A 57671-nucleotide genomic window follows, 5' to 3' on the forward strand; every position below is an offset into this window, starting at 1 on the left:
GTCGCTGTATATCCATCATGGGACCCGCCGCCTGAAGGGGGAGGCGTTCCAGGAGGAGGTCCGGGAGTACGACGTTGTGCTGACGACCTATCATTTGGCAGGGCGGGACGGTAGTGATCTGGCAGCCGTATCCTGGTCGAGCATCGTGCTGGATGAAGCGCAGTACATTAAGAATTACCGGACCAAGCAGGCGCAGAGTGTCATGAAGCTGTCAGCGCCTCACCGGATCGCCATGACCGGTACGCCGGTGGAGAACCGGCTGGCCGAGCTGTGGTCGATTTTTCATTTTCTCAACCCCGGTTATCTCGGCTCCTTCAACGGATTCCGGCAGCGTTACGCCGCAGGCGACGGGCAGCAGGAGCGGCTGCGGGAACTGCACAGGCTGATCTCGCCCTTCATGCTGCGCAGATTGAAGAGTGATCCGGACATCCGCAAGGATCTGCCGGAGAAGCTGGAGGTAAAGTCCTACTGCAGGCTGAGCGAGATGCAGGGGGCGATGTATCAGGCGGTCGTCGACGAAATGCTGGGGCAGATCGAGAATCGGACAGGTCTGGCGAGGAAGGGGCTGGTGCTGTCCTCGCTGACCAAGCTGAAGCAGATCTGCAATCACCCGCAGCTCATTCGCGGGGAGGACAGCCGCACTGTACGCATCGAGCAGTCGGGCAAGCTGGAGCGGATGCTGGAGATTCTGGACAGCATTGCCGATGTAGGCGAATCGGCGCTTATATTCACCCAGTATGTTGCGATGGGAGAACTGCTGGTCAGCGTGCTCACCCGGAGGTACGGGAAGCGGCCGCATTTCCTGCACGGCGGCGTAGCCAAGCGGGACCGCGACGAGATGGTTCGGGCCTTTCAGGCGGGCGAGGGCTCCGAGTTCTTCGTGTTGTCCCTGAAGGCCGGCGGCGTCGGGCTCAACCTGACCCGGGCCAACCATGTGCTTCACTATGACCGCTGGTGGAATCCGGCGGTGGAGAATCAGGCGACGGACCGCGTGTTCCGGATCGGGCAGCATCGTGATGTGCAGGTGCACAAGCTGATTGCCCAGGGAACGCTGGAGGAAAGAATTGATGAGCTGATTGAGCAGAAGAAGGCGCTGTCTGAGCAGGTGGTCGGGTCAGGCGAAACCTGGCTGACCGAGATGTCGGACCGTGAACTGCGCGAATTGATCGAGCTGCAAAGTCAGGATTGGCTGTAGCTGCAAGTGAAGGCAAGAGCCTTCTGGCAGCGGTAGAACCCAGGCCCCGAGAGGAGTGCCTGGAAGCTTAAGAGGAGGTTGTGCCACCATGGAGCAGCAGGAAGCCCCTGAGCGGGGACAGGTGAGGCTGGATTTCACCCCAGGTCTGATCAAAGGGGCAGTTCAGCGCGCGGATGATGAAACCGAATCGGCGCTGGTGGAGGTTCCGGTGGACGTGCTGACACCGGAAGCCAAGCAGGCGCTGGTGGAGCGTCTCGGCCTTCGGCCGCTGACGCTGTACCGCCTGCTTGCCGGGCGTCCGGCCGCGGAGGCGGACGCCGGGCTTCCATCGCCTTCGCTTGAAGGCGATGGATCGGCCGCGCGCTGCTCCTGCGGGCGCGCTGCCTGCAGCCATGCCGCCGCCGTGCTGGATGCCGCACGGCAGCGGCTGGCAGCGGAGCCGCTCCAGCGGCTGGCGCTGCTGGGGCTGCCGCGTGAGGCGCTGCTGGCCGGCGTCTACGACGCCTGGGGCCAGACGGCCGGGAACGCGGCAGGCGGCTCCGCCGACGAGGCGGCCGCACGGGCCAAGGAGAAGGGAGCGCCGCTCCCTTCTCCAGGCGAGTGGCTGGCCGAGGCGGCGGCCGAGGGCCGGCTGCACCGGCCCGGCCCGCAGCTGGATGAGGTGAAGGTGCGGCTTTCGCCGCCGCCTCCACCGGAGGAGCTGCGCCCGGCCGGGGACTGGGCCGGGCTGCTGCCGGGCGTGCGCGGCGCCTCCAAGGCGCTCGGCCTGGTGGTCCGCCAGACGGCGGCCCGGGCCGAGCAGCTGCGCCGCCAGCTGCCGCGAAACGGCGACTGACCGCCGTTTCGCGGTCCGCGCCGCGAGGGCCGGGAGCGGCGCCCATGCCGCAGGAGTGCCCGGCGCCCATGCCCCGGCAGGGCGGCCCATGCCGCAGGAGTGCCCGGCGCCCATGCGCCGGCAACGCGGTCCCATGCCGCAGGTACGCCTGGGGCTGAACGGCCTCGGCAACGCGGCCCACGTGCACTCGGCGCCCATGCCGCAGGAGTGCCCGCGCCCATGCGCTGGCAACGCGGTCCCATGCCGCAGGTACGCCCGGGGCTGAACGGCCTCGGCAACGCGGCCCATGTGCACTCGGCGCCCATGCCGCAGGTGTGCCCGGCGCCCATGCGCTGGCAACGCGGCCCGCGTGCCCCCAGCCTCTCCCCAGCCCGCTAGAGCCCATCAATGACATGAAATGATGGTTTGTCCTCACATTTCGATATGAGGTACAATGGGGAGAGGAAACAATTCATTTGAAGGGAAGAGCGGCAGATGAGCGCAAGAAGAACAAGTTGGACAACCCTGCTGCTGTCATCGCTGCTGGTAGCGGGAATGGTGCTGGCTGGCTGTCAGTCGAAGGATGCCGGGTCAGGGCAGGAGCAGGGACAGGAGCTTCAGTCGCCTGCCGGGGAGCAGCAGGAGAATACGATCCCTGAGGGTGAGGCAGGAGCGGACGATGTGCCGTCCGATCCGGTGATGGCGAAGCGGACCGAGAATGCGCTCCAGGCTACCGTGAAGGAAGAAGGCGGCAAGCAGGTCGTTATCAACGCTGAAGCGATCCCGGTCGTGGTGAACAAGCAGCGGAGCCTGCCGGACGGCTATGCGCCGAGCGATCTGGTAGAGCCGAATGTGCCATTCTCCTTTGACGAAGCGCATGAGAAGCGCCACATGCGCCGGGAAGCGGCGGAGGCGCTGGAGGAGCTGTTTGCAGCTGCCCAGGCCGACGGCATTGAACTTCGCGCCGTGTCCGGCTATCGCTCCTATGAGCGCCAGAAGGTGATATATGAGAACAATGTGCGGACCAAGGGTGAGGAAGAGGCGTCGCGCGTCAGTGCAGTTCCGGGGACGAGCGAGCATCAGACGGGACTTGCCATTGATGTATCCAGCCCGAGTGTCGGCAATGCGCTGGAAGAAGTATTCGGACGTTCAGCGGAGGGCCGGTGGCTCGCCGAGCATGCGGCGGCATTCGGATTCATTATTCGTTATCCGGAAGGCAAGGAAGGCATTACCGGCTACGTGTACGAGCCTTGGCATATACGGTATGTCGGAAAGGACCTTGCGCCGGATATTGCCGACAGCGGATTGACGCTGGAGGAATATTTCGACGAGTCGAATATCAAACTGTAATTCCAGGTCCGAAGAACTGTATGGAAAAAGGGACTGAAGTCTACCCTCATCAGGGACTTTATGTACTTGCGGTCTCCTTGTTCAATCGCTAATGTTGAATTGGAATCCGCAAGGTTCGGGCATATGAACGTGTTGAACTGTCATAAATCCCGGAGCATCCGCTCCGGGATTTTTTCAATTCTCCGGCGGTTTGTTCGTCGGTGAGCCGGCGTAGCCGGGATGGTCATAGCCGGTATCGTTCATTTTGTCGATGATGTTCATATCATTAATCAGTTTGCGGCTGTTCTCATCGCCATGCTCATAGAGGAAGCTGTACAGCTCGATCGTCCGGTCGTCGAACTGCTTGGCCGCATCATCATGATCTGCGGACTTATAGGGGACAAAGGTGCGCCGAAAGGCGTATTTGTCGCTTTTTGCCACATCGTTCAGCAGATCGCGAAGCCTGGTCAGCTCATCCTCGCTCAATCGGACGACAAATTCAACGGATTCATGCGGAGTTTCTTGGATTAAGTTATGTTTGACCGAAACATAATAGGTCGTTTTCTCGTAATTCATATCAAATCCCTCCATTTCCGCATCTGTCGATGGGTTTGTATATGTTTACACGCAATCGCGCAGGGCTGAATCAGCGAAAGTGGCACGGGGATGCTTGTCGGCTTGCCTGGGAATCCCTCCCTTTTTCCAAACGGGAAGCAAATTTGGTATGATAGGTACACGGAAAAGCCCCGCAGCTTCGGGTCTGGCATTTTTACGGGAAAAATGACGGATGATGACCAGTGGGCTTCCCATCGGCAGCGATAGGCGAGGCGATTCAGTACGTCTGTCTGATCTGGCCTGAAGCGGCCCGAATCGAAATTGAAGTGATTGCCTGGAATATGTAAATAAGACCGAACATATATCGGAGAATATTGGAGAAACGGACTAGCGATAGAAAGGGATGAGACGGATGAAAATTTTGCAAAGACTGAAGGATGGAGCCAATAAAGCGACGGAGAAAGCGCAGCATGTGGTGGAAATCAACAAAATGAACAGTCAGATCGCTGAAATAGAGCAACAGAAGAACGCTTATTTTCAAGAGATGGGCAAAGTGTTTTATGAGGGCTACCGATCCCAGGATATGTCGGTCGCCGAGAAAGAAATGGTTGAACTGGCACAGGTCTGTGACGGTTTGCAGGAGCAGATTCACACGCTGCGCAACCGGATTGCCATTATGAAAAACGAGCGGCTGTGCGAGTGCGGGCGTGTCGTTGGACTGGATGCCAACTTCTGCCCATACTGCGGGAACAAGCTCGAGAAGCTGACGAGAAACGAGCCTAAGCCTGAGGCGCAGCCGGTGCAGAGGGAACGGGAGCGGGTGCTTCCGTTTGAGGATGAGCATGAGCATGAGGAAGAACATGCGGTGCAGGAGCGATTTGAATACCGTCCGGTGTCAGGGCCGGCAGAGCCGGAAGCCGAGATCGATCCGGAGGTTGAGGTCGATCCGGAGCAGCTCTTCAGAGAAGAGGAAGAACGCGAACGGGAACGCCGTCACCTTGAGGAGCTTGAGCGGGAGCGGGAGCGGCAGCTGGAATTGGATCGCCGCATCCGTTTCTGGCAGGAGAACAATCAGTTTCAGGACCAGAAGCCGGACGAGGAAAGTGCGCGCGATACGGTGAAATGCCAGATTTGCAGCGTTGATCTGGCCAAAGGCTCCAAATGGTGTCCGCGCTGCGGGGCGGAACAGATCTGAGCGGTAACGGGGACTGCCATATTGCGCAGCTAGCACGAGCGGTGTGTGCGGGTGAAGTTGGCGTTCAAGCATCTTTGGGGGGACTGGGTTAATGGAACAACTACTGCATCATTTGCGCAATCTGGGTTTTACCGAAATTGAGTCGAAAATTATGGTCGATCTGGCTGAGCATGGACCGGCCGGAGGCTACGAGGTAGCCAAGCGTCTTGGCGCTTCCCGCTCGAATGTATATGCGGCCATGCAGCGCCTGGAGCGTCAGGGAGCGCTGGAGCGCATGTCCGGGGAACCGCTTCGTTACCGGGCGCTCAAGCCCGAGGAGCTGACCCGGACGATCTCGATGCGGGTGGAAGCGTCGCTCGCATTCGTGGAGAAGAGCCTGCCCCGGGGAGCCGGAGCGCCGTTTCTGAGCATGGAAGGGGACAAGGCGGTGCTCGATATTTTGTCCCGCGAGATTGGACGTGCCAAGCGGGAAATTATCGTGGACGTATGGCGGGAGGAAGCGGAGCTGCTTCGCGAACCGCTTGCCGAGGCGGAATCCCGGGGGGTTAGGGTGGTTTGGGCCTGCGACGGTCCGGACCACGGACTGGCCCGGACGCTGGCTTGGTCCGGCTGGGATGACCTGGGTGCGCGGAGCCGCGGTGGGCGAAAGTTCTCGTTCGTTGTGGACCGCAGCTGGTGCATGCTCGGCATGCGCGGCGGAGAACAGGAGACCGGCGCGGTCATTACCGAGCATCCGGTCATGGCGGAGATGCTCCTGCATCACTTCACGCAACAGATGGTGCTGTTCCATCTGGAGCAGGATATGGGAGAAGAGCTTGAAGAGCGCTACGGCCCGAATTTTGAAAACATCCAGCGCGAGTATATCTCGTCCGGTTTTGTGGAGGACCGCGGTATCGATCAGCGATCTGATAAACCGGCAGAAACAGAATCTGAGGAATGAAGTGTGGAAGTGACTTTTGTCACTTCCAGTTGCTTTTTTATAGCGTATGCTGGGTATAGGGGAATATAGCTGGGAACCGGTCCTGGCATTGTGCGGGATTCGCCCCATGTTCCCTGAATGAACGCTGCTCCGGCAGGAGATCATGAATAGGGATGGACACTGGAAGAGGAAGGGAGCTGTTATACAACATGGAATGCATCGTCCGTTTTACAGTGAACCATGCAGAAGGGCCGAAGAAGCTGCGCGGACTTATTTTCGTTGATGAGGGAAAAGCGCCGAGCACGGACCAGCTGCTGGATATGTTTCGCGATTTGGAATATGAGGTCGTGCCCGATGAGCAGGACGAGCTGTTGTTCAAGCCTGTGAATTCGAACGAGACCTACCATTCGATTCGGGTGAACGAGCTGGATATGGGTCAGGAGAAATACACGGAAGACCGCAATCTCAAAGCGATATTGAATAATCTGCTGCCGAAGCAGAGAGGATTGTAAAGATGATCTCCTCCGCCTTCTTTGATATAATATTTATTGGCGGAAGGAGATGGAGATGTTTATATTTATAGCGATTGCAATGCTTGCTGTTTACGGTCTGCTTGTCTATTATGTTGGTCGAAGCGTATGGAAGTGGGTGAACCCGCGTCCATCCCTGGTGTTGAAGATCATTTATGCGGTGGTTCTGGCCGTGGTGGCGACCTCGTTTATTACAGGCCGCTTTATCGGGAGCGTACCGCTTCTAAGCATGATCGGCTCGTACTGGATGGCGGTGTTCTATTTGCTGATCATTCTGATACCGGTTATGCATATTGTGCTGCTGCTGCTCAAGCTGACCACGTTGCCAAGACATACGGTGCAGAAGGCCGCAGGCTACGCCGTGCTGGTGCTGCTGATCGGCCTGATCAGCTACGGATCCTACAATGCCTACAGCCCGGTCGTGCGTACATATGAAGTGAAGATTGAGAAGAATGCAGGGGGGCTGGACAATCTGAACGTTGTCCTTGCTTCGGACATGCACTTTGGCCTGCTCTCGGGCAAGAGCCATGCAGAGCGGATGGTGAAGGAAATCAACGCCCTTCAGCCGGATCTCATCCTGTTTCCCGGGGACATTATCGACGATGATCTGGACGCGTATTTGCGCCAGGGCATTGACGAGGTTCTGACGGGTCTTGAGGCCCGGTACGGCGTGTATGCTTCTCTGGGCAATCACGACCGTGATCCGGTTGGAATGCAAGCGTTGATTGACACTTTGGAACGCAGCGGGATGACGGTGCTCTATGATGAATCGCTTGTGGTGGAAGATCAATTGACGCTGGTCGGACGCAAGGACTACTCGGATCGTAACCGGTCTGATATGGCGACGCTGATGCAGGATGTGGACCTGTCGAAACCGGTGATTGTGCTCGACCATCAGCCGAATGCGCTGCAGGAGGCCAGAGAGCAGGGCGCCGATCTGATCGTTTCGGGCCATACGCATCGCGGCCAGGTCTTCCCGGCTCATCTGATTACCCGAGCCTTGTTCGAGAACGATTACGGCTATATGCAGCAGGGATCGTTTCATTCGATTGTCACTTCGGGATACGGCTTCTGGGGACCGCCGATTCGGCTCGGTTCGCAATCGGAGATTGTCATGATCCAGGTTGCGTTTGAAGGATAGCGTTGAAGTATAGAACGGACCGATTGTTTATCGGGAAGATAAGAAATCGTTTCTTTGGCCTGGGGGCTGTGCTCCTTTATGGCTTAAGAAGCGGTTTCTTTTTTTGTGTGGAATAGTTTGGAAAGATGGTTTTCGCAAATTTTCACTTTATTTATTCATAGAGAAGCGGTATACTTCTTTCATTCGGATATAACACGTTCTGTTACTTTAAGCGATGAGAGCAAGGTTGTAATCTAAAGCTCTATCATAATAGTACATCTTCTCGTATATGTGCAGGGATTGGCCTGCATGTTTCTACCCGATCACCGGAAATGATTGGACTACGGGATATTGCAGCGCGGCGATCAGCAGCAGCCTTGTATTTCGGGCTTCGTGTGGATCAGCCGTTGTGTCTGCTTTAGCCCATGGATTCCTTTTTTCGGAGACGGAGAGGATGAAGATGGGCTTTTTTGCTTTTGGGAATGTGGACAAGGATGAAGGGGGAGCATCATGCAATTACTGCAAAACAAAGTTAAAGAGGAAGGTATTGTGCTTAGCAATCAGGTTCTGAAGGTCGATTCGTTCCTGAATCACCAGATGGATCCGGTGTTGATGCGGGAGGTGGGCAAAGAGTTTACACAGCGCTTCAAGGAGCACAACGTCACGCGGGTATTGACCATTGAGTCCTCGGGTATTGCACCGGGCATCATGACCGCGCTTGAGCTGAACGTGCCTCTGATCTTTGCGCGCAAGCAGAAGTCGCTGACGCTCCGTGAAGATATATATGTCGAGAAGGTGTACTCATTCACCAAGCAGGAGAGCAACGAAATTACCGTCTCCAAGAAATTCATCAATCCCGGCGACAAGGTGCTGATCGTGGATGACTTTCTTGCCAACGGCGAGGCAGCTTTCGGTCTGGCCCGGATCGTGGAGCAGGCGGGCGCTGAGGTTGTGGGCATCGGGATTGTCATCGAAAAAGCATTTCAGCCGGGCGGACGTCTCTTGAGCGAAGCCGGTTATCGTGTCGAGTCCCTGGTCCGTATTGCATCGCTTGAGGATGGGAAAGTGACATTTGCATAATCCAACCATTTCATTCAGAAGGAGTTAAGAAATCATGGAAGAAGCGAAGCAAGCGGTGACAGAACCGATTTTTGATAAGAATCGTGCACCGGGCAAAACCATTTCCCTCGGGATCCAGCACGTGCTGGCCATGTATGCCGGAGCGATTATCGTTCCGATAATTGTAGGCAATGCCCTCGGACTGACGACCGAGCAGCTGACCTACCTGATCGCGATTGACCTGCTTGCCTGCGGGGTAGCGACCCTGCTGCAGGTGTTTGGGAACAAATATTTTGGCATCGGGCTTCCCGTGATGCTCGGCTGTGCATTCCAGGCGGTTGGTCCGATGATTATCATCGGCATGCAGTACGGAATGTCGGCGATTTATGGCGCGATTATCGCATCCGGATTGTTTGTGGTGTTATTCTCCGGCTTGTTCGGGAAGCTGATTAAGGTGTTCCCGCCGGTCGTGACCGGATCGGTCGTGACGATCATCGGTTTGACGCTCATTCCGGTGGCCTTGACGGATCTTGGGGGCAGCCAGAATGCCGGCGATGAGTTCGGGAGTGCCTTGAATCTGTCCCTCGGCTTTGGCGTGCTGCTGTTTATCATCCTTATGAATCGTTTTGCTAAAGGGTTCCTGCGCTCGATCTCCGTCCTGATCGGACTGATTCTGGGGACGCTCGCGGCTGCTGTGTTCGGGGGGCTGGATCTTGCTCCGCTGAAGGAAGCCGGATGGTTCCGCGCTCCGCAGCCGTTCTACTTCGGAACGCCGACATTTGAACTGATGCCGATCGTGACCATGATTCTCGTGGCGATTGTCAGCGTGGCAGAGTCGACAGGCGTATTTATGGCGCTTGGCAAAATCGTCGGTCGCGACATCAATTCGAAGGATCTGACCCGCGGCTATCGCGCCGAAGGAATTGCCATTGTGGTGGGCGGCTTGTTCAACTCGTTCCCGTACACCACCTATTCGCAAAATGTCGGGCTTGTACAGATGAGCCGCGTAAAAACGCGCGACGTCATCGTGGTGGCCGGCGGCGTGCTGGTGCTGATCGGACTTATCCCGAAAATCGCTGCGCTGACGCACCTGGTTCCACCTTCGGTTCTGGGCGGCGCGATGGTTGCCCTCTTCGGGATGGTCGTGTCCTCCGGAATCCGGATGCTGGGCGATCAGGTGGACCTGAACCGTCATGAGAATCTGTTCATTATCGCTTGTTCCGTCGGCGTCGGCCTGGGTGTGACCACCGTGCCGGAACTGTTCGCCAAACTGCCGGATTGGATTCGCATTCTGGCTGATAACGGAATTGTGGCAGGAACGGTCACAGCGATCGTGCTGAACCTGCTCTTTAACGGCCTCAAATCAACGCCGCCTGTCCGCAAGGAAGATGAGGAAGCGCTGGAGGGGAAAGTAGCCTGAAGGCACGAGCAGGCACTGTAAGACATACCGGTTCGGCGAATCCTGCCTAACCGGAGAACGGCCAGAAGCCGGCAGAATTCGTTCTGCCGGCTTCTCTGTGTTCACCCGGGTGCATTCACCCTGAAGAGGGAAGAAGAAAGTGCTGTTTGTCCATCGCCGCATCCTGGGCATGCGGCTGCTATAACCGCTGGATCTGCTGCTCGGCGAAGGGGCCGATCCAGGGCAGCTTGAACCATTTGCCCTGGAGCGCATTGAAGATAAGGATGAGCCACATTAATACGCCAAGCAGGGCGAGCAGCGCCGAGGCCAGCAGGCCGATAATCGGCACGGCGCCGGCCAGTACGTGGGCCATGCCCAGTATGCCGTAGGCGAACAGGGATTGCAGGGCATGGAACATGACGTAGCGGCTTCTTTTTTCAAGGGAAAGAAACAGTATCCCTCCGACCATCGGGAACAGATAGCATAGTGCAGCCGCCAGGTTTTCGGGAAGCCCTGTGGACGATTTAAAGGGTGACATTCATACCAGCTCCTTGTCTTTAGAACACTTCATAGGGCAAGTCTTATACCTTAACCATATGAGCGTGTCGGACAAAGTATGATGATATGCTGAAGGCCTATGCTCCCTGTTCTACTTGAGCTTCAGGTTGAGCAGGTATTGAATGAGCGCATCCTGCTGCTCCTTCGTGTACCCCGTGGATTCATCCACCCAATATTCATGCCCCTGCCCGGTGACACTCGTATCCTTCAGCCGTTGATCCTCACGGTTGGCTTTCACTACGAGCTCGCGCAGGTTTCTGTCCACCATCGCTTTGAGGCTGTTGTAGGGATCGGGGGAGATTCCTTTCATCAGGGTTGCGGAAACCCCCACCTGCGTCAATTCCGGACCGACCGCTACGCCTCCGTCATGAAGATAGGGTGCGGACCAACGCAGTCCGATCAGGCCCTTGACTTTATAGCCACCGCCGGTGTTCTTGTGTCCGAGCCCCAGCGTCAGCTGATCCGGTTCGACATCGCCGGATGGCACCTCAACCACTTTGGCATCCTTTGGCAGAGGCACCGGTGTGTCCGGAGGATAGAACAGGGACTTGCCGAAATCGTTCTCTGTCGGAAAGAATGCCCGCGCACGGGCGGGTTCCGTGCCGATTTCCTTGACCGGCAATATCCGGTGGTTGTTGAAGGCGTCTCCTGCGTGGCAGGTGATGCACTGCGCTTTCCGGAAAATTTCCTTGCCAAGCGCCAGCGTCTCAGGCTTGGGTGTTTGTTTCGGCACAGGAGGTCTGATGACGTTCTGGTAGGCGGACATAGCGTTCACCTGCTCGCCGACCTTGTAGCCGGGCGTGTTGACGTACAGACCATTGGGGGCAAACGCCGATACTTTCGGGTAATTCGGAATTTTGATGACTTCATTGGCCCCGGCGGTGCCCGGGTTGGGGTCAAGCGTATCAAAAAACACCGAAGGCTTCATACCGCTTTTCGGATCGTATCGGTATTTCGGATTGGCGGCATTCTGCAGAATCGTGCCCACATAGACCTCTTTATCTATGCCAAAAAAGCTGTCGCTGACATCCATCTGGCTTAGCGAATCGGTGTTCTGGGCATGCACATTGTTCGTGAACGAGCTGAGCCCCTTGAACGGGCCGATCGCGGCAAATCCGCTCCAACTGTACGGATAGTCGCCCTTGGTGAACATATCGGGAATTTGCGTAATATCGCTGATCAAATCCACCGTTGTGTCAAAGTAACCCGGCGCCCATTTCACGAGATTGTCGTCAACGGCCTTCTCCAGCAGCTGGGCATCCGGCAGCGCTTCCTTCCCGCCTTTGGAGTTGGGAATTAAAGGGCTGGAGTCCTTTACATACTGGACCAGATTGTCAACATCGGTATGCGTGAAAAAAGCGGCGCTATTCGGTGCCAGTGCAAGAACGAGCCCCAGATTCAGATCGGCGTTGGGGGCGCCTTCGACCAAGCGCCCTGTCTCGTCGTTCACCGTCGCATGACAAGCCATGCAGGTGACGCCGACCTTGACGCGGCCTTCCTGATACTTTACGGTCAGGCCGACCGGCATATAGGAGCCTTTTGCCACATCGAATCCGGTCTTGATGATATCTCCTTTTTTAAAGGAAAGGCCTCCAACCGTAATATCTTCTTCCAGCGCTACCTCCAGGTTGCTCGTTCCCGCCCCCTTCAGCTTGGCAATCGCCTTCGAGATGCTCTTGATCGTTAACGGACCGCTGACGATGCCAAGCACATCGGAGAGAAAGATCTCATTGCCGAATGATTGCTCGTACAGTGTCTTTCGGCCAAGCTCAAGCATATCGGGGGTGATTTCAACGGCGCCATCGTCGGGAGACAGTGAGGAAGGAGAGGGCTGCCGGGAGTCCGCGTGAAGCTTGACCGACTTGCCCCACACATCGAATTGCCTAACCGGGCCATGCTGCGATGAGCGAAGCTCAGGCTTGTTCTCCAGCTTGCCGATAGGAGGGGTGTAGGAATATTCAGGTTCCAGCAGATAAAGAGTGAGCCAGACTGCGCTTATAGCCAGTACCGGGACGATAAGCCACAGCCATCTGGATTTTCTCATATCGGATCATCCTTTGTGAGCAGGCTTATGCGTATCGTGTGAACGCTCTGCTGTTCCTTGATCGAGAAGAGCTAGTCCACTTCAACATGACGCATTGGAGATTCTGCGTTGACTTGCGTATCCGGTCCTTTTTCTTTGCGGACCAGACGTTCGTCGGTTCTTCCTTCATGGTGGTTCTCAAAATCGTATTCGGTCAGATGCCAAGCGGTTGACCCTCCCTGTGGATCAAACGGGAATCTCTCCCCGCGCTTCAAATATTGTTCCCGGCCCCACTCATTCGTGTAGGTGCCGTCAACTTCAACCTCATCTCGTGAAATCGGGGGCAGATCTTTATCTTTACCGGACATGTTATCAAACTCCTCTCATTCATTTATAAAGTAAAGAAATCATATATGGCATAAAGTAACCATAATGGAGCATTAATATCCGCTCAAAGCCATGCCGGAGCTCAATCAGGCTGCATGGCTTTCAAAATATACCGCTCCAGCAGCATTCTCGGATTTCTCCAGCGGCTGACCCTGCTGTCGGCTGTGAAAACAACAACAGCGTCCAGCTCCGGAAAGAGATACATTTGCTGACCGCCATGCCCGTGGGCCAGGGCATATCTGAACCCTGAGAGCTGTCCGTTCCACCATTGATACCCGTAATCGCCGAAAGCGCCGTACCCTTTGGTTTGAGGCGCAAGGGCTTCCTCGAGCCAGTCGGAGGGGATGACGGCCTGCTGATTCCAGCGACCGCCCTCCAGGCAGCATACACCGATTTTGGCCATATCTCTTGAAGTCAGATACAGGCCAACATGACCCATCGAGTGCCCTTCCGGGCTCGGGGACCAGACGGCGTGGCGAATGCCGAGGGGGCTGAACAGATGCCGGGTCGCATAGGCGTGTGCGGGAATGCCTGTGCTCTCGCTAATGACAACGGACAGCAGATAGGAGTCGATGCTGCGGTACTGGAACTGGCCGATCTCCGCTTCCTGGATCGGGAGGGACAGAGCGAAGGCTGTCCAGTTCCGGGAGCGGTGAAAGCGGCGGATGAGCGGCTCGCCGAGTTTGGTGCCCGTCTGCCAGGCGAAGCCGGAGGTCATGGTCAGCAGGTGGCGGATCGTAATCCGGCCGAGCATGGGCGAGGCGTGCGGCGGCACAAACCTTGATAGTACGGAAGAGACGGATTTCTCCAGTGGCGGAAGCTCTCCGCGTGCATTTGCAATACCGGCAAGCAGGGATGTCACGCTTTTGGTCGCTGATCGGAGATCATTCAGGGAAGCGAGCGCATGACCGCCATAATAGCGCTCATAAATCAGCTTGCGGTGGCGGATGAGCAGGAAGCTGCGCATACGGGGATAACGCTCATGGATGAGCGCATCGGTCTTGTCCAGCATGCGGCGATCGACAGCGCATTCCTCTGGATCCGCACACGAAATAGAGGGGACGGCCTCCGGAGGGCAGATGAATAAAGGGCTGGGAGCATCCATGATGAACCTCCTTTCCGATTGCAGGCTTGGGCAATTCTTAGCCATATCTTAACCAGAAGACGGCTGAATGCTTGCATAGGATGCCGATCTAAAAAAATCAGCCTGGAAAAACATTTTTTGGGAAAGATGAAACAATCCGAAGAATATGATACAATAAATTAATGATTCAGCTGTTTGCTTTCAGGTTATTGTAGTGTCAGGTGCATTGGTAAGTTGCTGAATATCAACCTAATCGTTCACCACAAGAACTGCAGTAAGGCTTCACAACTCAATTTAAGGTAGATCTTTTCGGCATTCTCTAAACGGAGCAGTTTATTTCCACGTTTTGGGAGGGATCCATCATGGCAACGAAAGGTCACAATGAGGTAAAGGAAAGTCTGCGGGAAATGACACGAATTTTCCGGCCTAAAGATCCGAAAAAATTTGTAAAGGAGTACGTCCGGAAATATCATATTATGGGAGGGTACGAAGAAGAGCTCACTCTCGTCGTGGAGAACGAGTTGGGTAAATTAAATTCCTCTGTTTCGTAATATTGATTGCACCTGGATAAGCATCGCTGAAAGCATCATGTAGACATTGATTTTATGGTTTGAACCATTTGGTCTTGAATATGGTTAACCGTTTTTGGGGTGAATGCCCTGGAAACGGTTTTTTTGCTTTTTCCTTGCATATATTGGTTAGAAGTCAATTCAGAAGGCGAGGGGAAGCAAGTCAACATGGGAAAAGTAACGCTGAAGAGTGCGGAGGAGATCGGCTATATACGGCAGGCAGGTTCCTTACTGGCGGCATGCCATCAGATGATCGCCAAGCGAATCAAGCCGGGGGTGACAACACTGGAAATCGACCGGCTGGTGGAGCAGTACCTGGAGCGGGAAGGGGCTTATCCGGAGCAGAAGGGATATAAAGGGTATCGCTTCGCGACCTGCGCATCGGTCAATGAAGTGGTGTGCCACGGCTTTCCGGATGATCGCCCGCTGGCGGACGGGGATGTCGTAACGATAGATATTGTGGTGAACAAGAACGGCTGGCTGGCCGATTCGGGCTGGACCTATGAGGTTGGACAGGTGGCACCGGAGGTTAAGCGGCTGATGAACCGGACCAAGGAAGCGATGTACAAAGGTATCGAGAAGGTGCGCCACGGCGTTCCGCTGGGTGATGTCGGTCATGCAATGGAGACCGTGGCAGAAGAGGAAGGCTACGGTATCGTTAAAGCGCTGGTCGGACACGGCATCGGTCGAAGCCTGCATGAGCCGCCGGATGTGCCGAGCTTTGGAACACCGGGGAAGGGGCTCATGCTGAAAGAGGGGATGGTCATCACCGTGGAGCCCGTATTTACGCTCGGTCCGACAGGAGCTGTATACTGGGGCGATGATGGCTGGACGATCACGTCCGCGGACGGTAGCGTCGGCGTTCAATATGAGCATACCGTCGCCGTGACGAGAAATGGCCCCATCATCTTAACGGGATTATAAGATGATGAAAAATATAGCATAATGAATAGGAGGATCTTCAGTGCCGATTATGGGGCGAGAAGACCCTCCTTGCTCTATGATTGCTGGAGCGGAAGTTCGGGTAAACAGTGAAAGGGCAATCAAAGGAAGAAACGAATGTCGAAAAAAGGCGAAAAGGGGGTTGGATCGAGGGTGGAAGCGATTGCAAACCCGCGTCTGGCGCGACTTTGACGACTTTTCGAACAATTTGTGAATTCCCTGTGAATGATTGACAAAAGTTACCCATGAACTTATATTTAATAAGTGATTGTTTTAATTGACAGGATTACTTCATCCGTGATTGTGCAGGTAGATTACCGCTGTTTGCGCCGGATGGTAGTCTACGAAAATCGAAAAGTGGGGTAGATCAATGATGAAACGGTGGCAGGCAGTAAAGCGTCTTCTTCCCTTGTTAGCCATGTTTGCTTTGGTGTTATCCGGCTGCGGTCGCGAGGATCTGTCGGTCTTGAGACCACAAGGCCCGGTAGCGCAGGGCCAGCTGGATTTAATTAAGCTCTCCATTTCGATCATGGTTGTCGTTATGGTTGTGGTATTTGCAATTGCTGCTTACGTACTTGTAAAATTCCGCAGAAAAAAGGGACAAGACGAAGTACCTGAACAGGTTGAAGGGAACTTCAAACTGGAAGTGATTTGGACGGCGATTCCGCTGCTTCTCGTGCTTATCCTTGCAGTTCCTACCATTCAAAAGGTATTTGCATACGACCAGATTGATTGGAACGATCCGGAGGCCGTGAAGGTAGAGGTTACAGGACACCAGTTCTGGTGGGAATTCTATTATCCTGACCATGATATCAGAACAGCGCAGGAGCTTGTTATTCCTGTAGGCAAGAAAATTGCATTTCAATTGAAAACAAACGATGTGCTTCATTCCTTCTGGGTTCCATCTCTTGGCGGTAAGAGAGACACGAATACGGAGGGCACAGTGAACTACCTGACGCTGATTGCCGATAACGAGAATACATACATTGGCAAGTGTGCGGAGCTGTGCGGTGCGTCTCACGCTTATATGGAATTCCGGGTGAAAGCGGTTGATGATGCTACGTTTGATGCATGGGTTAATGCATTCAAACAGCCGGCCGTGCTTCCTGCAGATACGGAGCTTGCTGAGAAATTCAGAACCAACTGTCTTTCCTGCCACGCTGTGGGCGACCAAGGTGGTCCGATTGGACCGAGCCTGACCGGCATCGGATCGCGTGAGACCATAGCAAGTATCTTGCTGAACGATATAAGCGGCGCAGAGGGCAGCAAGCCGGTAAAAGACAACCTGGTGGAATGGCTGATGGACCCACAGGCTGTTAAACCTGGCAACACGATGCCTGATCCTAAGGATCTCGGATTCAGCGACGAGGAAATCGAGCAGATTGCTGAATACCTGGCCAATTATAAGTTGGATTATTAATACAGCAAGAACTTTTAAAGGGGGTACACACCTTGGCTCATGCTCATGCTCACGGCCATAGCGTAAAACGCTACACGGGGTTGATGGACTGGATTACGACCGTCGACCATAAGAAAATCGGAATACTGTACCTGCTTGCGGGAGCTTTCTTTTTTGGCATCGGCGGTATCGAGGCAATTCTGATCCGGATCCAGCTGATCAAGCCGATGAACGATTTCGTCTCCGCACAGGTATTCAATGAATTGATTACGATGCACGGAACAACGATGATCTTCCTGGGCGTCATGCCGATCATCTTTGCATTGATGAATGCGATCATACCGCTTCAGATCGGCGCGCGGGACGTTGCGTTTCCGTTCCTGAACTCGCTCGGCTTCTGGACATTCTTGTTCGGCGGACTTCTGCTTAACCTGAGCTGGATTATGGGCGGTGCACCGGATGCGGGCTGGACGGCGTACACGCCGCTCTCCTCCACGGAGTATTCGACGACACGAGGGGTCGACTTCTATACGATCGGCTTGCAGATTGCCGGTCTCGGCACCCTGATCGGCGGTATCAACTTCCTCGTGACCATCATTACGATGCGCGCACCGGGAATGTCCTTCATGAGAATGCCGATGTTCACTTGGACGGCGTTCATTACATCGGCGATGATTTTGTTTGCTTTCCCTGCAATTACGGTAGGACTTGTACTTCTCAGCTTTGATCGTTTGCTTGGCGCGAATTTCTTCGATGTCGCATCTGGCGGTAACCCCGTATTGTGGCAGCATATTTTCTGGATTTTCGGCCATCCTGAGGTATACATTCTGATTTTGCCGGCCTTCGGTATTATTTCAGAGGTTATTCCGACCTTCTCGCGCAAGCGTCTGTTCGGATACAGCTCCATGGTGTTTGCAACCATCCTGATCGCCTTCCTCGGCTTCATGGTATGGGCTCACCATATGTTCACAACCGGTCTCGGACCTGTTGCGAATGCGCTCTTCTCCATCGCAACGATGCTGATTGCCGTTCCGACAGGGATCAAGATCTTCAACTGGCTGTTTACGATGTGGGGCGGTCAGATTCGTTTCACAAGCGCGAACTTGTTCGCGATCGGATTTGTTCCAACATTCGTCATGGGTGGTGTAACCGGGGTTATGCTTGCTTCGGCTCCGGCTGACTTCCAGTTCCATGATACGTATTTCGTTGTTGCTCACTTCCACTACGTTATCGTAGGTGGTCTGGTGTTCGGCCTGTTCTCGGGTCTGCATTACTGGTGGCCGAAGATGTTCGGCCGCATTCTGGATGAAAGACTTGGTAAATGGACGTTCTGGACGTTTGCAATTGGCTTCCATCTGACATTCTTTGTACAGCATTTCCTTGGTCTTCTGGGTATGCAGCGGCGGATTGTATCCTACTTGCCGAATCAGCACTTTGATACGCTCAACTTGATCAGTACGATCGGCGCATTCCTGATGGGTGTCGGTGTCATTCTGTTCCTGGTGAACGTGGTGCTGACAACGAAGAAGCCAGCCGGTGTTGCGAACGACCCTTGGGAAGACGGTCGTACCCTGGAATGGAGCATTCCATCTCCTCCGCCGGAATATAACTTCAAGCAGATTCCGCTCGTGCGCGGTATCGACGCATTCTGGAAAGAGAAGATGGCTGGCAACAAAGGCATGACGCCTGCTGAACCGGTAGGACCGATTCATATGCCGTCTCCGAGCATCCTGCCATTTGTGATGTCGGTGGGGCTGTTCATCGCAGGTCTTGGCTTCATGTTCAGTACGGAGGACTTCTCCAACGCATTCATGAGCCTGATCTTCAATAAATACATCGTTATGATTGTCGGACTTGTAATCACCTTTGCGGCTATGGTTGCACGTTCCCTGTACGATGATCACGGCTATCATATTGAAGTTGAAGAACTGGAAGAGGAGGGGAAAGCATGACATCACACGCTGAACATGTAAACGGCGAACTTCCTCATGAGCCCGAAAAAGCAACGCTGGAGGGCCGTAATAAGGTCCTGGGCTTCTGGCTCTTCCTTGGCGGTGAAGCCGTGCTCTTCGGAACACTGTTCGCAACGTTTCTGGCGCTTCGCAACCAGAATAACGAAGGGCCGACGGCGGGTGAACTGTTCTCGCTGCCGATTACAGCCGTTGCAACGCTGATCCTGCTTGTCAGCAGTTTGACCTCGGTGTTCGCGATTCAGGCGATGCATCGCCATAATGTGAAATCGTTGATCAACTGGCTGATCGTAACCGTTGGTCTCGGCCTCGCGTTCCTGGGTCTTGAAATTTATGAGTTTTACGAGTACATCGTTCATGAATCCTTTGATATGAAGACAAGTGCATTCTCGTCCGCATTCTATACCCTTGTCGGATTTCACGGCGCTCACGTAGCATTTGGTGTCGTCTGGATTGGAATTTTGATCGGCCAGCTGTATAGAAAAGGATTGAACGTTGTTACAGCGCCGAAGGTATATGTGTCTGCGATGTACTGGCACTTTATCGACGTTGTGTGGGTGTTCATCTTCTCGGTCGTATACCTTCTTGGAAAGGTGGCCTAAGAAATGACTGCAAATCAACAATCTAATGAAGTTACTGTGAAGCATCGTCATCGTCCGGAAGGCCCGGAAAAGCACATTTTGGTGTTCATCTTCTCGATCATTCTGACTGCAATCGCATTTGCGGCGGTGATGGCTGGCGGAGTAAATGCCACGTTTGCTGTAATTCTGCTGCTCGTGATGGCAGTTCTGCAGGTGTTCGTGCAGATGGGATACTGGATGCACTTGAAGGATAAGGGGCATCTGATGCCGATCCTGTTTATGATCGGCGGCTTTTTCGTAGCGAGTACGGCGATTGTCATGGCGTTGTTCTGGGTTTGGTGGTAAAATGAAAAAGAGGAGGCTAATAAGCCCCCTCTTTTTTTAAATCGTGGACATATGTCACAATATCGACAGAATTTAACCCGTTTCGGGGAGGTTTTCGAATGCTGGGCTTAGAATATTTTACTTTCGCAGATAAATGGAGTCCGCTGTTCCTGGCTTTCATGCTGGTTCTGACGGCGGTCTACTTCCTGATTGTTGGACCGCTCAGCAGCCGCTTTGAAGGCAGCGCTCCGGTATCGGCGGGCCGCAAGGTGCTGTTTGTCAGCGGCATGGCTGCTTATTACTTGGCCCAAGGCGGACCGATTGAACTGCTGGGGCACATGATGTTCTCTTTTCATATGATCAGCATGGCCTTGTCCTATCTGGTAGCGGTACCGCTGATCATTTTGGGTATTCCGGTATGGTTGTGGCGGGCCTTTGACCGGGTGAATCCGTTCAGGAAGCTCGGGTTCCTGGCGCGGCCGATTGTGTCGGCTGTGGTGTTCAACGGCTTGTTCTCGTTCTACCATATTCCGGTTGTGCATGACTTTGTCATGCTCAATTTCACGGTGCACAGAATATATTTCCTAATTCTGTTCATCACCTCAATGCTCATGTGGTGGGCGATTCTGAATCCGATCCCGGAAAAGGACAAGTCGTCGGGCCTGATGAAAATGGCGTACATCTTTCTGAACATGGTGCTGTTAACGCCAGCCTGTGCGCTTATTATTTTCTCAAGCCATCCGATGTATGCGACCTTCAGCGATCCGGCTGTATGGGCGAAAGCGATGGGGTACTGTGTTTCGGATACTTCTACACTTCTGACAAGCTTCAGCGGTCCGCAGGATTTCGGATATCTGGATCCGCTCATTGATCAGCGGGTAGGAGGTATTATTATGAAGTTTTTCCAGGAGATCATTTTTGCTTCGATGCTGGCTTATGTGTTCTTCCATTGGTATAAGCGAGAGAACAAGGAAGATGATCCATTGCCGGGAGACATCCCGCCTGGAAATTTGAATCAAGCGTAAGCGGGTTACTGAAGGAGGACAGGCATGGATATTTATACGATCTTTCCCACGATTAGTACAGCATTTATCGTCATCAGCGCTGTGCTGGTGGCGATTGGCTGGAGACTGATTATTCAGGGAAAGCGCGAGGCTCATAAGAAAGTGATGATATGGGCGGCAATCGCAGCGATTATTTTCTTTATTATTTATTCGTCCCGTACGATATTCGTAGGGAACACGACGTGGGGCGGGCCGGATGATCTGAAGCTTTATTATCAGATTTTCCTTGTGTTCCACATTATATTGGCTACGGTGGCAGCTGTGTTCGGGATTACAACGCTTGTCCTTGGGTTCAAGGAGAAATATGCGAAGCACCGGAAATGGGGCCGCGTGACATCGGTCATCTGGTTTTTCACTGCCATTACAGGGGTGGCGGTATACACACTGCTGTATGTGCTGTACCCTGGCGGACATACGAAGCCGGTATGGGAAGTCATATTCGGGATATAAGTAACACAAGCACTTGTCAGAGGAATCTGACAGGTGCTTTTTTTTCTTGCAGAGGAAAATTTTCGGAGGGTAATTGACAGTGGAAGAAGCACACTATATACTGTGTATAAAGATATACACAGTGAGCACAGTGAGCACAGTAATCACACTAAGCACAGTGTTTCTTATATGCAACAACTTCGATTAGATAACGTTAACGACCAGGGAAGGTGAGTAGCTTGCATAACATTCGAATGGCGATGAACATCATTGAGAAGGACTTTCGCAGTGATAAGTTTCAAGTATTGTGGACGCTCCTATTCACGCTGTATATGGTTCTCGTCACCGGTATTACAATCGGGCAGCAGTTTGAGGATTTGGGTAACGTTTTTCCTTTCGTGGACTTTATATTGTTTTTCTATGTACCGATGATGGGCCTCTGGTTCTCCAGACGTTCATTCCGTTATCTTAACGAGGATTCATACACCCAGATGCTGTATTATTATCGGACACTTCCGATTCCGGTGCCCGTCATTGTGTATAGCCGTCTCATCATGGGGCTGATGGCATTTCTTTTTAACGGGTTGATCTACTATGGCAGCATCTATCTGATTTCGCCCGCCACGAGAGCGATTATGGACATTCCGAGTTACCTTGCATTTGTAGGGATATGGCAGGGGATAGGATTTCTCGTCTCAGGCTTCTACATTTACTGGGAGTTCATGGTTAGCGGCAAGGCATATTTCCACAGGGCTTTGCTGCTCATTCTGATAACCTCGATTGCAGTTGTATCGATGAGCATGATGGGATTTAGCCTTTTCAAATTCTCGGCCGAATCTGCCATGCGCTGGAAGCTGTTATCGCCAGTGATGTGGGGATCGCTGATTATCGGGTTGGGGACTTTCCTGCTGTTAGGGAGACGGACGCTGCATATGCTGAAGAACAAGCGAGATTTGGCATGAAGGAATCTGGAAGTTTGGGGAATGAGAGAGGTTCCCATCGGATCGTTTCTGAATAAGTGAGGTGATAGAGGTGCGAATTCCTATTCAAATTAATGAAAACAGTGCAGAGCCCTTGTATCACCAGATTGAGACACAGCTGCGTTCGCTCATTATTAGCGGTCAGATCGAGGAGGGGACACTTTTGCCATCGATTAGAGAATTCGCCGGAAATCTGAACTGCAGCGTCATCACGGTTCGCAGAGTGTATCAGGATCTAGAGAATGAGGGGCTGCTTCGCACAAGGCAAGGAACCGGCACTTTTGTCGCCGGTGTCGGAGCAGAGGAAAGAGAGCAATACAAGAAGAAAGAGGTTGTTGAGGCGCTGACAGCCGCTATTGAGAAGGGACTGGCCGTCAAGCTTGAACAACACGAGCTGATTCAGTTGTTTAACGAGATTGTGCAGAAGAAATATCAACCGAAGGGGGATGTATGATTATGGAACCGGATGTGATTTCATTCCGTAATATTCATAAGCGACGGCGAACCAAAACCATCGGTCCTATCGATATGTCGATTCCATCAGGATACATCGTGGCTTTGGTTGGGCCTAACGGATCGGGTAAGAGCACGCTGCTTAATATGATTATGCAAACGGTGTTTCCTGACGAGGGAGAAATCAGCTGGTTCGGTCAAGCCTATCCGGATGGACTGCCGGTGTCGGTCAGACAGCAGATCGGCTTTGTTCCTGAACAGTTGAGCCTGGAAGAGAAGAATTTGACGGTAGATGAGGCAGCGGCCTTTCGATCGATCTGGTATGACAATTGGGACGGGTATTTATTCGATGAGCTGCTGTCACGCTTCGATGTTCCGAGGGGAGTCCGGCTGACCAAAATGTCGAAGGGCGAGCGGCGCAAGTTTGAAATTGCTGCTGCAATGGCCCCGAGGCCGAAGCTGCTCATACTTGATGAACCGTCGTCGGGGCTTGATCCCTTTGCCTGGAAATTGATGATCGAGCAGCTCCACAAATGCATGCGAACAGCGGATACGAGCATCCTGCTGTCCACCCATATTGTGGATGAGATTCGGCGCTTGGCGGATTATGTGGTGCTGATGCATCACGGAAAACAGCTGGGTATGGTCGAGAAGGATTCCTTGCTGGATAACTGGAAGGAATGCTGGGTCGCTCAGGATGCAGCAATCCTGCAGGATTTGCCAGGCATCGTAAGCAGCAGACAGGAGTCTGCAGGCACGATCTCGTTCATAACGACCGAATGCTTGGAAGTGGAACGAATTCTGCATTCCGCCGGGATCGGATTTATTCAGACCCGGTCGCTCGAACTGGATGAAGTGCTCGGATTGTGGATTGATGGCTATAGTCCTGCCGGTATGAGGAAATAAGAGAGGAGATTGACGTATGCTGCGATTGCAATTGGAAGATGTAGTGAAGATTTATGCTGACAAAACCGCGGTCAACCGGATTTCGCTTGAAGTGGAGGAAGGGGAGATCTACGGCTTGCTGGGGGCCAATGGTGCGGGTAAGACCACAACGATGCGCATGGTTCTCGGCCTGATCTACCCTGACGAAGGAAAGATTCTGTACAATGGCAAGCCGTACAACAAGGAGCTTCGCCGTCTGATGGGATATCTCCCGGAAGAACGCGGACTGTACCCGAAGGTGAAGGTAAGCGAGCAGATCACGTATCTGGGTCAGCTGCGGGGAATGTCGGCCAAGGAAGCGGACAAGAGTCTCAAATATTGGCTCGAGAAGTTCGAAGTACCGGATTACTATGACAAGAAAATCGAGGAGCTGTCCAAAGGGAATCAGCAGAAGATGGGCTTTATAGCCGCGGTCATTCACAACCCGCAAATTCTGATTCTGGACGAAGCCTTCAGCGGTCTTGATCCGGTCAATGTCGAGCTGCTGAAGTCCACGGTGAAGGAGCTGCGGGATAACGGAGCCAGCATTCTATTCTCGACTCACCGGATGGAGCATGTGGAAGAGCTGTGCCGGAACATTACGATTCTGCATCGTTCCAACACCGTGGTGAAAGGGAACCTGAAGGAGATCAAGTCCCGTTATCCGCGTGAGGAGGTTGTGCTCGGCACGGAAGGGGAAGTGCAGGGCCTTGACAAGCTGTCAGGCGTCACGGAAGTGACGCGCACCGAGGGAGGATATTTGATCCGCATCAGCGAGCTGGAAGCGGCCCAGAGCATTCTGAATACAGCGATGTCCCAAAGCGTCATTCATAAGTTTGAAGTGAAGGAACCGACATTGAACCAAATCTTTATTAAAGCGGTAGGTGAATCCAATGAATAATACATGGACCGTAATCCGATTTACATTCATGAACAAGGTCAAGACGAAGTCCTTTCTTGTCACCACCCTGATATTTGCCATACTTCTCTCCGTCGGCATCAATCTTCCATACCTGATCCAACTGTTCACAGGAGACGGGGATTCGGGAAGCAAGGCAGCTGAGCGGATCGGACTCGTATATGGTCAACAGCAGGAGCTCGCGACGGAGCTGGAGACTTCCTGGGGCCAGCTGACCACCAATTATGAGCTTATCCCTTATGAGACAGAGGATCAGCAGCTTCTGAGCCAGGATATGGACAATGGCCTTATTGAGGGGTATCTGAAGTTCGAGGAGCAGGAGGGCGGACTGTTCCCGGCGGTTGTCTACACAGCAGGCGAAGACAGAATGGAGCTGGAGCTTCAATCCAATCTTCAGGCCGCGCTCCAGATTATTAAAACGCGCAGCATTGCGCAAGGGTTAAACTTGACGGAGGCGCAAATTACCGAGATTAATACCCCGGTACAGATCGAATCGCGGAGTCTCGATGCAGGCAATGCTGGCGATGCCGAGGGAGAAGGTGCATTCCCGGGCTCTTCCGCTGAAGCGATGGATTATGTGCTGGTATACGCACTGGTGATTCTGTTCTTCTTCACGCTGATGAGTACAGGGAATATGATTGCTTCCGAGGTAACGACCGAGAAGAGCTCCCGGATTATGGAGATTCTCATTACCAGCGTATCGCCGCTCAGCCAGATGTTCGGCAAGGTCATCGGCATGCTGCTGCTCGGATTGTTCCAAATCTTGTCCTTCGGTGTGGTCGTGGCGATTAACCTGATGCTGCCGCATAATATTGAGGTGCTGAAGGACCTGAATCTGGATATCTCGGCGATCGATCCAGCGCTCTTGATTCTGGGGCTCGTGTTCTACATCCTGGGTTACTTCCTGTATGCGGTACTGTATGCAGCCGTCGGCTCAATTATTAGCCGTACGGAGGATCTCGGGCAGGCAATCATGCCGCTGACGATGGTCTCGCTGGTTGCGTTCTATATTGCAATCTTCAGCTTGTCGACACCGAACTCCACCTTGCTTAAGGTGTCCTCCTTCATTCCATTTACCTCGCCGACAACGATACTGGTGCGGGTAGGACTTGGCGATGTACCGATGTGGGAAGTAGCGGCATCGTTGGTCATTTTGATCGTATCAATTCTAGCCTTTGGCTGGCTCTCGGCCAAGATTTACCGGACTGGCGTTCTGCTGTACGGCAAGCGTCCATCCTTCAAGGAACTGATGAAGGCGATGAAGGCATACAAGATGTAAATGACGGCAAGACAACAGACAACAAGACAACAGACAACAAGACAACAGACAACAAGACAGACATCCCGGTTAGCTTTTTCTTAGACGCAGCAATTCATCATTATTCTATATACCAAAGGAGATATGAACATGAAAAAATGGACACGGGTACTGCTATCTGTAATGATTTCCGCAGGGCTGCTGGCTACGGCTACGCCAGTGATGGCTGGTCCAGCCCAGCCGGACATCAAGGTCAATGATCAGCAGGTTGAATATGCTGGAGGCGCTCCGCTCATTGAGAAAGGCACAACCTATGTTCCGCTGAGAAGCACGCTGCAGGCGCTGGATGGGCAGCTGACAAGCGCGAAAGACGGCATCATTCAGGCTGTTGTCAACGGGCAGACCATCACGCTGAAAAGCAGTCTGAAAGTTATCAATGGCGTGACCTATGCGCCAATCCGGGTTGTTGGGGACGCAGCAGGCTATGAGGTTCGCTGGGACGCTTCATCCCGTACGGTAGTTCTGTTCTCCAAGGAAGCGGCGGAGACAGGCGCGCGCGGTTTCCTCTGGCAAGTGGAGCATGACGGGAATACGGTATATCTCGTAGGCTCGATGCATGTGGCTGATGACAGCTTCTACCCGCTGCGTGCAGAATTTGAAGAGGCGTTTGCCGAAGCGGATTATCTGGGCGTGGAAATTGATCTGACCAAAGCTGAGGATGAGCAGCAGCAGAGATTGATGCTGGAGAAGGGCATGTACACGGACGGTACGACTTTGAAGGATCATATCTCGGCTGACACCTATGCCAAGCTTGGCGAAGCGTTGGAGAAATTCGGTCTGGAGCCCAATGCACTGGATATATTCAAGCCTTGGGTAGCGGAGGTCATGATCAGCAACCTGCAAATGACGGTGTCCGGATATGATGCGACGGCAGGCATCGACCTGTATTTCTCTCAAAAGGCGATCGAGCGAAACATTCCAATTCTGGAGCTGGAGTCCTACGAATCCCAGTTGGGAATGCTCAGCGGGTTCTCGCTTGAGCTGCAGGAGAAGAACCTGAATACCATTCTGGAACACTTCGAGCTTCTGGATCAGGAGATTCATCAGATGGCCGAAATGTGGAAGACAGGTAATGAGGAGCAGCTGCTGGAGCTGACTGGCAGCATGGAAGAGGAGCCTGAATATCATCAGGCGATGCTGGTGGACAGAAACATTGAGATGGCCGAGAAAATCGACGGCTACCTGAAAAACGGTAACAACGAAGAATATTTCATCGTTGTCGGCGCTGCTCACTACCTTGGCGACTATGGCATCATTAAGCTGCTTGAGGATAAAGGATATACAGTGGTAAGGAAGTAAGGTTTAGAATTAAATAGGAAACGTTTTGGCACTTACAAGCGTTAACCATATGAGGGCAGATTATTCTGCCCTTTTTTGTTTGTAGTAAATCAGCCAACAAGATGGATTTGGCCCTGAAGAAGAGAAGCTTGAAAAAAACGAATATTATAGGGGGAGAATGAACCATGTATACGCGATGTCGATCCCTCATGCTGCTTTGCGGCATTTGTGCAATTTTTCTTCTGATGGCATGTAACCATGAGAACGATAAGTATATTGAAAAATTGAACTTTGCCACAGCAAATCCGTCGTCGGAATACAGTGAATTTTTATACTTTAATGGCAGGCTTTATGGAATAAGTTCAGAGGTAGTGGACGAAGAGGTATTTAAGAATAGAATCGGAAAACAAATCGGAGAAATCAAAGGCATTGATTCGATGGTTAAAGAAGATGGAGATGTTGGTGTTGAAAATCAGGATGCTGAATTTTTATTCAAACCCGGAGATGGGATACACGAAATAACAGATACCTCCAACAAACTACTTCTACTCATTAAAACGTCCAAAGGATATCTTCACACGAAACTAATCATGAGTGATGACTAGAGAAAGAATTTTCATGGCCCTCTCCTTAATCGTAATCCTTTCGTTTTTGGTGCGATTGCTATACAATAAATAGTAATTGCGTAAAAATAGGATGGTGATTACGGAATGGAGCAGAAAGGACCGTTGACTGAAGATTGTGATACATCATGCGCGGGCACAGAAACGGATCTGAAGCCGGTGAAGGCGGCGCTGATTGATGAACATGCGGCTGTGCAGGTGGCCGACTGGTTCAAGGCATTTAGCGATCCTACCCGGGTAAAGCTGATTCATGCGCTTCTGCAGCGCGAGCTGTGCGTTCACGATCTGTCAGAGCTGCTGGGCATGGGGCAATCCGCGATCTCCCATCAACTGCGGTATCTTCGCAATATGAGGATTGTAAAGCGGCGCAAAGTCGGCAAAACCGTCTATTATTCGTTGGATGATGCCCATATCGAGCAAATTTTTACCCAGACGCTTCAACATACGATGCATGGTGAATAATATGAAAGCACCGCAGCTCGCGCTGTAGGTGTTTTTATTTTTTTGGCATCCAGTTGATTTCAATGTCCATGCGCGCGATGGAATACTTATATTTCATGATTGACAACAATCTTGGTACGTGCATATAATGGATGTAGATAATATATGAACAATTGCTCATATGTTGATGCGATGGTTATGGGGAAGGAGAGCTGGATATGCAAGCACGGCAGAAAGTGAAGAAAGAGCTTATCCTGGAAGGGCTCGATTGTGCGAACTGTGCCATGAAAATTGAGAACGGCGTTAGTAAAATTGAAGGTGTTGCTTCATGCTCCGTTAATTTTGTAACCAAAACGCTGACGATGGAAACCGACCCGGATCGAGATACGGACATTGTAACAAAGGCCAAGCAGAAGGTGAAGCAACTGGAGCCGCACATTCGCGTCCTGGAAAAAGGAAGCTCCAGATCGAAGGTGGCTCATCAGCAGGATAACCACGGGGAAACTCATAATCAGCACGAGTCCCATCATGACCACGACCATGCTCATGGGCATGACCATGGCGCCGGCAGTACGAAACGGTTGCTGACCCGGCTGCTGCTCGGGATCGGCATCGGCGCTGCCGCCATTCTAACGTCGATATACTATGATTATGCATATATTGAACTGGCACTCTTTCTCATTGCATACCTGATCATAGGTGGAGACATTGTGCTGCGGGCAGCTCGGAATATCATTCGCGGCAAGGTGTTTGACGAGCATTTTCTGATGACCATCGCCACGCTCGGGGCGTTCATCATTGGCGAATATCCCGAAGGGGTAGCAGTCATGCTGTTCTACCAGGTCGGGGAAATGTTCCAGAGCATCGCCGTCAATCGTTCTCGTAAGTCCATTAGCTCGCTGATGGATATCCGGCCCGATTATGCGAACCTTAAGGTAGGCCATGAGACGAGACGGGTAACGCCCGAGGAAGTGGCAGTTGGCGATCTTATTCTGATCAAGCCGGGTGAGAAGGTGCCCCTGGATGGCAAAGTTATAGATGGCTACTCTGCCATGGACACTTCGGCGCTTACCGGCGAATCGGTGCCAAGGGAAGTGGGGCCGGGGCAGGATGTGCTGAGCGGTTTTATTAACAAGAATGGTGTGCTTACCGTCGAGGTTGCCAAGGAATTTGGCGAGTCCACCGTATCGAAAATTTTGGATCTGGTACAGAATGCAAGCAGCAAAAAAGCGCCAACCGAAAATTTCATTACGAAATTCGCCCGCTATTATACGCCGTTTGTCGTCATTGCTGCGGCACTGTTAGCACTCGTTCCCCCACTCTTCATCAATGGTGCGACGTTCGCGGACTGGGGTTACCGCGCACTTGTATTTCTCGTCATTTCCTGTCCTTGTGCGTTGGTTGTCTCGATTCCGCTCGGATTTTTCGGCGGCATCGGTGCTGCATCCAAGCGAGGTGTGCTGGTGAAGGGCAGCAATTATCTTGAAGCGCTGAACGACGTGAAATATGTTGTCTTTGACAAGACCGGAACGCTGACGAAAGGCGCATTTACGGTTACCCGAATTCAGCCGGCAGGTGCGGTTTCGGAGGAGGAGCTGCTTGAAGCTGCGGCTTATGCAGAGCTGCATTCCGCCCATCCGATTGCCGAGTCGATCCGGGCGGCCTACGGCAAGGAGATCGACGAAGCGTTGCTATCGGATTATAACGAAATATCCGGGCACGGCATTCAGGTGAACGTGAACGGAACCGAAGTGCTGGCAGGCAATGCGAAGCTGATGAACCGTGAACGTATTCCGTTTGAACAGCCGACAGATCCGGGAACGATCGTTCACATTAGCATCAACCGGGCGTATGCCGGATATATCGTGATCGCAGATGAAGTGAAAGAGGATGCTGCGGAGACGATCCGTTCGCTCAAGGAGCTCGGGATCAAGCAGACCGTCATGTTGACGGGAGACTCGAAGACCGTGGGCGAAGCGGTTGGACGCCAGCTCGGAATCGATCAGGTGCACGCCGAGCTGCTGCCGCAGCATAAAGTCGAGGAGATCGAGAAGCTGGATCAGCAGAAATCACCGAAGGAGAAAATCATCTTCGTCGGTGACGGCATCAACGATACGCCGGTGCTGGCGCGGGCCGATGTCGGCATGGCGATGGGCGGACTCGGATCGGATGCGGCCATTGAAGCTGCGGATATTGTCATCATGACCGATGAGCCGTCCAAGATCCCGGCAGCCATTCAGGTGGCCAAGCGGACAAGACGCATCGTATGGCAGAATATCGTGTTTGCACTAGGAGTGAAAGCCATATTCCTTGTGCTGGGCGCATTCGATATCGCCACGATGTGGGAGGCGGTCTTCTCGGATGTGGGCGTCACACTGCTGGCCGTGCTGAATGCAGCACGCATACTGCGGAGCTAACTCCGGTATGTTCCAACAACAGAGAGTCACACGATCATCGAAAGCAACTTATAAAGAGCCGGTACCGGCTCTTTTTTGCGTCTAGACTGGCCGATGGACACGGATGGTCACCTGTTGATTTGTATATTGTGCCAGCATCGGCGCCGCTGTAATATCCTGTAGTCATTTGACAGGTTTAGCAACTGGTTTTACAATATCACGAGGGGAATTTTTACATTTTTACCATCTTAAAATTATGGTTTAGCGGCCTTGTTGATTTGTTGTCAGCTGCATCAGGGGAGAGGCCCGCCTGCGGACAGGAGAGTGGGATACATGAACGCTAAGGAAGTGTTAACCCAGGAGCAGCGAAGACGATTTAAAAGCATACCCGAAGCAAACGATCCGAAGGCTGTGCAATACTACACGTTCACTCAGGAACAGCTGGACCATATTCTACACCATCGGCGAGATCATAATCGCTTAGGGTTCGCTGTGCAGCTGGCCCTGGTCACCTATCCAGGCTGGCCGCTTCTACACTACGAGACGATTCCGCATTCCACCCTTGCCTATATAGCCTCGCAAATTCACGTATCGCCCGATGTATTTTCCGATTATGCTAAACGAGAGCCGACCCGAAGGGAGCATCTGGAGGAGATCCGCAGAACGTATGGCTATGCGAGATTCGCGAAGCAGCATCAACACACACTTGCAGACATGCTGTATCACCGTGCATGGGAAGATGACAATCCGGTTGTGCTGATGACGGCAGCGGTTGGCTGGCTTCGCGAGCACAAGCTCATATTCCCGGCGATCTCTACGATCGAGGGCATGATATGGGAGGCGATGCACCGGGCAGAGCATCATATGTATGCCATGCTGGGTGCCGCTGTTACAGAAGAGCAGAAGAGCTTGCTTGACAGCATTATGGAAGGAATGATGCGCAAATCGCTTAGCTGGTTGAGGGATGGGGCGGGAGTCTGCTCGCCAGAAGGATTTCTGAAGGTGGCAGAACGTATACGTTGCCTCAGCGAGTTCGGTCTCCGTGTAGATACAGAGAGCATCCCTGCGAAACGTTTGCAGAAAGTGACCCGCATGGCCAGCTCGTATGACTCCCATCTGTACAAAAAACTTCGCCCCGAGAAAAAGTATGGGCTGCTTGCCCTTCATCTTCAGATGCTGCGATCGGCTTATATCGATGAGGCCATTCGTATCCATGACGGCTTGATTACCCGATTTATCGCCGACATGAGACAGCATCGCAAGAAGGAGAAAGAAAGGACGCCGGCTGAGGATGCCGCCCTGACTCCGGCGTTCCGTGCACTCTTCAAGAAGCGTTTCTTCCGTTTACGCAAGTACGCGCCGGTGCTGCTAGAGCTGCTGGATTTTCAAGGGAGCGACTCTGCCGCGCGGCTGCTGGAAGCAGTGCGGATGCTGCGCCAGATGCATGAGAACGGGCAGCGTCACCTTGATCCTACCGAAGCGATGCTCAATTTTGTTCCGAGAAAAAGACGGAGGCTGCTGCTGAATGATCGCGGCGGGGTATACGGATACATCTATGAACTGGCGGTGTTGGTGGAGCTTCGCAACCAGCTTCGTTCCGGCCATGTATGGGTGGATGGCAGCGTGCTGCACAAGCCTTACACGGCATACCTGCTTCCCGATTCCGGAAGGGGTTCAACGGATTGTCCCGAAGGCAACCGAATGAATACATATTTGCAAGACCGTCAACGGCTGTTGACGGAAAGCCTGCCCCTGGTCTCCCACAGCACCGGTATCCCGCATGGTTACGTGATCCGGTCCATGCCGCTGCGTTCCCGGCACCCGGGTCAGTCCGGGCGTTTGAATCCCTATCTTCACAGCCGTCTTCCGGCTATTTGTTTGTTGGATTTGCTCAAGGAAGTGGATAGCTGGATTGGGTTAACGGATCAATTCGTGCATGTAACGACCCGGCGGGAGCCGGAGCAAGAGGAGAAGGACCGGATATTGTCCCTTCTGGTCGGACTCGGTACGATGACCGGCGTGAAGCCTATCGCCCAGCTACCCTTCGGAACGTACCGCCAATATATGAATACGCTTCAATGGCGGGTGAACGAAGAGGCGATCGCGCAGGCGCAGCGGGAAATGATAGCGTTTCAGAAGCGTTTGCCGCTTGCAGCTATCTGGGCGGAAGCCTACGGAACCTCCTCCGATCTGCTTCGCGTACCGGTCACCCGGTCTTCGGAAGGCGCCTTTCAGGGGGCTGACACGACGGATCGATACTATTTGTACCGTTGTATGAACGAACAATCGATGATTGTCTCCACCCGCATAACCGATTATGCGCAGCCAGGGTTCCTGCTTGAAGGAACGACGGGTCAGGATTCCTCTTATGCGCGGCATTACTGCCATTATTCCGGATATGTGGATCGGCTGTTTGGATTTTCCCATCTGCTTGGCATTCCGCTCATCCCTCGACTGGACCGTTTCCAGAGCACCCGGTTATATCAAATTGACAAGAAGAAGATGCTGCCTTTTATGAGAACCGGGCTTATCAACACGCGTGTAATCCGTGAAGCGAGTACGGCGCTCCGGCAGGCGAGGGATGCCGTCAGAGCGGGCGGCGTTCCGCCCAGTCTATTATATGAAAAGCTTCGTTCACAGCAGGATGCGGATGAGGCGTTGCGCGATATTGGCCGCATTGAGAAATCATTGTTCTTCATCGAGTTTCTTCGGTCCAATGAGCTGCATGCAGGGATCGAGCGGGATTCACTCCGCTGGCAGGAGATGAATGCGCTGAGCAAGCAGCTGATACCGCAGCAGGAATGGAGTTATAACGGCAGAAGCGCCGAGGAATATCCTCTATTCGCGCTGGCGAACAGTTTTATCGTGAATGCCGTTATCGTGTGGAATACGGTCTATCTGGAAAAGTCCGCCCAAGAGCTTATGGCATCCGGAAAGCTGGATGAAGCAATGCTTAGCCAGGTGTCCCCCCGGTATGGCGGGCATCTGATGCTGCAGTCCTAACCTTGATCGCGGAGAAGCGCCATGAGGAGGCTGCCGGCGAACGTTGCCCGGGAACGCCCCGGGGCCTTCCCCTTCATTGACACGCCGAATGATCGCTGCTACAATCGGTTAAAACATGATCGGAATACAGGTGATTGATGAAGAAGGGGGAGTCGGACTTGGATCAGTCTGGAATCATAGATCCGTTTATCCGGAATGAAAGCGAAGCAAGCATTGCAGCAATGGCCGACAAGCTGGCTTCCGTATTTGCAGACAGAGCCCCCTTGCATGATGCAGAGGGCTCGTTTCCGTTTGAGAACTTCGATGACTTGAGCGCAGCCGGTTATTTGAAGCTGACCGTACCCAAGGCTTATGGAGGGGATGAAGCCTCCGTATATGAGATGGTGTTGGCTCAGGAGCGGCTGGCGAGGGGAGATGGTTCCACGGCGCTGGCGGTCGGCTGGCATATCGGAATGCTGCTTCAGCTTCGTCTGTCCGATGCCTGGCCGAAGCCGTTGTTTGAGCAGCTGTGCAGAGACATCGTTGAGCAAGGTGTCGTCATCAATGAGCTGGCGAGTGAGCCGGCAACCGGGAGCCCCAGCCGGGGAGGGAGACCGCAGACGACCGCGACCCGGGCGGAAGGGGGCTGGATCATTCAAGGCCGTAAAACCTTCAGCACATTAAGCCCTATTTTGAAAATATTCACGGTCACAGCAGCGATTGAGGGCTGCGACAGACCCGGGCTGTTTCTCATCCGCCGCGGACCCGGGGTTCGCATAGAGGAGACGTGGAACACACTCGGGATGCGGGCAACGGGGAGCCATGACGTCATTCTTGATCACGTATTTGTACCGGATGACGAGGTGATTCGGGGGGCGGATGCTGCTGAGAAGAGCGCGCCTGTTCCTACCGAAGCGGCGCTGCTTCACATACCGGCTTGTTATCTCGGCATCGCCTATGCTGCCCGAAGCTTTGCTATTGATTTTGCCTGCCGTCACCAGCCGAATTCCACAACGGTCCCAATTGCGGAATTACCGAACGTCAAACGGCAAATTGCCCAGATGGAGGTCGATTGGATTACGGCTCGAAGTTATCTGTACCAGGTGGCTGACCGATGGGATCGGGAGGTCGGGCAGCGCGCGGCCCTCAAGCCGGAGCTTGGCCTGGCGAAATATATGGCCACCAATGCGGCAATCCGCATCGTAGATCAGGCGATGCGGATCGTGGGCGGCCTCAGTCTGTCCCGTAAGCTTCCGCTGGAGCGAATGTACAGAGATGTTCGGGCCGGGCTGCATAACCCGCCGATGGATGACATCGTGCTTAACAATCTGGCTGACCGGGCGATTCACGAGATGCGGGGCGATTGAGACAGGCCGCGCAGCCTTGTCATGCTGTTCGGTGCAAGAAGGGAGGCATCACTCGCTCGCTGCTCGCCGAGCATGATTGCCTTGTACGTGAAGAGCGTAGATGAACTGCCCGATCGGGCAGTTTTTTTGTAGAATTCGAATGATTTGTTTGAAAGCTGTTGACCTTAACGTTGCGTCAAGGTGTACAGTGAGTTTGTCAGGAGGTGAAAGGAATGGAATATACGGTGCAGAAGCTTGGACGTCTGGCAGGGATCAGTACTCGCACGCTGCGATATTATGATGAGATTGGCCTTCTGAAGCCGGCCAGAGTCAACTCGTCAGGCTATCGGATATACAGCCAGCAGCAGGTGGATCAGCTTCAGCAAATTTTGTTCTACCGGGAGCTTGGCCTGCAGCTCGAGCACATCAAGGAAATCATGTCTTCGCCATCCTATGACCGGGTTCATGCGCTTAAACAGCACCATTCGCAGCTCCTTGACCGCCGACAACAACTGGAGGCGCTGATCGCGAATGTCGAGAAGACGATCGCCTCCGCTGAAGGGAGAATGACGATGACCGATCAAGAGAAATTTGAAGGTTTCAAGCAGAGGCTGATTGCGGATAACGAACAGCAATACGGGGCTGAAGTTCGTGCGAAATATGGGGATGAGACAATAAATCGTTCGAACGAGCTGGTAAAGAACATGACGCAGGAGCAGCATGACGAGGTGACCCGATTGTCGGAGGAGCTTCAGCGCACATTGGCGCAGGCTTTTGTCGAAGGCGATCCCGGGAGCGAACTGGCTCAGAAGGCGGCCGAGCTGCATAAGCAATGGCTGACTTATTTCTGGAACGATTACAGCAAGGAAGCCCATGCGGGGCTGGCCCAAATGTACGTGGATGATGAGCGGTTCACTGCTTACTATGATCAGGAGCAGCCGGGAACTGCCCGCTTCCTGCGAGATGCTATCGTGATCTACACACAGACCGATAAGGCGTAAACGAACAATGCCTCCCGGCGACGAATGATGTCTGCCGGGAGGCATTGGCATATTAGGCGAGTATGCGCTTTCAAACGATGCGAAACCCAAGCGACCAGAACGGCGTCTATAGCTTGGCTATTCGCGAGGGATTTTTCTGGCTACGCCGGAATCGATCGCAGCTTTGACAACAAGCTCGCGAATGGCTTTCACTACATTCTGATTAAATACACTCGGAATAATATAGGACGGATTCCGCTCTTCATCCGACACGGCCGAGGCGATTGCTTCCGCTGCGGCAAGCTTCATCTCTTCATTGATCGTTGTCGCTCTGCAGTCCAATGCGGCGCGGAAGATGCCAGGAAAGCACAGGACGTTGTTGATCTGGTTCGGATAGTCCGAACGCCCAGTAGCCATCACCGCGACAATATCCTCAACCTCTTCAGGCTTGATCTCCGGAACCGGGTTCGCCATGGCGAATACGATCGGCTGGTCAGCCATGCTTTGCACATCCTCGCGGCTCAGAATCCCGCCGGCGGACAAGCCGATGAACACATCTGCTCCTTGAATTACATCCTTCAGCGATCCTTGCAGCCTTTCCGGATTCGTATGCTCTGCATACCACTCCCACATGGAGTTGGCATAAGGATTGCCCGCAACAAGCGCTCCCTCTCGGTCAACACCGACGATGTTCTTCACGCCCGCGGCCAGCAGAATTTTGCTGCAAGCGACCCCGGCAGCTCCGATCCCGCAGACGACAACCTTGATGCTGTCCAGCGATTTGCCGACGATTTTCAAGGCATTGATCAATGCGGCGTACAGTACGACAGCGGTGCCGTGCTGATCGTCATGAAAAACGGGAATGTCGAGCTCATCGCGTAATCGGGCTTCGATTTCGAAGCAGCGAGGGGAGGCGATATCCTCCAGATTAATGCCGCCAAAGGCTGGAGCTAACGCTTTGATGCAGGCGATGATCTCTTCCGTATCCTGCGTGTCCAAGCAGATCGGGAAGGAGTCTACCCCGGCCAGTTCCTTGAACAGCATCGATTTGCCCTCCATGACCGGCATGGCCGCGTAAGGACCGATATTCCCAAGCCCGAGCACTGCGCTGCCGTCGGAGATGACGGCGACCGTATTTCTCTTTATGGTCAGGGTATAGGCTTTCTTGGGATCTTCCTGAATGGCTGCACATACCCGGGCCACGTCAGGTGTATATACCCGTGACAGGTCATCGCGGTTATGAATCGGCACCTTCGGCTGAATTTCGATTTTGCCGCCCAGGTGCATCAGGAAAGTACGATCCGAGACGTTGACCAGACGAACCCCTTTCAGACTGCGAATGCGGGAAGTCACGTTCTGCACATCGACGCTGTCTGTTACGGTGATCGTAATATCGCGAACCGTCACATCGCCGCTGGCTTGAATGACGTCAATGGCGACCATGTCCCCGCCAGCCTCGAAGATGGCCGATGCCACTTGCCCAAATTTGATTTCCTTGGTGTTCATCTCCAGTCGCAGAATGATGCTTTTGCCCCCGAGCCCATTTCCAAGACTACTGTTTTTCTCCATGAGGTACCTCCGAAAAATGGTTTATGTGGATACAGCCAAGAGATTTAAGCGTGCCCGTGTAACATTGTTCTAGGCAGGCAGTTCATTTTCCTGTTTCATTCAAAAAAATAAAGGCTTTTCCCACGATGGTTAAACTTAATGGCAGTGGGTATAATTGATGTTGATTACAAGGTGAAGGGATGATGATACATGAATGCCAGAATCGAGGCGCTGGAGAAGCGGCTGGCCACACAGCAGCACAGGGATTTATTTCTTCAAATGAAGCATACTCTGAAAGCCATTGATGATCTTGCCGAGCATCATCGGGTATATCAAGCTATGCAGGCGCTCAGCGGTGTTCGGATCATCGGACAGGAAGAAAGTGTGTTTTACGATACCTTAGCGAAAGCCAAGGAAGAGGTTGTCCGGACGCTGGAGCTGACCGTCGAGGATTTGGAGCATAAAGGGGATAAGCATTACAGCAAGCACTTCAAGGATGGCGTTGAATAGCGTCAGGTCATGTTCCTTATCCATCAGGTGTTAATATCCTTTCGAGATTTGAAGCCTCACTGCAGAAGGCCGCACGTGATTGTTAGGCGGTTAACTTGCAGGGGGCTTTTTTATGTGGCATTAAGCTTATTTGTTAGAATTAATATCATTATATGATTCTATTAATTACGGGCTATGTTATATATTTTTTGAACGTCATTGAAATGTGAAATAAATCGTTGTTTTGTATTATGGGAACTGTGAGAATGATCTTATACAATAATGATAGAACTGGTAAATGTTAGGTCCAGTTCTGGCTGATTGGTTTTTATGTGAATGGGTGGAATGCAGAGCTGGACCTCTGTTGGGCGAGACGATCATGAATATCTGCTTTCCGGGTCTGCAAGGAAGGGAGGTGGGAAACGGGACGAATGAAGCTCGAGCCGTCTTGGTTTTTGTCACAACCCATATCCAAAAGGAGGAGAGTATTATATGACGTTAAGGTTGCCGAATCAAGCTTGGATGAAGAAACTTGTGGCCGTAGGTTTGATGACGATTCTGATGGGTGTAATCATGGTCATTTTTGCGGACAAAGTGTCCGCCCACGGATATGTTGAATCGCCAGCGAGCCGTGCATATCTGTGTAAGGAAGGGCAGAACTCGGATTGTGGAAACATCATATATGAGCCGCAGAGCCTGGAAGCCCCGAAGGGCTGGCCGAATGCAGGCCCTGCTGACGGACAAATTGCGAGCGCAGGCGGCTTGTTCCCGAAACTTGACGAGCAGTCCTCGACACGCTGGGCTAAAGTGAACATCACACCGGGCACGACAACCTTCCAATGGAGACTGACTGCTGCACATGCAACGGCCAGCTGGAAATACTATATTACGAAAGACGGATGGAATCCGAATGCACCGCTGAGCAGAGCTTCATTCGATCTCACGCCGTTCTGCTCCATTGATTACGGCGGTGTAAGACCACCGGCAAACTATGCTTCGACTTGTAATGTACCGGCCAAAACCGGCTATCATGTGATCCTTGCCGTATGGGAAGTCGCAGATACTGCGAACGCCTTCTACAACGTGATTGATGTTAACTTTGTTGGCGGCGGCGGCAATCCGGATCCGGGTCTGCAAGCGCCGACAGGACTCACTTCGACTGCCAGAACGAATTCCAGCATCTCCCTGGCGTGGAATGCTTCGTCCGGAGCAGCCAGATATGAAGTTTATCGCGGCGGTTCGCTCGTAGGAACGTCCACATCGACTTCCTATACGGACAGCGGCCTGACAGCGGGCACATCTTTCACCTATACCGTGGTGGCGGTCAACAGCGCAGGCAGCAAATCAGCGGCTTCGGCACCGTTAACGGTATCCACGACCGGCAGCTCAACAACCTATCCGGCATGGAGCGCAACAACCACTTACTGGGGCGGCGACCGCGTCACCTATAACGGCCTGAATTATGAAGCCAGATGGTGGACGCTTGGCGAAACACCAGGCAGCGCTTATGTGTGGATGCAGATTCCATAACGACGAGAATAGAAGAACGAACCGGCAGCCTTCGGCTGTCGGTTTTTTATGCTGTCCGTTTCTGTATGTAGTGGATCATGATATCTTTAAAGGAATATATAGTAAAACAGGACTAAAGGTAGTGTGTAAAACATTTCATAGCATGCCTTAAAGACTATTTATTTAGGAAATCTCTATGTATAAAAGACTATGTAAATCAATGGCGAAAAATATCGAATTTGCTACTCAAAAACTATAACTATGCTGCCGATAATGTAAGAGGGAGCCTTACCGACCTGAAATAGCCAACATTTTTCAAAATTTTGTTTGTTTTTTGATGTAAGCATCCAGATTCTTACAGATAAAAAGAGACCTGAAAAAGAGAGAGGCAGGAAAAGCGGATAGGACCCTAGGACCATCTTCGGGGAGGATTTACGGCATGCTAAAAAGTCTTAAGCTGAAAATGATTTTCATGATTTGCCTTGTGCTGCTGCTGAGCCTTGGCTCCGTATTCTTGGTTAGCTACAGCGAATCGTCGGATCTGCTGAAGAACAGCCTGAATAAGGAAGCGATGCTTAGCGCAGAGAACCTCGCGAGTTCGATTAACGATTTCATGGAATCGGAAATCGCCAAACTGGACGCCGTAGGTAAATTCCTTACAGGAAACAAGGATGAGGACCTGGCCATTATTAAGAAAGCACAGGAACAGCATCCTGAATTCGAGACCTTCTTCTTCTCACATGATTTAACAGGCAAGAATGTCATTAACTTTCTGGGAGAAGTGACGGACGTATCTGACCGGGTTCACTACCAGGAAGCAGGCAAAGGGGAAGGAAAGATTGTAGTTTCCGATCCGGTATTGTCCAAGCGTACAGGTAACAACATCGTAACGATGATTCTTCCGCTTATGAAAGACGGCAAGCAGTATGGATATATGGGATCCACACTTCCGATTAACGAGGTTCAGCAGAAAGTGTCTGACCTGACCTTCGGAGATTCCGGATTTGCATTCTTGCTCAGTGCTGCCGGAACCATTATGTGGCATCCGAATGAAGAGCTCGGCCTTGAACAGAATGTCTCGGATCTGGATAACGCAGAGATCTCCAATGCTTTTGAGAAAGTTAAAACGGGTGAAACCGGCTATTTCGATTATGTTATGGACGGAAATCAATATACCGCCGCCCACGCGACCTCGAACCTGAATTGGGGTGTGTTCGTAACAGCCCCAACGAAGGAGCTCCACGCTCCGATCAATGAGCTTACGATCACGCTGACACTGATTTCAGCAGCAGCTCTCGTATTGTCCATCTTGGCAGCCTCCTGGCTGACGGCGACAGTGCTGAAGCCGATCCGTCAACTGAATGAGGCAGTGAAGGACGTAGCGGCAGGGGATCTGACGAAAACGATCAAGGTAGACGGCAAGGATGAAATCGCCGTGCTTTCTAGCGACTTTAACCAGACCGTATCTCACTTGAAACATCTGGTAGAGGGTGTGAACAGCTCCTCAAGTGAAGTCATGAAGGTCACCGGCGTTGTAGCCAGCGGCGTGGAAACGGCGAAGGACAGCGTGGACCGGATTGGTTCTTCCATTAAGCAGATTGCAGAAGGCGCGAATGCGCATGCCTCGAGCTCCAACGAGATTGCAACCTCGATGAGCGATATGGCAAGCGGCATCGTTAAAATTGCCGAAACCTCTTCCATGGTATCTGAGGCTGCTCAGGAAGCGGCAAGCCATGCAGAGACGGGGTCTGTCGTTGTGGAACAGGCCGTGAAGCAGATCGGCAGCATCGGGGAAGGCACCGAGAAAGTGGGATCGGCGATCGAGCGTTTGAATGAGCGGTCGATGCAGATTGAAGAAATATTGAATTTCATTACCGAAATTACATCCAGAATCCGTCTTCTGTCGCTGAACGCGTCGATTGAAGCGGCGAGAGCGGGCGAGCATGGACGCGGCTTTGCGGTTGTTGCAGAGGAAGTGAAGAAGCTGGCAGGTCAATCGGAGAGCTCTACCGACCAAATCGCACAGCTGATCACGGAGATCCGTCAAGACACACTCAATGCGGTGGAAGTGATGGATGTCAGCCGTCAGGACGTGCGCGAAGGTGTGGCCCTTATCGAGGATGTACGGGAGAAATTCGCGAATATTCTCCAGGCTACCCGCAATGTAGCGGATCATATCCTTGAGGTTTCCGCGGCATCTGAAGAGATGTCAGCCGGTTCCGAGCAGGTCACTGCCTCTGTCGAGGAGTTGAAGTCGATTGCGAATCTGACCTCGAACGATGCGAAGAACGTGGCCGAGGCTGCCGAGGAACAGGTAGCAACGATCCAGCAAATCTCCGGTTCTGTAAGTCAGCTGGAATCGGTTGTGAGCGAGCTTCGCAAAGAGCTTGCCAAATTCAAGCTGTAATCACCCTCTATACGTTGATCGTCTCGCCTGCAAGCGAGCCTGATTCATCGCAACTGGAGAGGGGGGATGCCACCAGGAGAGAAAGCCGGAGCTGTAATCAGCACGATGACGCATGGTTCATCCTGAGCATGTAACAAGGAGAATACGATAACGCTGCCACTTCTTGTTGTCCATGCTTCGAATGCACTGTTCATCAGGGGGGATTCCCCGTCGCGGGTTACGGCTCCCATCGGAACATCAAGAGGTGTAAGAGTGAGGTCTGACATGGACCAGCTCAAGGCGGCGTTAGGAAGCTTCGGATTTACAACATGAAATACGGGAGGAATTCTAAATGGCTAAAAATTGGAAAAAAGGACTTATTGCTGGGGTTTTGAGTTTGTCTCTGGTAGCAACAGGATTTGCTGCAAATGAGGTTCTGAGAACGCCAGACGTAAGTGCAAAATCTGCAGCATCCCATGCACCGGGTCAAGTAAAGAAGCAACAGCAGGAACAATCTCAGCTTGATGAAATCATCAAAAGAGGTTACATTCGCGTAGGTATGACCGGCGACTACAAGCCATTTACATACCTGAATCCTGAAACGAATGAATATGAAGGCTATGATGTAGACGCTATGCTGGAGCTTGGTAAGGATCTGGGTGTGGAGGTTCAATTCGTGCAGACTTCCTGGTCTACAATGATGAAGGATTTGCTGGATGACAAATTCGACATCGCGGTGGGTGGAGTTACCCGTAACACGGACAGACAAAAAACAGCTTATGTATCTCAAGGCTACATGTCCTTCGGTAAAGCTCCATTGATCCGTCAAGAAGACAAAGACAAGTATTTGACCATTGAAGATATTAACAAGCCGACCGTTCGCATCGGTGTGAATCCGGGCGGAACGAACGAAGTCTTCGTTCGCCAGCACCTGACCAAAGCTAACGTAACAGTCGTTCCGAACAACCTGGACATTCCGCATCTGGTAGCTGACGGTACATACGATGTGATGATCACCGATACAATCGAGGCGATCACGTATGCCAAAGCTGATTCCAGACTGTATGCTGCATTGACAGACGCACCGTTCACCAACAACGAGAAAGGCTACATGATTCCTCGTGGAGACTTCGCCTATGCGAGTTTCCTGGAAATGTGGATGGACGAAATGAAGCTGCAAGGCAGATTTGCAGAAATCGAGAAAAAATGGCTTGAGTAGGCCGTAAGCTTACTCACCTATAGCAAGAGCCGAAGCAGATCAGGAGATAACGCCTGGTCTGCTTTTTTTAATGCCTGCCCGTGCGGCTTGCTGATCGGGTGCCGTGATCTCGGGCGTTTACCAACCAAGCGTACAGGGTATTACATACTACAGGCGTCAGCATTTGCCGAACTTAGACATGAAACGGAGGTTTTGCTGATGAGACTCGGAGTAAGGATCATAAGCGGCTTGCTGCTGCTCATCGCACTGACTGCCTGCAGCAGTCAGGCGGACACCGGCCGGGTGCAGATTGAATTTTTTCAGAACAAGCCGGAAGCGAAGGGGACGTTCGATGCGCTGGTGGATAAATTTAATCAGTCCCAGTCCGACATTACCGTCATTCAGGTTAATCCGCCGGATGCGGAAACTGTACTGAAAACGAGGGTTGTCAAGAATGATATTCCAGACATTATTGGCATGGGAGCTACGGATACATATTCGCTGCTGGCGCAAAGCGGCATTTTTATGGATGTGACGAATAGCCCGCTTCTGGAACAGGTTGACGCCACCTATGTACAAATGCTCAAGGATGTGTCAGGCATGGAGGAGGTCACGGGAATCCCGTTCTCTACGAATGCAAACGGCATTATGTATAACAGACAATTATTTGAAGAGATGGGGCTGACGGTCCCGGAGACATGGGATGAACTTCTCGCCGTTGCCCAAAAGGTAAAGGATGAGGGGAAGATCCCGTTTTATTTTACGTACAAGGATGACTGGCAGACCGTGCTTCCCTTTAATGCGCTGGCTTCGAATCTGGAGGGGATCGAGTTTTATTTGCAGCGGCGTGAAGATCAGGTGACCTTTGCAGACCGCTATCGCGAGGTGGCCGAGAAGCAGCTGGCGCTGATGGATTACGGCCATGGAGATAACTTTGGGAAAAGCTATGCCGATGGAAACCGGGACTTCGCCAGAGGAGAGTCGGTGATGTACATCCAGGGCACCTGGGCGATTCCGGAGATCAGGAAGTCGAATCCGGATATCGAGATTGGGTTCTTCCCGTTTCCGACCGGCAATGACCCACAGCAGAACAAACTGATCTCAGGTGTTGACACATTGCTGGCAGTAGCGGAGGATTCGCCTCATCAAGAAGAAGCGCTGCGGTTCATCGAGTTTCTGCTTGAGCCGGAAAATAGTGAGCAGTACATCACGGAGCAGACATTGTTCTCCACCGTGAAGGGGGTCAAGCAGGATGACCCGGCGGTAGCGGAGCTCCAGCCGTACCTTGAACAGGGACGGGTTGTGGATTTTGCGGATCACTATATTCCCGCAGCCGTTCAGCTAAGCTCAATTGTCCAATCCTTTTTGCAGAACGGAGATATTGACGCCTATTTGAGAAGGCTGGACACCGAATGGGACAAGGTGGCTGACAGGCGTTGACGGATGGGAGAAAACACGGTTTGCGCTTCCGAAGCGAGTTTTCTCGCAGTAGTTTCATAGTAGTTACCCTCGAAAACTTGGTTTGTGCTTTCGAAGCGAGTTTTCTCGCAGTAATTCCAAAGTAGTTACCCTCGAAAACTTGGTGCATGCTTTCGAAGCGAGTTTTCTCGCAGTAATTCCAAAGTAGTTACCCTCGAAAACTTTTAGGAGGTTCCCATGAACAAACGGCTCACGACATTTTATCTCATGACGATACCGGCGGTCGTGCTGTTCTTTGTCTTTCTCACGCTGCCGGCGCTGCAAGGGGTGTATTACTCCTTCACGAACTGGAACGGCTTTGGCGACCGCTTTGATTTCATCGGGATCAAAAACTATGTCAACCTGTTTAAAGACAATAACGTTGGCAACGCTTACTGGTTCACGTTCAAGTTTGCGGTTGTGGTAACGATTCTCATTAATTTTTTCAGTCTGCTGATTGCGATGGGGCTGAATGCCAAGATCAAAGCGAGAAATTTCTTTCGGGGCATATATTTCCTGCCCAATATTCTCAGTGTGCTGATTGTCGGGTACATATTCAATTATCTGTTTTCGAACGTATTCACAATCTGGGGGCAAAATCTCGGTATCGGCTGGCTCTCCACCAATATTCTCGGGAGCGAGCAGCATGCCTGGATCGGGATTGTCATCGTGGCGGTATGGCAGGGCATCGCGTATAACACGATTCTGTATCTGGCCGGGCTGCAGACGATCAACCAGACGTTGTACGAGGCCTCGAACCTCGACGGGGCTAACCGATGGCAGGAATTTTGGAGAATTACGTTTCCTTTGATTGCACCGTTCTTTACGATCAACATGGTGCTGGCGATGAAAAACTCGCTGATGGTGTTCGATCAGATCGTGGCTTTGACTAATGGCGGTCCAGGCCGGGCGACTCAATCGATATCGCATTTGATCTATACCGGTGGCTTTGAAGGAGGAGAATTTGCCTACCAGTCTGCGAACTCGGTGCTTTACTTCGTTCTGATCGCGGGCATTTCAATCCTTCAAATCCGGTTTCTGCAGAGAAGGGAGGCGGAGATGTAATGCGAACCAAAACGAACTGGATCGTTATGCTTCTGATTGCACTCGGCACCATTTTCATTCTGTTTCCGCTATACATGACTATGACCATCGCTCTGAAATCGCCGGAGGACATGCTGGTTTCCGTCTTCGGCCTGCCAACAGAGCTTCGGTTTGAGAACTTTGCCAATGCGGTCAGAATGACCAACTTCTTCAATGCCCTGGGCAACAGCGCGGCTGTGACAACCGCCACGGTGATTCTGACCCTGCTCACGAATTCGATGGTGGCTTACGCCATCGCGCGCAATATGGATCGCAAGTTTTTTAAAGGCCTGTATTTTTATTTTATTAGTGCGATGTTCATTCCGTTTCCGATTATTATGCTGCCCTTGGTTAAGCTGGCGGCGGGACTAAATATGACCAATCTGGTCGGACTGACCATTCTGCATACGGTATATGCCTTGGCGTTCAACGTATTTGTGTATGTAGGTTATATCAAATCCATACCGGTGGCGCTGGAGGAAGCGGCGCGGGTGGACGGAGGCTCGACCTGGGGCACATTCTGGCGCATCATCTTCCCGATGATGGCTCCGATTAACGCCACGATCGGCATCCTGATCTGCCTGTCGACCTATAATGATTTTCTGCTTCCGCTCATCATCATTAGCGACACCGACTCCTATACACTGCCTTTGGTGCAGTATATTTTCCAGGGGCAATTCAATACCGACTTCAACCTGGCGTTTGCCTCTTATTTGATGGCGATGCTGCCGATGATTATCATCTATCTGTTTGCCCAGAAATGGATTATTAACGGGATTACGCAGGGGGCTGTGAAGTAAACAGAGCGTGGATTCACCAAGGTCGTGGTGGCGTTAAGCTGATCATGAGGAAGCGGAACTGGATGCGCTGATTTCCGGGTCGAAATTCATCCTGTCGATCCCGGGAATAACGTCTTCCAGTTCCGTTATTGTTGAAGTGTCCATCGTTTACAGATAGATCACTATAAAAATGACGGCCGCCAGCACGATCCGATAGATAGCGAATGGTACCAGCTTGATCCGGTTAATAAGCTTCAGGAAGAACCGGATCGAGATGAGGGCAAACACAAAGGCGGCCACAAAGCCGGCGATGAAGAACGGCAGAGCCTCCAGCGTGAAATACTCCCAGTTCTTCAGCAGAGACAAGAAGCTTGCCCCGAACATGATCGGCACCGCCATAATAAACGTGAAATCGGCCGCCACGCGGTGGCTCATCCCGAGCAGTACCCCGCCGGATATCGTCGAGCCGGAGCGGGAGAAGCCGGGCCACAGTGACAGGCACTGAATCAGTCCTACCATAAAAGCCTGCCGGTACGTAATCTGGTCAACCGAGGACACCTGCGGCTTCTTTCTGCTGAGGAGGTCGGCAATGATCATGAAAATGGCACCGAGCACAAGCCCGATCAGCACCGTTCCGGTGGAGAAAAGATACTCGTCAATATAGTCCTCGAACAGCAGGCCGAGCACCCCGGCCGGAATGAGGCCGACGATAACCTGAGTCAGCTTGAGCCTGCTGCCCTGCACGGGCTGCCCTTGCTCCTGCTTCAAGCGCTTTAGCCCGAGCAGATCGAGAAAGCGGTCCTTAAATACAACCAGCACAGCCAGAATGGAGCCGAGCTGAATGACGACCTTGAATGTGTTAGCCACATACTTGGTCAGAAATTCCTCCGATTGCAGCCACATGTCATCCACGATGATCATATGGCCGGTTGAGGAGACCGGGGCGAATTCAGTCAGGCCTTCGACAATGCCGAGAATAATCGCCTTCAGAATCGTTAGAAAATCCATAGCCGACATACTCCTTCATTCATAAATTCAAGTGAGCGCGAAAAGCGGCGTAAACGAAAGGCTATGCCGATTTCTTCCGCTTGCGGAAGAACAGGAACAGCAGCACGACGAGAGCCACGGCAATAACCGCATACGTAAGATGGGAGTACACATCCATAAAGGCGATAATATCCTCCCAGGATTCGCCCAACATGGCGCCTACGGTGACGAGAATAACATTCCAGATCAAGGTTCCGATCGTCGTGAAGAGCAGGAACATGCCAAATTTCATATTGGACATGCCCGCAGGGATGGAGATCAGGCTGCGAATGAGCGGCACCATCCGTCCAAACAGCACCGTCCAGTACCCGTATTTATCAAACCAGGCGTCCGCCTTGCGGATGTCTTCTTTTTTCACTCTGAGGATATGTCCCCAGCGCTCGACAATCTTCTCCAGCCGCTCAACATCGAGCAATCGGCCGATTCCGTACAGGATGACGGCGCCGACTACCGATCCGAGCGTTGCCGCAGCGACCACGCCGGGCACGGTCATGGATGTGTAGGTGGTCATAAATCCGCCAAAGGTCAGTATGATTTCAGAGGGGATCGGCGGAAAAATATTTTCGAGTGCAATCATGAGAAAAACACCGATATAGCCAAACTGCTCCATGATATCTGTAATCCAGTTCTCCAACGATAACACCTCAATTAGATAAGCTTAGCGATTTAAGCGATCGGAAACTCGACGATTATACCATCGACTTTCTCAGCTTACGCAAATATTGGCTCCGTATAAAAAAGAAATAAACAACCTGCATCATCAGAAAACTGACAAGCACCACGCCCATTTCGGCCGCTATCGATAAGTAAAAGTAGCTCTGGAGGGCGATAAATGCAAAGATGCTGTGTACAATCGCAAGCCCGATCGGGACAAAAAAGAGCAGTCCGAGCTGACCGGTCACAATCCGGCTGAATTCGCTGTCCGTAATACCCAGCCTCGATAACGTTGCGTAATGCCGCTGATCCGCATCCAGATTGGCATATAGGCGGAAGTAGAGAAAGCTCCCGGCGGCAATGAAGAATACGGTGCCGACGAGCAGTGCTGCAAACAGCAGAATGCTGTACAGGCTGTCCCTCATGGAATACAGGGTTCCGCTGACGGTCAGTGCGTAAGGCAGCCCTTCAGTGTAACGGACGCTTCCGCCGGGTGCCAGCTCGGGCACGAGCGCCTCGGTCTGCCTGTAATCCTCCACATAAAATCCGGTATAGAGATCGGTTTGCAGCGTGTGAGACAGCTCCGCAAACACTTCGTCATGAACGACCAGACCGCTAATATGCTCGTCCTCCAGGTCCGGCAGCAAATATTCCGGAACCGCCACATGCTTCGTGTACCGGGTCTCTTGAAGCGTCAGACCGGATGTGAGCACATGCGAAGTCAGCTTCCTTCCCCGCAGGTAGGTTCTGTCGTTCTGTGAGGCCACCAGCACAAGCGCTTCCTCCCGGGCGGGGGGCTCGTCGATCAGAGGCTGACCGGACATGAGCACCGCCTGCTTGTAGTCGGAGTATGACATCAAGGTGAGCAGATGGCCGGGCTGGCTGTCAGCCCTTGAGGGCTGCGCCTGCACATACTTGATCGGAAGCGTCAGCGCTTCAAATGGAATGCTTCGGCTCCCAAGCTCCTGGCTGATCTCGGACAGATGCGCAGCATCCAGCGAGTTTCCCTCCTTGGACATATAACCGACCGCGGCGGGAAAGTCCTCTTCGAACTGCTTGCTAAGCACCGGAATAGAGACGAAGACCCCGACGGAGCAGAAGGAGATCGCCAGCACGACCGTTACGATCGAGAACAGCTGGGCATGATCCCGGAGCCGGTAATGGAGGCCTGCCAGCGAGATCAGGTTCGTTTGCTTCCAGGCAAAAGGGCGGCTGCGGGCGATCCGTCCGACGAGCTTCACCCCCAGCTGGGTGTAAAACAGATAGGTGCCGGCAATGGTTATCAATGTCACGGGAACCATGCGGTATGTCAGTGTGGAAGCAGTTGATGTCGCTGCAAGACCATAACCTAGCAGAAGCAGAACGACGGCGAGGACCGACAGGCCCCGGGAAGCACCGGGCTCCGGGCGAAGCGGCTGTCCGGACTGAACGAGATCGATCAGCTTCTTCGACCGGAGCAGCCATGGAATGCACAATGAAATGATGATGAACAAGACGGCGTAGCTGGCGGCGGTCAGGCCGAGCGCGCCGGCTGGCAGACGGAACGGCAGCGGCGAGATGCCGAGAAAGGCCGACCCGGCCATCAGAAAGAGCTTTCCTGTAATGATGCCGGACACAATCCCGGTTGCGATGGCGCTGACGCCGATAATCATATTTTCGAGAAACAGCATATTGCCAAGCTGACGATCTGTCATGCCGTGCATGAGCAGAATGCCGAACTCGCGTTTGCGTGTGTTCATAAAGGCGCCAACCGAATACAGCACGAAGAAAAACGAGAACACATACATGATCAGCGCCGCTCCCGCCATCGCCTGCACCACGACCGGATAGAAAATCTGCTGCCGAAGCTCCGGATGGTATATAAACAACGTGCATATGAAAAAAATCATGACCGAAAACGCGCTGCACAGAAAATAAGCGGCATACGTGCGCTTGTTCCGCAGAACATTGCTAGAAGCGAATTGTCGAAAGGTCATGACTCTTCCCTCCCAGCAGCGCAAGCATATCGATGATCCGCTGGAAGAACGCCTGGCGATGATCGCCGCAGTACAGCTCGTTATACAGCTGCCCATCCTTAATGAACAGCACCCGGTCGCAGTAGCTGGCAGCTACCGGGTCATGTGTAACCATGAGGATGGTGGCGGAAGCCTCCCGGCTTGATGCAGACAGCGTGCTCATCACTTCCCTGGAGGCTTTGGAATCGAGGTTGCCGGTCGGTTCATCGGCCAATATAAGAGAAGGCTCCTGGATGAGCGCTCGGGCAATGGCCGCAAGCTGCATTTGCCCGCCTGATATTTCGTAGGTCCGTTTAGGCAAAATCGACTCGATCCCAAGCTGCGCTGCGATGTGCTTCACCTTGTCCTCCATCATGTTCAGCGGAGCGCTCTCCAGCATTAATGGCAGCACAATGTTCTCCTCCACCGTCAAGGTGTCCAGCAGATTGAAATGCTGAAACACAAAGCCCAGCTCCCGGCGCCGGAACAAGGCGGCTTCGTTTCTGCTCAGCAGATGGGGATTGCGCCCGTTGATCATCACTTCCCCGGCGGTAGGCTGGTCCATCGTGGCGATCAGATTGAGCAGCGTCGTTTTGCCGCTGCCTGAAGGCCCCATAATGCCGACAAATTCGCCTTGCTCCACCGTGAATCGGATATTATGCAGCGCTTGATGAGCGACTTTGCCCTCGTAGATTTTTGATAAATGCCTGACATCCAGTATCGGCATCGCTCTTCACTCCTCACGTCCGATGCTTATATTGTAGATCAGCCCTTTCCCCTCGGGCCATGTTGCTAACTTACAGTTGCATTACAACCTTGTAAGGTTTCTATAAAGGGAATCAAGTGTCCTCCGCGAATAGAATCCGGAATGTGGTGCCTTCGTTCACCCGGGACTCCACCTGAAAGTCATGCCCCAGCTTGGTCAATATTTCTTTGACAAGGTACAGCCCCATGCCGGTGGATTCCTGATAACGGCGTCCGTTCTCCCCGGTGAAATAAGGCTCGAATATGCGGGGCAAATCGCTCGGAGGGATGCCGATGCCTTCATCCCGCACCTCCAGCACGGTCTGATGCTCCCGCCGAAAGCCTTCAAAATAAATGGTTCCCTGATCATGAGGGGTATAGCGGATTGCGTTCGTGACGAGCTGGGTAAGAACAAAAGAAAGCCACTTCTCATCGGTGGTCACCTTCAGATCAGCGTCTATACGAATCGATGGATAGATGCGTCTGCGGATAAACAGCCGTTTCTGCTCGGAGGTGACCGAACGGACGACGCTCTCCAAGGGCAGGCTCTCCACATAAAAATCTCGCTCGAAGGTATCCAGACGCGCGGTGTAGAGCACCGTTTCCAGCCCTTTCTTGAGCCGGTCCAGCTCATCTGCGATCGCTGCAAAACGGTGATCATCCTCGTCCTGAATGATGAGATGGATGACAGCCAGCGGTGTTTTCATCTGATGCGCCCATTGGTTAATGAAGCGGATATGGTTCTCGATTCGAACCTTGTAGCTGTCCAGCTCAGTCGCATAATAACGGAACTGGCTTCTCAGGAGCAGATGCAGCGCCTCGGCCATCGGCGTATGCGAAGTCTCCGCGCGAGATTCGCCGGTCAGCGGCCCATCGGGCCGATGCGCCTGCTCCAGACGCTTATAGAAGGAGCGATTGGCTACATACCGGAAGATCAGATAACCTGCGAGCAGCAGGATGCTGATCAGCACGGCATACAAGCTAACCGACGTATTCTGGAATCCACCCAGGCGATAGATGAGCGTCACGACAAGCAGTTGACCTATATATACAAGGATCAGCGGACGCTGATCCTGCAGGAATAGCTTCATGGTGTATCCCCCCAGTTCGGCACCAGCCGGTATCCGCGTCCGCGCACCGTTTGCAGACCGTCATGGATGCCGAGCGCGGCGAGTTTCTTGCGGACCCGGGTCACATATACATTGAGCGTGTTGTCATCCACAAAAGCCTGATCATCCCATATTTTCTCCAGAAGCCGGTCACGGCTAACCACCTGCTCGCTTTTTTTCATCAGTTCATCCAGGATGATCGCTTCGGTATGGCTGATCTCAACCCGGTTATCCTTCCATGACAGGGTCAGGCGTTCTATGTCGAGAAGGAGGCCGGCGACTGACAGCGTCCGTTCGTTCTGTCCGGCTGCATAGGAGCCATAGGCGCGCCGGAGCTGGCTTTTGATTTTGGCCATAACGATCTCGTAGTCAAAAGGCTTCGTCATATAATCGTCCGCGCCGTTCTCGATGGCCATCACCTGATCCATCTTGCCGTCCCGGCCAGAAATGAAAATAATCGGACAAGTTGAGAGGCTGCGGAACTGGCGGCACCAGTAGTAGCCGTCATATTTCGGCAGATTGACATCCAGGAGAACAAGATGCGGCTCATAGGCCTCGAACTGTGCACGCACGGTTTCGAAATCATCGATGGCTAGCGTGTCATATCCGAATCTGTGCAGATGCTCTGTCAGCAGACTGACAAGTGCGGCGTCATCCTCAACGATCAAGATTTTGAACATATTGTAAAATCCCTTCTTTATATACATTCAGTACCGATTGTATTGTACCAAATTGCAGAACGAGAGCGTTAAACGGAAATACGGGACGCGTCTTTCCCGGGACGCATCATCCCTCGCCTTCAGCGGCTGATGCAGTGTATGGAGAAGCGATTGCAGAGACGATAATTATGAAACGTTGATATCGTCTTAAGTTAGAGATAAGATGAGAGAGGATTCACAGAATAGTCACAAATGGATGTCCAACCGAAGGAGGCGGAATATGAGGGGGGAAGTATATACACCTGACAAGCAGGGGAGAAGTGTGATGGATGACGGGAGAATAATAGAGCTGAGGCCGATTGCACTCTCCGGCGAGGGAGGAGCGGTGACGCGGGTAGGCCCGCTTTTTTACTGGTCCTGGCTCGGGGTGCCGCTGGAAGGGCATGCCCCGATGCACCGCCACCAAGGTTTTGAAGTCGTGACTTATATGATCCAGGGGAAGACCGTTCATCAGGATGAGTACAGCGGGCATAAGGAAGCGGTGGCAGGCGATCTGCTGCTTATGCGTTCAGGCTCGGGAATACAGCATGAAGAATGGTATACGGGCCCGGACGCCGAAGGCTTTCAGATCTGGCTGGAGCCGCATCTTCGCAATGCGCTGAAGCAGAATCCGGCCTGTCGCCAATATATATCCGACCAGCTGCCGGTCCTTCCGTTCGACGGGGGCTCCCGCAAAATAATTATCGGTGACGGATCGCCGGTAGACGTCTCGGTGGATGTACATATGATCGATCTGCAAGTGCTGGCCGGACATAAGGCTGCTTATGAGCTCAAGCCGGGACGGATGCTGGCGGCCCTTGCTGTAAGAGGCGGCGGTGTCTGGTATAGGGATTCGGAAAATGATGGGAGCATGCTGCCTTTTCTCCATCGTGATTTTATGGTGATCGAGCATGGCTCAGAGGGGCCGGAAGGCTGGAGCCTGCTGGCTTCAGACGATATCCGGATGATTCTGATCGACGTTCCTCGTGATCCGGGCTACCCGCTCTACGCCAAACGCCCCTGAAAATATGACAATATTGTAGTGGAAGTCCGGGCGCAACGTGCGCTAGACTTTAGTCTGTACCTCGGTATTATTAGAGGGCAGACTTTTTTTATGGATTTCCCCGTTGTTTAACCATAATCCCCCAACGAAGGACCTATCATTCTCCGAAGGCTCTGGATTTGTCATTCCCATTTTTCAATTACCTGGAAGCATCCCCCAAATTTTGAATACAAATTAATCTATTTATACTAAATTTATGTTGGAAAAGCGACAAAAGTCCTCCTTCTTGGCAATAGTTGGCATACCCATTTGTGCATATAGTAGCATGCGTCCCGGTGGACAGGCTGGCTATAATGAGTGCGGGATTACGAGATGGGTTCGTAATTCTAATCATGCCAGATGGGGGAGATCAACCATTCTTACGAAAAAAGGTTTCAAAAAGTTGTTGGCTGGGACGCTACTGTCGGCAGTTGTTGTAGGTTCTTACGGCCATGGATTCACAAGTCCGGTCCAAGCCGCTTCCACGCAGTCTGTAACTACAGGAGTTGCGAACTCCAATGTGTATATGAGAAGTCAGCCTTCGACTTCGGGCAAGGTTGTAGCCAGAGTGTACAAGGGTGACAATGTTCGGATTCTGGCCAGCAATTCCAGCTGGTATAGAATTGTCGATTCGAAAGGCAATCAGGGCTATGCTTCGGCGAAATATATTACGGCTCAAAGAACATCTTCCGGTTCCGGCAGTTCTGGCAGCAAGGCTCCGGCCACCAACGCAGCGGTTGAGAGAGTGATCAATGCCGGGATGAAATATTTGGGCACGCCTTACGAGTTCGGCTCTAACCGCAGCTCCACCAGAACGTTTGACTGCTCGGATTTCGTGCGCCGTGCATTCATTGAAGGGGCAGGCATTACACTGCCGAGCAATTCCCGCACCCAAGGTGCCTGGATCAAGGATAAAGGAACGGATGTGTACAGGCTGAGTGAATTGAAGCGAGGGGATCTTGTATTCTTCATGAGCTACAGAGGCTCTTCGGCATCCGCATACGCTGGAGTGGACAAGTCCAAGCAGCGGATTACTCATGTGGCCATTTACCTTGGCGACGGCAAGCTTCTGCATACTTACTCCAAGCAATCCGGAGGCGTTCTGGTTGGAGATTTCAGTTCTTCGTGGCAGCATCGTTTCCTGTTTGGCGGAAGTGTGCTGTAACATAGACAGAATTCGTGAAAGAACGGTTATTCACATACGCAAGCTGCATGTATTATGTACACAAGCTGTCCCCGGAGCTGCGCTGGCCGCCGGGGGCAGCTTTTTGCTTGTCTGAGCGAACGGAATAGCTGCAACCTTGCCTCTCGTTCACCGTTCACTCGTCTGGTAGGTGAGGTGATGAATATGAAAAAGTCACTATGGTCCATATGGATGCTTCTGTTAGTCCTTGCAGGCTGCACAGGCCAGGTCGCGCACGAGGTGCCGTCGTCTGTCCCGGACACGGAGGAGCCCGCTCGCGAGAGCCGCTCGGAGAGGGTCGAAGGAGATTTTGTCTACCGGTTGGTCAGTGAACAAGGAGAATATGCTGCAGGGGAACAGGTGCAATTGTATGCTGAGCTGGAATATACAGGGGAAGAGGACGAAATCACGATATCGCATGCCGCATCTCCATTCTGGTTTCCGATCCGTGAACTGACCCGGGAATATGACATTTCCTATGGGATGAATGAGCCTTTGCTTCATACGACGCTCAAGAAGGGCGAGCCGTTACGCGAATATTACAAGGGCGCGTATGGTTATAATGGCGAGGATAACGATGCGTACAAGCAATTTATTAAGTCGCTCGACAACGGATTTCCGGAAGGGCGTTATGTCGTATACGGGTCTGCCGATTTTCTCGTTCAGGCACCGGAGATAGAAGGGGAAGCCGAAGCGCCCGATGTATACAAGCTGACAACGGAAATCGAGTTCGTTGTGAAGTGAGGCAAGCTCGCAGAGAGAAGCCCGAATCGATAGAAAGAAGAGCGATCATTCGCAGGGTTTTGCTGCGATAATCGCTCTTTTTGTGATGCTGCCGTTCCTCAGTATCGTTTATTGAAATCCGCCGTTGGACGAACCCGGGAATGGCTGATGTGAATTTGGCGAGGTTTGCCCGAAGTTCGGCTGAATGTGCGAGATGTTCTGCGTTGCGGCAGAGCTTTCTACTTGTCTGACGATCTGGGACATTTGCTGATACTGCTGCATCGCCTGCTGATGACCTTGAAGCGCGGTCTGGATAATCTGAACCGCCTGCCGCTCACGTTGAGCCAGCTCCTCCAGACGCATGGCGTTCTGCTGCTCCTGATGCAGAAGCTGCTGATACATTTGGGTCGCTTGCTGCGTTTGCTGGGTCAGCTGCTGGATCATTTGTTCACATTGGCGGATCTGGCTGGCGATTTGCGATTGATTCTGATACATGTGTATTCCTCCTAAGTGATGTTGGGTCAGGCCCAGATTAGTGTGTGGAGGAATACACAAAAACATGCAGGGTTTGTTAATTCTGGACCGAAAGCTGATCTTCGAGCAGGTGCACAAATTGTTCCAGGAAGGCCTGGTCCTCTTCATCAAAGCGTCCTTTAAGCGGGCTGTCGATGTCAAGCACACCGTACAGCTCGCCGTTCACGATCATCGGGACAACGATTTCGCTGTTGGAAGCAGCATCACAGGCGATATGGCCGGGGAAGGCATGGACGTCTTCGACGACCACGGTTGATCGCTGTGAGGCGGCTGCTCCGCATACGCCGCGGTTCAGCGGAATCCGGATGCAGGCTGGCAGTCCCTGGAACGGGCCGAGCACCAGCTCTTTGCCATCGTACAGATAGAAGCCGACCCAGTTAATATCGGATAGAAAATGTCCAAGCAGCGCCGACGCATTGGCCAGGTTGGCAATGGCGCTTGGTTCGTCGTGGATAAGAGCTTTTAATTGACCAAGCACCTGAGCCTGCTGCTCGCTTCGGGTGCCCTCGTAAGGTATATTTTGAAACACGGCGAAATCCCGCCTTTCCGTATAGTATGGCTGATGATATCAGATGTATCCATGCTCCAAGATAGTACATGGTGACGGGTTCGTCAAGCATGGCTCTAACGTACCGGAGGCAAGCAAGGAGGGCAACCCGTGATTCCGGCTGCAGGTGGAAGGGTAATGAACATTGAATGGTCGTTCGCTACACTGAACCGGAAGGGAGAGAAGCAAACATGCGGGCAGACGTGCAAAACTTGTTAATCGGCATCTACATGCTATACCGTGCCCATGAGCAGGATCTTACGATCAGCGGCATGCAGGAGGAGCTGGAACGGGAAGGATACAAGGTGGCAGACCGAGAGGTCAAGCTGGAGCTTGAGCGGCTGACACAGGACAATTTCCTGACCGCCCACGGCGATAGCTACAGCATAACCGGAGCAGGCATTGAGGAATTCAAGGAGATCCAGCGCAAGCTGGGTGAACTCGTCGATCTCGTGCTGAAGCCGGTCAAGATGAAGAAGGCCGATTCGGCGGTCTAAGACGCTAAGATGTGAACAGAATAACAGCCCTCCCTGGCGGAAGGAAGCTGCATTGGCAGCTACCGTCAGGGAGGGCTGTTGTGTTGGCTGTTGCGATTCAGGCCGGGGCAATGCGGTTCTCGACCGATGTGCCTGAACCTGAGCCGGACGGTTCGGATTCCGATGATGGGACAGCGGAACGAACATGATCCGGCGATCCGATATAAGTCCGGGTGAACGATTGCACCTCGGACCGATACAGTGCCGGATCGACATGATAGGCGTTGGCATGATTGGCTCCGTTAATGAGCAGCAGTCGTTTCGGTTCGGGCTTCTGCTCGTACATCTCCATACTCATCCGGGTCGGAACGTAGTTGTCGTCCGT

General features: G+C 52.7%; 55 protein-coding genes and 1 riboswitch (2 of these 56 cut by a window edge). Of the genes, 40 read left to right on the top strand and 15 right to left on the bottom strand.

The window, feature by feature from the left end; all coding sequences use genetic code 11:
* The 3 genes from CHH67_RS14650 to CHH67_RS14660 form a co-directional block, all read left to right on the top strand.
* Window positions 1-1195, top strand: the end of a protein-coding gene (locus CHH67_RS14650) for a DEAD/DEAH box helicase (RefSeq protein WP_095265934.1). 1907 nt of this gene lie to the left of the window's left edge; 1195 of the gene's 3102 nt are visible here — the last part of the coding sequence; its start codon lies beyond the left edge, outside the window; its stop codon occupies window positions 1193-1195.
* Between the two features lie 88 nt (window positions 1196-1283).
* Entirely contained in the window at window positions 1284-2030 is a 747-nt protein-coding gene (locus CHH67_RS14655) for a hypothetical protein (RefSeq protein WP_095265935.1), read from the top strand.
* A 474-nt stretch (window positions 2031-2504) separates the two neighbouring features.
* Window positions 2505-3359 (top strand): M15 family metallopeptidase, encoded by an 855-nt coding sequence (locus CHH67_RS14660; protein ID WP_095265936.1) that lies wholly within the window; start codon window positions 2505-2507, stop codon window positions 3357-3359.
* Between the two features lie 174 nt (window positions 3360-3533).
* Here CHH67_RS14660 and CHH67_RS14665 read toward each other — a convergent pair whose 3' ends face one another.
* Window positions 3534-3914, bottom strand: coding sequence for a hypothetical protein (locus CHH67_RS14665; RefSeq protein WP_095265937.1), 381 nt, complete (start codon window positions 3912-3914; stop codon window positions 3534-3536).
* Window positions 3915-4305: 391 nt separating this feature from the next.
* Here CHH67_RS14665 and CHH67_RS14670 point away from each other — a divergent pair, with 391 nt between their 5' ends.
* From CHH67_RS14670 to CHH67_RS14695, 6 genes are all read left to right on the top strand, one after another.
* Window positions 4306-5088: a zinc ribbon domain-containing protein gene (locus CHH67_RS14670; protein WP_095265938.1), complete on the top strand. Its 783-nt coding sequence runs from the start codon at window positions 4306-4308 to the stop codon at window positions 5086-5088.
* 91 nt (window positions 5089-5179) lie between these two features.
* A complete protein-coding gene (locus CHH67_RS14675) occupies window positions 5180-6028 on the top strand; it encodes a TrmB family transcriptional regulator (RefSeq protein ID WP_095265939.1) in 849 nt (282 codons plus the stop codon).
* A gap of 188 nt (window positions 6029-6216) precedes the next feature.
* Window positions 6217-6519 carry a hypothetical protein gene (locus CHH67_RS14680; protein ID WP_095266050.1) on the top strand — a complete coding sequence of 101 codons (303 nt, stop codon included), beginning with the start codon at window positions 6217-6219 and terminating at the stop codon, window positions 6517-6519.
* 55 nt (window positions 6520-6574) lie between these two features.
* Window positions 6575-7678, top strand: a complete 1104-nt coding sequence (locus tag CHH67_RS14685) for a metallophosphoesterase (RefSeq protein WP_176475574.1) — start codon at window positions 6575-6577, stop codon at window positions 7676-7678.
* Between the two features lie 242 nt (window positions 7679-7920).
* A riboswitch (purine riboswitch) is annotated at window positions 7921-8021 on the top strand.
* Between the two features lie 146 nt (window positions 8022-8167).
* Window positions 8168-8737 carry a xanthine phosphoribosyltransferase gene (locus CHH67_RS14690; RefSeq protein ID WP_095265941.1) on the top strand — a complete coding sequence of 190 codons (570 nt, stop codon included), beginning with the start codon at window positions 8168-8170 and terminating at the stop codon, window positions 8735-8737.
* 34 nt (window positions 8738-8771) lie between these two features.
* The gene (locus CHH67_RS14695) at window positions 8772-10136 is read left to right on the top strand and encodes a nucleobase:cation symporter-2 family protein (protein ID WP_095265942.1); all 1365 of its coding nucleotides are present in this window, start codon (window positions 8772-8774) and stop codon (window positions 10134-10136) included.
* A 178-nt stretch (window positions 10137-10314) separates the two neighbouring features.
* Here CHH67_RS14695 and CHH67_RS14700 read toward each other — a convergent pair whose 3' ends face one another.
* The 4 genes from CHH67_RS14700 to CHH67_RS14715 form a co-directional block, all read right to left on the bottom strand.
* Entirely contained in the window at window positions 10315-10653 is a 339-nt protein-coding gene (locus tag CHH67_RS14700; RefSeq protein WP_095265943.1) for a DUF4870 domain-containing protein, read from the bottom strand.
* Window positions 10654-10764: 111 nt separating this feature from the next.
* Entirely contained in the window at window positions 10765-12717 is a 1953-nt protein-coding gene (locus CHH67_RS14705) for an electron transport protein (protein ID WP_095265944.1), read from the bottom strand.
* 71 nt (window positions 12718-12788) lie between these two features.
* Window positions 12789-13064, bottom strand: coding sequence for a transposase (locus CHH67_RS14710; protein ID WP_095265945.1), 276 nt, complete (start codon window positions 13062-13064; stop codon window positions 12789-12791).
* Between the two features lie 101 nt (window positions 13065-13165).
* Complete coding sequence (locus CHH67_RS14715) at window positions 13166-14188, bottom strand: serine hydrolase domain-containing protein (protein ID WP_095265946.1); 1023 nt, start codon at window positions 14186-14188, stop codon at window positions 13166-13168.
* A 341-nt stretch (window positions 14189-14529) separates the two neighbouring features.
* Between CHH67_RS14715 and CHH67_RS14720 the strand changes: the two genes are divergently transcribed.
* The 20 genes from CHH67_RS14720 to CHH67_RS14820 all read left to right on the top strand — a co-directional run bounded on the left by CHH67_RS14720 (window position 14530) and on the right by CHH67_RS14820 (window position 36106).
* Window positions 14530-14718 (top strand): hypothetical protein, encoded by a 189-nt coding sequence (locus tag CHH67_RS14720; protein WP_095265947.1) that lies wholly within the window; start codon window positions 14530-14532, stop codon window positions 14716-14718.
* A 186-nt stretch (window positions 14719-14904) separates the two neighbouring features.
* Window positions 14905-15660, top strand: coding sequence for a type I methionyl aminopeptidase (gene map, locus CHH67_RS14725; protein WP_095265948.1), 756 nt, complete (start codon window positions 14905-14907; stop codon window positions 15658-15660).
* A 388-nt stretch (window positions 15661-16048) separates the two neighbouring features.
* Window positions 16049-17098, top strand: coding sequence for a cytochrome c oxidase subunit II (gene coxB / locus CHH67_RS14735; protein ID WP_095265950.1), 1050 nt, complete (start codon window positions 16049-16051; stop codon window positions 17096-17098).
* Between the two features lie 83 nt (window positions 17099-17181).
* The gene (ctaD, locus tag CHH67_RS14740) at window positions 17182-19029 is read left to right on the top strand and encodes a cytochrome c oxidase subunit I (RefSeq protein WP_176475580.1); all 1848 of its coding nucleotides are present in this window, start codon (window positions 17182-17184) and stop codon (window positions 19027-19029) included.
* Complete coding sequence (locus CHH67_RS14745) at window positions 19026-19649, top strand: cytochrome (ubi)quinol oxidase subunit III (RefSeq protein ID WP_095265952.1); 624 nt, start codon at window positions 19026-19028, stop codon at window positions 19647-19649. The genes ctaD and CHH67_RS14745 overlap by 4 nt, the downstream gene beginning before the upstream one ends.
* Before the next feature lie 3 nt (window positions 19650-19652).
* Complete coding sequence (locus CHH67_RS14750) at window positions 19653-19973, top strand: cytochrome C oxidase subunit IV family protein (RefSeq protein ID WP_095265953.1); 321 nt, start codon at window positions 19653-19655, stop codon at window positions 19971-19973.
* 98 nt (window positions 19974-20071) lie between these two features.
* Window positions 20072-20977 (top strand): cytochrome c oxidase assembly factor CtaG, encoded by a 906-nt coding sequence (gene ctaG / locus CHH67_RS14755; protein ID WP_095265954.1) that lies wholly within the window; start codon window positions 20072-20074, stop codon window positions 20975-20977.
* A gap of 24 nt (window positions 20978-21001) precedes the next feature.
* Entirely contained in the window at window positions 21002-21466 is a 465-nt protein-coding gene (locus CHH67_RS14760; protein WP_095265955.1) for a DUF420 domain-containing protein, read from the top strand.
* Between the two features lie 233 nt (window positions 21467-21699).
* Window positions 21700-22407: a hypothetical protein gene (locus CHH67_RS14765; RefSeq protein WP_095266051.1), complete on the top strand. Its 708-nt coding sequence runs from the start codon at window positions 21700-21702 to the stop codon at window positions 22405-22407.
* Window positions 22408-22477: 70 nt separating this feature from the next.
* Window positions 22478-22879 (top strand): GntR family transcriptional regulator, encoded by a 402-nt coding sequence (locus CHH67_RS14770; RefSeq protein WP_095265956.1) that lies wholly within the window; start codon window positions 22478-22480, stop codon window positions 22877-22879.
* A gap of 2 nt (window positions 22880-22881) precedes the next feature.
* Window positions 22882-23784 carry an ABC transporter ATP-binding protein gene (locus CHH67_RS14775; RefSeq protein WP_095265957.1) on the top strand — a complete coding sequence of 301 codons (903 nt, stop codon included), beginning with the start codon at window positions 22882-22884 and terminating at the stop codon, window positions 23782-23784.
* Window positions 23785-23800: 16 nt separating this feature from the next.
* Complete coding sequence (locus CHH67_RS14780) at window positions 23801-24703, top strand: ABC transporter ATP-binding protein (RefSeq protein ID WP_095265958.1); 903 nt, start codon at window positions 23801-23803, stop codon at window positions 24701-24703.
* Window positions 24696-26000: an ABC transporter permease gene (locus tag CHH67_RS14785; protein ID WP_095265959.1), complete on the top strand. Its 1305-nt coding sequence runs from the start codon at window positions 24696-24698 to the stop codon at window positions 25998-26000. Before CHH67_RS14780 ends, CHH67_RS14785 begins: the two co-directional genes overlap by 8 nt.
* A 129-nt stretch (window positions 26001-26129) precedes the next feature.
* Window positions 26130-27338, top strand: coding sequence for a TraB/GumN family protein (locus CHH67_RS14790; RefSeq protein ID WP_095265960.1), 1209 nt, complete (start codon window positions 26130-26132; stop codon window positions 27336-27338).
* A 188-nt stretch (window positions 27339-27526) separates the two neighbouring features.
* Entirely contained in the window at window positions 27527-27922 is a 396-nt protein-coding gene (locus tag CHH67_RS14795; RefSeq protein ID WP_141235850.1) for a hypothetical protein, read from the top strand.
* 105 nt (window positions 27923-28027) lie between these two features.
* Window positions 28028-28402 carry an ArsR/SmtB family transcription factor gene (locus tag CHH67_RS14800; RefSeq protein WP_095265962.1) on the top strand — a complete coding sequence of 125 codons (375 nt, stop codon included), beginning with the start codon at window positions 28028-28030 and terminating at the stop codon, window positions 28400-28402.
* Window positions 28403-28599: 197 nt separating this feature from the next.
* Entirely contained in the window at window positions 28600-30798 is a 2199-nt protein-coding gene (locus CHH67_RS14805) for a heavy metal translocating P-type ATPase (RefSeq protein ID WP_095265963.1), read from the top strand.
* Window positions 30799-31110: 312 nt separating this feature from the next.
* Complete coding sequence (locus CHH67_RS14810; protein WP_095265964.1) at window positions 31111-33780, top strand: Tn3 family transposase; 2670 nt, start codon at window positions 31111-31113, stop codon at window positions 33778-33780.
* A 221-nt stretch (window positions 33781-34001) separates the two neighbouring features.
* Window positions 34002-35126 (top strand): acyl-CoA dehydrogenase family protein, encoded by a 1125-nt coding sequence (locus tag CHH67_RS14815; RefSeq protein WP_425320447.1) that lies wholly within the window; start codon window positions 34002-34004, stop codon window positions 35124-35126.
* 212 nt (window positions 35127-35338) lie between these two features.
* The gene (locus tag CHH67_RS14820; protein WP_095265966.1) at window positions 35339-36106 is read left to right on the top strand and encodes a MerR family transcriptional regulator; all 768 of its coding nucleotides are present in this window, start codon (window positions 35339-35341) and stop codon (window positions 36104-36106) included.
* Between the two features lie 117 nt (window positions 36107-36223).
* Here CHH67_RS14820 and CHH67_RS14825 read toward each other — a convergent pair whose 3' ends face one another.
* Window positions 36224-37654, bottom strand: a complete 1431-nt coding sequence (locus CHH67_RS14825; protein WP_095265967.1) for an NAD-dependent malic enzyme — start codon at window positions 37652-37654, stop codon at window positions 36224-36226.
* 189 nt (window positions 37655-37843) lie between these two features.
* Here CHH67_RS14825 and CHH67_RS14830 point away from each other — a divergent pair, with 189 nt between their 5' ends.
* From CHH67_RS14830 to CHH67_RS14860, 7 genes are all read left to right on the top strand, one after another.
* Window positions 37844-38143: a hypothetical protein gene (locus CHH67_RS14830; RefSeq protein WP_095265968.1), complete on the top strand. Its 300-nt coding sequence runs from the start codon at window positions 37844-37846 to the stop codon at window positions 38141-38143.
* Between the two features lie 471 nt (window positions 38144-38614).
* Window positions 38615-39652: a lytic polysaccharide monooxygenase gene (locus CHH67_RS14835; protein WP_095265969.1), complete on the top strand. Its 1038-nt coding sequence runs from the start codon at window positions 38615-38617 to the stop codon at window positions 39650-39652.
* A gap of 418 nt (window positions 39653-40070) precedes the next feature.
* Window positions 40071-42038: a methyl-accepting chemotaxis protein gene (locus tag CHH67_RS14840; RefSeq protein ID WP_095265970.1), complete on the top strand. Its 1968-nt coding sequence runs from the start codon at window positions 40071-40073 to the stop codon at window positions 42036-42038.
* Between the two features lie 331 nt (window positions 42039-42369).
* A complete protein-coding gene (locus CHH67_RS14845) occupies window positions 42370-43236 on the top strand; it encodes a transporter substrate-binding domain-containing protein (RefSeq protein ID WP_095265971.1) in 867 nt (288 codons plus the stop codon).
* A gap of 198 nt (window positions 43237-43434) precedes the next feature.
* Window positions 43435-44655: an ABC transporter substrate-binding protein gene (locus CHH67_RS14850; protein WP_095265972.1), complete on the top strand. Its 1221-nt coding sequence runs from the start codon at window positions 43435-43437 to the stop codon at window positions 44653-44655.
* Window positions 44656-44871: 216 nt separating this feature from the next.
* Window positions 44872-45738, top strand: a complete 867-nt coding sequence (locus CHH67_RS14855) for a carbohydrate ABC transporter permease (protein WP_095265973.1) — start codon at window positions 44872-44874, stop codon at window positions 45736-45738.
* A complete protein-coding gene (locus CHH67_RS14860) occupies window positions 45738-46556 on the top strand; it encodes a carbohydrate ABC transporter permease (RefSeq protein WP_095265974.1) in 819 nt (272 codons plus the stop codon). Before CHH67_RS14855 ends, CHH67_RS14860 begins: the two co-directional genes overlap by 1 nt.
* 147 nt (window positions 46557-46703) lie before the next feature.
* On the opposite strand, the gene CHH67_RS14865 is transcribed toward CHH67_RS14860, so the two are convergent.
* The 6 genes from CHH67_RS14865 to CHH67_RS14890 all read right to left on the bottom strand — a co-directional run bounded on the left by CHH67_RS14865 (window position 46704) and on the right by CHH67_RS14890 (window position 52763).
* Window positions 46704-47543, bottom strand: a complete 840-nt coding sequence (locus CHH67_RS14865) for an undecaprenyl-diphosphate phosphatase (protein ID WP_095265975.1) — start codon at window positions 47541-47543, stop codon at window positions 46704-46706.
* Window positions 47544-47604: 61 nt separating this feature from the next.
* Window positions 47605-48216, bottom strand: a complete 612-nt coding sequence (locus CHH67_RS14870; protein ID WP_095265976.1) for a DedA family protein — start codon at window positions 48214-48216, stop codon at window positions 47605-47607.
* A gap of 55 nt (window positions 48217-48271) precedes the next feature.
* The gene (locus CHH67_RS14875) at window positions 48272-50212 is read right to left on the bottom strand and encodes an ABC transporter permease (protein ID WP_095265977.1); all 1941 of its coding nucleotides are present in this window, start codon (window positions 50210-50212) and stop codon (window positions 48272-48274) included.
* A complete protein-coding gene (locus CHH67_RS14880) occupies window positions 50187-50957 on the bottom strand; it encodes an ABC transporter ATP-binding protein (protein WP_095265978.1) in 771 nt (256 codons plus the stop codon). The genes CHH67_RS14875 and CHH67_RS14880 overlap by 26 nt, the downstream gene beginning before the upstream one ends.
* 112 nt (window positions 50958-51069) lie before the next feature.
* Window positions 51070-52065 carry a sensor histidine kinase gene (locus CHH67_RS14885; protein WP_095265979.1) on the bottom strand — a complete coding sequence of 332 codons (996 nt, stop codon included), beginning with the start codon at window positions 52063-52065 and terminating at the stop codon, window positions 51070-51072.
* On the bottom strand, window positions 52062-52763 hold the full coding sequence (locus tag CHH67_RS14890) for a response regulator transcription factor (protein WP_095265980.1): 702 nt from the start codon (window positions 52761-52763) through the stop codon (window positions 52062-52064). The genes CHH67_RS14885 and CHH67_RS14890 overlap by 4 nt, the downstream gene beginning before the upstream one ends.
* 259 nt (window positions 52764-53022) lie before the next feature.
* Between CHH67_RS14890 and CHH67_RS14895 the strand changes: the two genes are divergently transcribed.
* The 3 genes from CHH67_RS14895 to CHH67_RS14905 all read left to right on the top strand — a co-directional run bounded on the left by CHH67_RS14895 (window position 53023) and on the right by CHH67_RS14905 (window position 55750).
* Window positions 53023-53805, top strand: a complete 783-nt coding sequence (locus CHH67_RS14895) for a pirin family protein (RefSeq protein ID WP_095265981.1) — start codon at window positions 53023-53025, stop codon at window positions 53803-53805.
* Window positions 53806-54229: 424 nt separating this feature from the next.
* Window positions 54230-54988, top strand: a complete 759-nt coding sequence (locus tag CHH67_RS14900; protein ID WP_230875603.1) for a C40 family peptidase — start codon at window positions 54230-54232, stop codon at window positions 54986-54988.
* A 210-nt stretch (window positions 54989-55198) separates the two neighbouring features.
* A complete protein-coding gene (locus tag CHH67_RS14905; RefSeq protein ID WP_244908206.1) occupies window positions 55199-55750 on the top strand; it encodes a hypothetical protein in 552 nt (183 codons plus the stop codon).
* 108 nt (window positions 55751-55858) lie between these two features.
* Here the strand turns inward: CHH67_RS14905 and CHH67_RS14910 are convergent, their stop codons facing one another.
* Complete coding sequence (locus CHH67_RS14910) at window positions 55859-56224, bottom strand: AMP-dependent synthetase and ligase (protein WP_095265984.1); 366 nt, start codon at window positions 56222-56224, stop codon at window positions 55859-55861.
* 76 nt (window positions 56225-56300) lie between these two features.
* A complete protein-coding gene (locus CHH67_RS14915; RefSeq protein WP_095265985.1) occupies window positions 56301-56792 on the bottom strand; it encodes a GAF domain-containing protein in 492 nt (163 codons plus the stop codon).
* 209 nt (window positions 56793-57001) lie between these two features.
* Between CHH67_RS14915 and CHH67_RS14920 the strand changes: the two genes are divergently transcribed.
* Window positions 57002-57307 carry a hypothetical protein gene (locus CHH67_RS14920; RefSeq protein WP_095265986.1) on the top strand — a complete coding sequence of 102 codons (306 nt, stop codon included), beginning with the start codon at window positions 57002-57004 and terminating at the stop codon, window positions 57305-57307.
* A gap of 97 nt (window positions 57308-57404) precedes the next feature.
* Here the strand turns inward: CHH67_RS14920 and CHH67_RS14925 are convergent, their stop codons facing one another.
* Window positions 57405-57671, bottom strand: the final stretch of a protein-coding gene (locus CHH67_RS14925; protein ID WP_095265987.1) for an alpha/beta hydrolase. 738 nt of this gene lie beyond the right edge of the window; 267 of the gene's 1005 nt are visible here — the last part of the coding sequence; its start codon lies beyond the right edge, outside the window; it ends in the stop codon at window positions 57405-57407.

The organism is Paenibacillus campinasensis (genome assembly GCF_002272015.1).
GTDB classification, from domain to species: Bacteria; Bacillota; Bacilli; order Paenibacillales; family Paenibacillaceae; genus Paenibacillus_AQ; species Paenibacillus_AQ campinasensis.

Bases quoted from the DNA above. Each gene is read 5' to 3' on its own strand.
- CHH67_RS14890 (WP_095265980.1), bottom strand. From the start codon at position 52,763: ATGTTCAAAATCTTGATCGTTGAGGATGACGCCGCACTTGTCAGTCTG.
- CHH67_RS14715 (WP_095265946.1), bottom strand. From the start codon at position 14,188: ATGGATGCTCCCAGCCCTTTATTCATCTGCCCTCCGGAGGCCGTCCCC.
- CHH67_RS14800 (WP_095265962.1), top strand. From the start codon at position 28,028: ATGGAGCAGAAAGGACCGTTGACTGAAGATTGTGATACATCATGCGCG.
- ctaD (WP_176475580.1), top strand. From the start codon at position 17,182: ATGGACTGGATTACGACCGTCGACCATAAGAAAATCGGAATACTGTAC.
- CHH67_RS14860 (WP_095265974.1), top strand. From the start codon at position 45,738: ATGCGAACCAAAACGAACTGGATCGTTATGCTTCTGATTGCACTCGGC.
- ctaG (WP_095265954.1), top strand. From the start codon at position 20,072: ATGCTGGGCTTAGAATATTTTACTTTCGCAGATAAATGGAGTCCGCTG.
- coxB (WP_095265950.1), top strand. From the start codon at position 16,049: ATGATGAAACGGTGGCAGGCAGTAAAGCGTCTTCTTCCCTTGTTAGCC.
- CHH67_RS14720 (WP_095265947.1), top strand. From the start codon at position 14,530: ATGGCAACGAAAGGTCACAATGAGGTAAAGGAAAGTCTGCGGGAAATG.
- CHH67_RS14840 (WP_095265970.1), top strand. From the start codon at position 40,071: ATGCTAAAAAGTCTTAAGCTGAAAATGATTTTCATGATTTGCCTTGTG.
- CHH67_RS14895 (WP_095265981.1), top strand. From the start codon at position 53,023: ATGAGGGGGGAAGTATATACACCTGACAAGCAGGGGAGAAGTGTGATG.
- CHH67_RS14685 (WP_176475574.1), top strand. From the start codon at position 6,575: ATGTTTATATTTATAGCGATTGCAATGCTTGCTGTTTACGGTCTGCTT.
- CHH67_RS14665 (WP_095265937.1), bottom strand. From the start codon at position 3,914: ATGAATTACGAGAAAACGACCTATTATGTTTCGGTCAAACATAACTTA.
- CHH67_RS14695 (WP_095265942.1), top strand. From the start codon at position 8,772: ATGGAAGAAGCGAAGCAAGCGGTGACAGAACCGATTTTTGATAAGAAT.
- CHH67_RS14920 (WP_095265986.1), top strand. From the start codon at position 57,002: ATGCGGGCAGACGTGCAAAACTTGTTAATCGGCATCTACATGCTATAC.
- CHH67_RS14865 (WP_095265975.1), bottom strand. From the start codon at position 47,543: ATGGATTTTCTAACGATTCTGAAGGCGATTATTCTCGGCATTGTCGAA.
- CHH67_RS14660 (WP_095265936.1), top strand. From the start codon at position 2,505: ATGAGCGCAAGAAGAACAAGTTGGACAACCCTGCTGCTGTCATCGCTG.
- CHH67_RS14875 (WP_095265977.1), bottom strand. From the start codon at position 50,212: ATGACCTTTCGACAATTCGCTTCTAGCAATGTTCTGCGGAACAAGCGC.
- CHH67_RS14760 (WP_095265955.1), top strand. From the start codon at position 21,002: ATGGATATTTATACGATCTTTCCCACGATTAGTACAGCATTTATCGTC.
- CHH67_RS14815 (WP_425320447.1), top strand. From the start codon at position 34,002: ATGGCCGACAAGCTGGCTTCCGTATTTGCAGACAGAGCCCCCTTGCAT.
- CHH67_RS14780 (WP_095265958.1), top strand. From the start codon at position 23,801: ATGCTGCGATTGCAATTGGAAGATGTAGTGAAGATTTATGCTGACAAA.
- CHH67_RS14705 (WP_095265944.1), bottom strand. From the start codon at position 12,717: ATGAGAAAATCCAGATGGCTGTGGCTTATCGTCCCGGTACTGGCTATA.
- CHH67_RS14805 (WP_095265963.1), top strand. From the start codon at position 28,600: ATGCAAGCACGGCAGAAAGTGAAGAAAGAGCTTATCCTGGAAGGGCTC.
- CHH67_RS14810 (WP_095265964.1), top strand. From the start codon at position 31,111: ATGAACGCTAAGGAAGTGTTAACCCAGGAGCAGCGAAGACGATTTAAA.
- CHH67_RS14680 (WP_095266050.1), top strand. From the start codon at position 6,217: ATGGAATGCATCGTCCGTTTTACAGTGAACCATGCAGAAGGGCCGAAG.
- CHH67_RS14655 (WP_095265935.1), top strand. From the start codon at position 1,284: ATGGAGCAGCAGGAAGCCCCTGAGCGGGGACAGGTGAGGCTGGATTTC.
- CHH67_RS14845 (WP_095265971.1), top strand. From the start codon at position 42,370: ATGGCTAAAAATTGGAAAAAAGGACTTATTGCTGGGGTTTTGAGTTTG.
- CHH67_RS14745 (WP_095265952.1), top strand. From the start codon at position 19,026: ATGACATCACACGCTGAACATGTAAACGGCGAACTTCCTCATGAGCCC.
- CHH67_RS14765 (WP_095266051.1), top strand. From the start codon at position 21,700: ATGGCGATGAACATCATTGAGAAGGACTTTCGCAGTGATAAGTTTCAA.
- CHH67_RS14910 (WP_095265984.1), bottom strand. From the start codon at position 56,224: ATGTATCAGAATCAATCGCAAATCGCCAGCCAGATCCGCCAATGTGAA.
- CHH67_RS14855 (WP_095265973.1), top strand. From the start codon at position 44,872: ATGAACAAACGGCTCACGACATTTTATCTCATGACGATACCGGCGGTC.
- CHH67_RS14795 (WP_141235850.1), top strand. From the start codon at position 27,527: ATGCTGCTTTGCGGCATTTGTGCAATTTTTCTTCTGATGGCATGTAAC.
- CHH67_RS14825 (WP_095265967.1), bottom strand. From the start codon at position 37,654: ATGGAGAAAAACAGTAGTCTTGGAAATGGGCTCGGGGGCAAAAGCATC.
- CHH67_RS14675 (WP_095265939.1), top strand. From the start codon at position 5,180: ATGGAACAACTACTGCATCATTTGCGCAATCTGGGTTTTACCGAAATT.
- CHH67_RS14690 (WP_095265941.1), top strand. From the start codon at position 8,168: ATGCAATTACTGCAAAACAAAGTTAAAGAGGAAGGTATTGTGCTTAGC.
- CHH67_RS14710 (WP_095265945.1), bottom strand. From the start codon at position 13,064: ATGTCCGGTAAAGATAAAGATCTGCCCCCGATTTCACGAGATGAGGTT.
- CHH67_RS14835 (WP_095265969.1), top strand. From the start codon at position 38,615: ATGACGTTAAGGTTGCCGAATCAAGCTTGGATGAAGAAACTTGTGGCC.
- CHH67_RS14905 (WP_244908206.1), top strand. From the start codon at position 55,199: ATGCTTCTGTTAGTCCTTGCAGGCTGCACAGGCCAGGTCGCGCACGAG.
- CHH67_RS14820 (WP_095265966.1), top strand. From the start codon at position 35,339: ATGGAATATACGGTGCAGAAGCTTGGACGTCTGGCAGGGATCAGTACT.
- map (WP_095265948.1), top strand. From the start codon at position 14,905: ATGGGAAAAGTAACGCTGAAGAGTGCGGAGGAGATCGGCTATATACGG.
- CHH67_RS14775 (WP_095265957.1), top strand. From the start codon at position 22,882: ATGGAACCGGATGTGATTTCATTCCGTAATATTCATAAGCGACGGCGA.
- CHH67_RS14750 (WP_095265953.1), top strand. From the start codon at position 19,653: ATGACTGCAAATCAACAATCTAATGAAGTTACTGTGAAGCATCGTCAT.
- CHH67_RS14885 (WP_095265979.1), bottom strand. From the start codon at position 52,065: ATGAAGCTATTCCTGCAGGATCAGCGTCCGCTGATCCTTGTATATATA.
- CHH67_RS14700 (WP_095265943.1), bottom strand. From the start codon at position 10,653: ATGTCACCCTTTAAATCGTCCACAGGGCTTCCCGAAAACCTGGCGGCT.
- CHH67_RS14880 (WP_095265978.1), bottom strand. From the start codon at position 50,957: ATGCCGATACTGGATGTCAGGCATTTATCAAAAATCTACGAGGGCAAA.
- CHH67_RS14850 (WP_095265972.1), top strand. From the start codon at position 43,435: ATGAGACTCGGAGTAAGGATCATAAGCGGCTTGCTGCTGCTCATCGCA.
- CHH67_RS14790 (WP_095265960.1), top strand. From the start codon at position 26,130: ATGAAAAAATGGACACGGGTACTGCTATCTGTAATGATTTCCGCAGGG.
- CHH67_RS14830 (WP_095265968.1), top strand. From the start codon at position 37,844: ATGAATGCCAGAATCGAGGCGCTGGAGAAGCGGCTGGCCACACAGCAG.
- CHH67_RS14785 (WP_095265959.1), top strand. From the start codon at position 24,696: ATGAATAATACATGGACCGTAATCCGATTTACATTCATGAACAAGGTC.
- CHH67_RS14670 (WP_095265938.1), top strand. From the start codon at position 4,306: ATGAAAATTTTGCAAAGACTGAAGGATGGAGCCAATAAAGCGACGGAG.